The 56,029-nt window shown below is 63.5% G+C and carries 55 protein-coding genes (2 of these 55 only partly in view); 27 read left to right on the forward strand and 28 right to left on the reverse strand.

What is annotated here, in order from left to right; all coding sequences use genetic code 11:
* From AC27VQ_RS02080 to AC27VQ_RS02105, 6 genes are all read right to left on the reverse strand, one after another.
* A protein-coding gene (locus AC27VQ_RS02080) for an amidase (RefSeq protein ID WP_488715000.1) crosses the window boundary here: on the reverse strand, positions 1-1,224 show its 5' portion. The gene continues 123 nt to the left of window position 1, outside the view; the window shows 1,224 of its 1,347 coding nt (coding positions 1-1,224); it begins with the start codon at positions 1,222-1,224; its stop codon lies beyond the left edge, outside the window.
* A 27-nt stretch (positions 1,225-1,251) separates the two neighbouring features.
* Positions 1,252-1,740, reverse strand: coding sequence for a DUF4437 domain-containing protein (locus tag AC27VQ_RS02085; protein ID WP_488715001.1), 489 nt, complete (start codon positions 1,738-1,740; stop codon positions 1,252-1,254).
* A gap of 125 nt (positions 1,741-1,865) precedes the next feature.
* Positions 1,866-3,353, reverse strand: coding sequence for a 4-hydroxyphenylacetate 3-hydroxylase family protein (locus AC27VQ_RS02090; RefSeq protein ID WP_488715002.1), 1,488 nt, complete (start codon positions 3,351-3,353; stop codon positions 1,866-1,868).
* 22 nt (positions 3,354-3,375) lie between these two features.
* Positions 3,376-3,894: a flavin reductase family protein gene (locus AC27VQ_RS02095; protein WP_488715003.1), complete on the reverse strand. Its 519-nt coding sequence runs from the start codon at positions 3,892-3,894 to the stop codon at positions 3,376-3,378.
* A gap of 201 nt (positions 3,895-4,095) precedes the next feature.
* Positions 4,096-4,986 carry a DMT family transporter gene (locus AC27VQ_RS02100; protein ID WP_488715004.1) on the reverse strand — a complete coding sequence of 297 codons (891 nt, stop codon included), beginning with the start codon at positions 4,984-4,986 and terminating at the stop codon, positions 4,096-4,098.
* A 169-nt stretch (positions 4,987-5,155) separates the two neighbouring features.
* Positions 5,156-6,481, reverse strand: coding sequence for an MFS transporter (locus AC27VQ_RS02105; protein ID WP_421592674.1), 1,326 nt, complete (start codon positions 6,479-6,481; stop codon positions 5,156-5,158).
* Positions 6,482-6,755: 274 nt separating this feature from the next.
* Here AC27VQ_RS02105 and cyoA point away from each other — a divergent pair, with 274 nt between their 5' ends.
* The 6 genes from cyoA (at position 6,756) to AC27VQ_RS02135 (ending at position 12,045) form a co-directional block, all read left to right on the forward strand.
* Entirely contained in the window at positions 6,756-7,862 is a 1,107-nt protein-coding gene (cyoA, locus tag AC27VQ_RS02110; RefSeq protein ID WP_488715005.1) for a ubiquinol oxidase subunit II, read from the forward strand.
* A gap of 58 nt (positions 7,863-7,920) precedes the next feature.
* Positions 7,921-9,924 carry a cytochrome o ubiquinol oxidase subunit I gene (cyoB, locus tag AC27VQ_RS02115; protein ID WP_488715006.1) on the forward strand — a complete coding sequence of 668 codons (2,004 nt, stop codon included), beginning with the start codon at positions 7,921-7,923 and terminating at the stop codon, positions 9,922-9,924.
* A 4-nt stretch (positions 9,925-9,928) separates the two neighbouring features.
* Entirely contained in the window at positions 9,929-10,552 is a 624-nt protein-coding gene (cyoC, locus tag AC27VQ_RS02120) for a cytochrome o ubiquinol oxidase subunit III (RefSeq protein ID WP_488715007.1), read from the forward strand.
* On the forward strand, positions 10,549-10,932 hold the full coding sequence (gene cyoD, locus AC27VQ_RS02125) for a cytochrome o ubiquinol oxidase subunit IV (protein ID WP_313528683.1): 384 nt from the start codon (positions 10,549-10,551) through the stop codon (positions 10,930-10,932). The genes cyoC and cyoD overlap by 4 nt, the downstream gene beginning before the upstream one ends.
* A gap of 7 nt (positions 10,933-10,939) precedes the next feature.
* Positions 10,940-11,674, forward strand: coding sequence for an SURF1 family protein (locus tag AC27VQ_RS02130; RefSeq protein WP_488715008.1), 735 nt, complete (start codon positions 10,940-10,942; stop codon positions 11,672-11,674).
* Between the two features lie 74 nt (positions 11,675-11,748).
* Positions 11,749-12,045 carry an antibiotic biosynthesis monooxygenase family protein gene (locus tag AC27VQ_RS02135; protein WP_488715009.1) on the forward strand — a complete coding sequence of 99 codons (297 nt, stop codon included), beginning with the start codon at positions 11,749-11,751 and terminating at the stop codon, positions 12,043-12,045.
* 7 nt (positions 12,046-12,052) lie between these two features.
* Here AC27VQ_RS02135 and AC27VQ_RS02140 read toward each other — a convergent pair whose 3' ends face one another.
* The 3 genes from AC27VQ_RS02140 to AC27VQ_RS02150 form a co-directional block, all read right to left on the reverse strand.
* The gene (locus tag AC27VQ_RS02140) at positions 12,053-12,436 is read right to left on the reverse strand and encodes a hypothetical protein (RefSeq protein WP_313528677.1); all 384 of its coding nucleotides are present in this window, start codon (positions 12,434-12,436) and stop codon (positions 12,053-12,055) included.
* Between the two features lie 4 nt (positions 12,437-12,440).
* Complete coding sequence (yghU, locus tag AC27VQ_RS02145; RefSeq protein ID WP_488715010.1) at positions 12,441-13,352, reverse strand: glutathione-dependent disulfide-bond oxidoreductase; 912 nt, start codon at positions 13,350-13,352, stop codon at positions 12,441-12,443.
* Positions 13,353-13,541: 189 nt separating this feature from the next.
* Complete coding sequence (locus tag AC27VQ_RS02150; RefSeq protein WP_488715011.1) at positions 13,542-14,582, reverse strand: glutamine synthetase beta-grasp domain-containing protein; 1,041 nt, start codon at positions 14,580-14,582, stop codon at positions 13,542-13,544.
* 336 nt (positions 14,583-14,918) lie between these two features.
* On the opposite strand from AC27VQ_RS02150, the gene AC27VQ_RS02155 reads away from it, so the two are divergent.
* Positions 14,919-15,926, forward strand: coding sequence for a magnesium and cobalt transport protein CorA (locus AC27VQ_RS02155; protein WP_488715012.1), 1,008 nt, complete (start codon positions 14,919-14,921; stop codon positions 15,924-15,926).
* A 52-nt stretch (positions 15,927-15,978) separates the two neighbouring features.
* On the opposite strand, the gene AC27VQ_RS02160 is transcribed toward AC27VQ_RS02155, so the two are convergent.
* From AC27VQ_RS02160 to AC27VQ_RS02210, 11 genes are all read right to left on the reverse strand, one after another.
* Positions 15,979-17,934: a methyl-accepting chemotaxis protein gene (locus tag AC27VQ_RS02160; RefSeq protein ID WP_488715013.1), complete on the reverse strand. Its 1,956-nt coding sequence runs from the start codon at positions 17,932-17,934 to the stop codon at positions 15,979-15,981.
* A 116-nt stretch (positions 17,935-18,050) separates the two neighbouring features.
* On the reverse strand, positions 18,051-18,944 hold the full coding sequence (locus AC27VQ_RS02165; RefSeq protein WP_488715014.1) for a DMT family transporter: 894 nt from the start codon (positions 18,942-18,944) through the stop codon (positions 18,051-18,053).
* A gap of 125 nt (positions 18,945-19,069) precedes the next feature.
* A complete protein-coding gene (locus AC27VQ_RS02170) occupies positions 19,070-19,993 on the reverse strand; it encodes a LysR family transcriptional regulator (protein ID WP_488715015.1) in 924 nt (307 codons plus the stop codon).
* A gap of 57 nt (positions 19,994-20,050) precedes the next feature.
* Positions 20,051-21,583: an ABC transporter ATP-binding protein gene (locus AC27VQ_RS02175; protein ID WP_488715016.1), complete on the reverse strand. Its 1,533-nt coding sequence runs from the start codon at positions 21,581-21,583 to the stop codon at positions 20,051-20,053.
* Positions 21,584-21,588: 5 nt separating this feature from the next.
* Positions 21,589-22,521, reverse strand: a complete 933-nt coding sequence (locus AC27VQ_RS02180) for an ABC transporter permease (RefSeq protein WP_313532539.1) — start codon at positions 22,519-22,521, stop codon at positions 21,589-21,591.
* Between the two features lie 132 nt (positions 22,522-22,653).
* A complete protein-coding gene (locus tag AC27VQ_RS02185; RefSeq protein WP_313532541.1) occupies positions 22,654-23,748 on the reverse strand; it encodes an ABC transporter permease in 1,095 nt (364 codons plus the stop codon).
* Positions 23,749-23,824: 76 nt separating this feature from the next.
* The gene (locus AC27VQ_RS02190) at positions 23,825-24,805 is read right to left on the reverse strand and encodes a BMP family protein (RefSeq protein WP_488715017.1); all 981 of its coding nucleotides are present in this window, start codon (positions 24,803-24,805) and stop codon (positions 23,825-23,827) included.
* A gap of 52 nt (positions 24,806-24,857) precedes the next feature.
* Positions 24,858-25,850, reverse strand: a complete 993-nt coding sequence (locus AC27VQ_RS02195) for a BMP family protein (RefSeq protein WP_488715018.1) — start codon at positions 25,848-25,850, stop codon at positions 24,858-24,860.
* 50 nt (positions 25,851-25,900) lie between these two features.
* Positions 25,901-27,196: an amidohydrolase family protein gene (locus AC27VQ_RS02200; protein WP_488715019.1), complete on the reverse strand. Its 1,296-nt coding sequence runs from the start codon at positions 27,194-27,196 to the stop codon at positions 25,901-25,903.
* A 220-nt stretch (positions 27,197-27,416) separates the two neighbouring features.
* Complete coding sequence (locus AC27VQ_RS02205; RefSeq protein ID WP_488715020.1) at positions 27,417-28,217, reverse strand: aldolase; 801 nt, start codon at positions 28,215-28,217, stop codon at positions 27,417-27,419.
* A gap of 155 nt (positions 28,218-28,372) precedes the next feature.
* Positions 28,373-29,269, reverse strand: a complete 897-nt coding sequence (locus tag AC27VQ_RS02210; RefSeq protein WP_488715021.1) for a LysR family transcriptional regulator — start codon at positions 29,267-29,269, stop codon at positions 28,373-28,375.
* A 161-nt stretch (positions 29,270-29,430) separates the two neighbouring features.
* Between AC27VQ_RS02210 and AC27VQ_RS02215 the strand changes: the two genes are divergently transcribed.
* The 11 genes from AC27VQ_RS02215 to AC27VQ_RS02265 all read left to right on the forward strand — a co-directional run bounded on the left by AC27VQ_RS02215 (position 29,431) and on the right by AC27VQ_RS02265 (position 41,806).
* On the forward strand, positions 29,431-30,825 hold the full coding sequence (locus AC27VQ_RS02215; protein ID WP_488715022.1) for a nucleobase:cation symporter-2 family protein: 1,395 nt from the start codon (positions 29,431-29,433) through the stop codon (positions 30,823-30,825).
* Positions 30,826-30,917: 92 nt separating this feature from the next.
* Positions 30,918-31,781: an FAD binding domain-containing protein gene (locus AC27VQ_RS02220; protein ID WP_488715023.1), complete on the forward strand. Its 864-nt coding sequence runs from the start codon at positions 30,918-30,920 to the stop codon at positions 31,779-31,781.
* On the forward strand, positions 31,778-32,260 hold the full coding sequence (locus AC27VQ_RS02225) for a (2Fe-2S)-binding protein (protein WP_488715024.1): 483 nt from the start codon (positions 31,778-31,780) through the stop codon (positions 32,258-32,260). The genes AC27VQ_RS02220 and AC27VQ_RS02225 overlap by 4 nt, the downstream gene beginning before the upstream one ends.
* Positions 32,257-34,563, forward strand: a complete 2,307-nt coding sequence (locus AC27VQ_RS02230; RefSeq protein ID WP_488715025.1) for a xanthine dehydrogenase family protein molybdopterin-binding subunit — start codon at positions 32,257-32,259, stop codon at positions 34,561-34,563. The genes AC27VQ_RS02225 and AC27VQ_RS02230 overlap by 4 nt, the downstream gene beginning before the upstream one ends.
* A complete protein-coding gene (locus AC27VQ_RS02235; RefSeq protein ID WP_488715026.1) occupies positions 34,560-35,735 on the forward strand; it encodes a CobW family GTP-binding protein in 1,176 nt (391 codons plus the stop codon). The genes AC27VQ_RS02230 and AC27VQ_RS02235 overlap by 4 nt, the downstream gene beginning before the upstream one ends.
* 399 nt (positions 35,736-36,134) lie before the next feature.
* Entirely contained in the window at positions 36,135-37,058 is a 924-nt protein-coding gene (locus tag AC27VQ_RS02240) for an amidohydrolase family protein (RefSeq protein ID WP_488715027.1), read from the forward strand.
* A gap of 16 nt (positions 37,059-37,074) precedes the next feature.
* Complete coding sequence (locus AC27VQ_RS02245) at positions 37,075-38,022, forward strand: amidohydrolase family protein (protein WP_244763001.1); 948 nt, start codon at positions 37,075-37,077, stop codon at positions 38,020-38,022.
* Positions 38,023-38,215: 193 nt separating this feature from the next.
* A complete protein-coding gene (locus tag AC27VQ_RS02250; RefSeq protein WP_488715028.1) occupies positions 38,216-39,589 on the forward strand; it encodes a UbiD family decarboxylase in 1,374 nt (457 codons plus the stop codon).
* Positions 39,590-39,594: 5 nt separating this feature from the next.
* A complete protein-coding gene (locus AC27VQ_RS02255; protein ID WP_488715029.1) occupies positions 39,595-40,176 on the forward strand; it encodes a UbiX family flavin prenyltransferase in 582 nt (193 codons plus the stop codon).
* 1 nt (position 40,177) lies between these two features.
* A complete protein-coding gene (locus AC27VQ_RS02260) occupies positions 40,178-41,116 on the forward strand; it encodes an XdhC family protein (RefSeq protein ID WP_488715030.1) in 939 nt (312 codons plus the stop codon).
* A gap of 69 nt (positions 41,117-41,185) precedes the next feature.
* A complete protein-coding gene (locus AC27VQ_RS02265; RefSeq protein ID WP_488715031.1) occupies positions 41,186-41,806 on the forward strand; it encodes a pentapeptide repeat-containing protein in 621 nt (206 codons plus the stop codon).
* Between the two features lie 317 nt (positions 41,807-42,123).
* Here AC27VQ_RS02265 and AC27VQ_RS02270 read toward each other — a convergent pair whose 3' ends face one another.
* The 6 genes from AC27VQ_RS02270 to AC27VQ_RS02295 form a co-directional block, all read right to left on the reverse strand.
* The gene (locus tag AC27VQ_RS02270) at positions 42,124-42,603 is read right to left on the reverse strand and encodes a hypothetical protein (protein ID WP_488715032.1); all 480 of its coding nucleotides are present in this window, start codon (positions 42,601-42,603) and stop codon (positions 42,124-42,126) included.
* 214 nt (positions 42,604-42,817) lie between these two features.
* A complete protein-coding gene (locus tag AC27VQ_RS02275) occupies positions 42,818-43,246 on the reverse strand; it encodes a DMT family transporter (protein ID WP_488715033.1) in 429 nt (142 codons plus the stop codon).
* Positions 43,243-43,725, reverse strand: a complete 483-nt coding sequence (locus AC27VQ_RS02280; protein ID WP_488715034.1) for a DMT family transporter — start codon at positions 43,723-43,725, stop codon at positions 43,243-43,245. The genes AC27VQ_RS02275 and AC27VQ_RS02280 overlap by 4 nt, the downstream gene beginning before the upstream one ends.
* A gap of 188 nt (positions 43,726-43,913) precedes the next feature.
* Entirely contained in the window at positions 43,914-45,149 is a 1,236-nt protein-coding gene (locus AC27VQ_RS02285; protein WP_488715035.1) for a DUF2325 domain-containing protein, read from the reverse strand.
* Between the two features lie 140 nt (positions 45,150-45,289).
* Positions 45,290-45,988 (reverse strand): LrgB family protein, encoded by a 699-nt coding sequence (locus AC27VQ_RS02290; protein ID WP_488715036.1) that lies wholly within the window; start codon positions 45,986-45,988, stop codon positions 45,290-45,292.
* Positions 45,981-46,355: a CidA/LrgA family protein gene (locus AC27VQ_RS02295; RefSeq protein WP_488715037.1), complete on the reverse strand. Its 375-nt coding sequence runs from the start codon at positions 46,353-46,355 to the stop codon at positions 45,981-45,983. The genes AC27VQ_RS02290 and AC27VQ_RS02295 overlap by 8 nt, the downstream gene beginning before the upstream one ends.
* Before the next feature lie 222 nt (positions 46,356-46,577).
* On the opposite strand from AC27VQ_RS02295, the gene AC27VQ_RS02300 reads away from it, so the two are divergent.
* From AC27VQ_RS02300 to AC27VQ_RS02325, 6 genes are all read left to right on the forward strand, one after another.
* Positions 46,578-48,227, forward strand: a complete 1,650-nt coding sequence (locus tag AC27VQ_RS02300) for an ABC transporter substrate-binding protein (protein ID WP_488715038.1) — start codon at positions 46,578-46,580, stop codon at positions 48,225-48,227.
* A 17-nt stretch (positions 48,228-48,244) separates the two neighbouring features.
* Positions 48,245-49,312 carry an ABC transporter permease gene (locus AC27VQ_RS02305; protein ID WP_488715039.1) on the forward strand — a complete coding sequence of 356 codons (1,068 nt, stop codon included), beginning with the start codon at positions 48,245-48,247 and terminating at the stop codon, positions 49,310-49,312.
* Entirely contained in the window at positions 49,309-50,229 is a 921-nt protein-coding gene (gene nikC, locus AC27VQ_RS02310; protein WP_421592706.1) for a nickel transporter permease, read from the forward strand. Before AC27VQ_RS02305 ends, nikC begins: the two co-directional genes overlap by 4 nt.
* Positions 50,226-51,059 carry an ABC transporter ATP-binding protein gene (locus AC27VQ_RS02315; RefSeq protein WP_488715040.1) on the forward strand — a complete coding sequence of 278 codons (834 nt, stop codon included), beginning with the start codon at positions 50,226-50,228 and terminating at the stop codon, positions 51,057-51,059. Before nikC ends, AC27VQ_RS02315 begins: the two co-directional genes overlap by 4 nt.
* Complete coding sequence (locus tag AC27VQ_RS02320; protein WP_488715041.1) at positions 51,056-51,808, forward strand: ABC transporter ATP-binding protein; 753 nt, start codon at positions 51,056-51,058, stop codon at positions 51,806-51,808. Before AC27VQ_RS02315 ends, AC27VQ_RS02320 begins: the two co-directional genes overlap by 4 nt.
* A 62-nt stretch (positions 51,809-51,870) precedes the next feature.
* Positions 51,871-52,368 carry a hypothetical protein gene (locus AC27VQ_RS02325; RefSeq protein ID WP_488715042.1) on the forward strand — a complete coding sequence of 166 codons (498 nt, stop codon included), beginning with the start codon at positions 51,871-51,873 and terminating at the stop codon, positions 52,366-52,368.
* A gap of 15 nt (positions 52,369-52,383) precedes the next feature.
* Here the strand turns inward: AC27VQ_RS02325 and AC27VQ_RS02330 are convergent, their stop codons facing one another.
* A complete protein-coding gene (locus AC27VQ_RS02330) occupies positions 52,384-52,947 on the reverse strand; it encodes a pyridoxamine 5'-phosphate oxidase family protein (RefSeq protein ID WP_488715043.1) in 564 nt (187 codons plus the stop codon).
* A 131-nt stretch (positions 52,948-53,078) separates the two neighbouring features.
* Between AC27VQ_RS02330 and AC27VQ_RS02335 the strand changes: the two genes are divergently transcribed.
* Together AC27VQ_RS02335 and AC27VQ_RS02340 are read left to right on the forward strand one after the other, a co-directional pair.
* A complete protein-coding gene (locus AC27VQ_RS02335) occupies positions 53,079-53,984 on the forward strand; it encodes a LysR substrate-binding domain-containing protein (RefSeq protein WP_488715044.1) in 906 nt (301 codons plus the stop codon).
* Positions 53,985-54,088: 104 nt separating this feature from the next.
* Entirely contained in the window at positions 54,089-54,793 is a 705-nt protein-coding gene (locus AC27VQ_RS02340) for an SDR family oxidoreductase (protein ID WP_421592712.1), read from the forward strand.
* A gap of 44 nt (positions 54,794-54,837) precedes the next feature.
* Here the strand turns inward: AC27VQ_RS02340 and AC27VQ_RS02345 are convergent, their stop codons facing one another.
* Positions 54,838-55,605 (reverse strand): SDR family NAD(P)-dependent oxidoreductase, encoded by a 768-nt coding sequence (locus AC27VQ_RS02345; RefSeq protein WP_488715045.1) that lies wholly within the window; start codon positions 55,603-55,605, stop codon positions 54,838-54,840.
* Positions 55,606-55,829: 224 nt separating this feature from the next.
* On the opposite strand from AC27VQ_RS02345, the gene AC27VQ_RS02350 reads away from it, so the two are divergent.
* Positions 55,830-56,029 carry the 5' portion of a GGDEF domain-containing protein gene (locus tag AC27VQ_RS02350; RefSeq protein ID WP_488715046.1) on the forward strand. 991 nt of this gene lie beyond the right edge of the window, so only the first 200 of its 1,191 coding nucleotides appear in the window; it begins with the start codon at positions 55,830-55,832; its stop codon lies beyond the right edge, outside the window.

A 56,029-nucleotide genomic window follows, 5' to 3' on the forward strand; every position in this document is an offset into this window, starting at 1 on the left:
GGCGCAGCCGTCGAGCATGTTGATGAGCGTCGGGTTGCGCAGTAGCGTCAGGTTGGTCTTCACGAAGAGGTCGTTGTCGGCTTCGAGTGACGCGATGGACGGGGCGATCATCGGGACGGTCGGCATGGCGATCGCGTCATAGGGCGAGATCGCGCGGTTGGTTTCCTCGATATAGGCGCGGCGCAGGTGCAGCATGTCGATATAGTCGGCTGCCGTCTGCTCCCTGGCGCGCAGGATGCGGGCGCGGACGCGCTGGTCGTAGTCATCGCCGTGTTCTTCCAGCAGGTCGCGGTGCCAGAAGAGGGCCTCGGGGGCCGGGAAGCCGCCCTTGCCGTTAATCTGGCCGACCATTTCGAATTGCTTGAGCGCGATCTCCGTCACGATCGCGCCGGCATCGGCGAGGCGCTTGATTGCGGCTTCGAAGGTCTTTGCCACCTGCGGTTCGATGCCGTCGAAGACGACGGATTGCGGCACGGCGATGCGCAGGCCCGCGACGGAACGGACGCCTTCGCCGGCAAGCGTGGTGCCGCTCAGGATTTCGTGCAGGCTGGCGCAGCAATCGACGCTGTTGGCGAGCGGGCCGATGGAATCGAGCGTGAAGGAGAGGGGAAGCGCGCCCTTGAGCGGCACGGTGCTGGCGGTCGGCTTGTAGCCGACGATGCCGCAGAGCGCTGCCGGGATGCGGCAGGAGCCGCCGGTATCGGAACCGATCGCCGCCGCCGCCATGCCGTCCGCCACGGAAACGGCGGCACCGGAGGAGGAGCCACCGGGAATGCGGCCGGTGGCGCGGTCATAGGGGTTGGCGGGCGTGCCGTAATGCGGATTGATACCGACGCCGGAAAAGGCGAATTCGGTCATGTTGTTGCGGCCGACGACGATGAAGCCGGCCGCCTTGAGGCGGGCGATGGCGGGCGCATCGGCCTCGGCGGGCGCGGCCTTGGCCAACACCTTGGAACCGGCCGGCGTCGGCTCGCCTTCGAGGTCGAACAGATCCTTCACCGCAATCGGAATGCCGGCGAAGCGCGAGGGGGCGAGGCCCGCCTTGCGCAGTGCGTCGGCGGCTTGTGCCGCAGTGCGGGCCTTGTCCGCATGGACCTTGACGAAGGCGCGTGCGCCTTCGCCTAAGGGATCGGCAATGCGCGCCAGGGACTGCTCGACCAGTTTCGACGACGTGACCTTGCCCGTCGCCAGATCGGCCGCAAGTTCGTTCAGTGTTGCGCGCATTGCTTCTTTCTCCTGCCTATGCCCGAATCAGACCGGATCAAAATAGTGGATTTCGAGCAGCATGCAGCCCTTCTCCGACTTGAAGGGACCATGCGGCGCATGCGGCGGGCGGCAGGCATAGGTGTTCGGCGGAAACGTCTCGCCGCCATTGCCCTGGTCGTCGCTGCCGACCGTCAGGTCGCCGGAGACGAGATAGACCTCTTCCCAATAGTCGTGTTCGAACGGCTTGGTGGTGAAGACGCCCGGATCGAACTTCAGGAGACGCGTGCGGCTGCCGCGGCGGTTCTGTTCGTCCAGCGCGCCGGAGATGATCTTCTGCTTGATGCCCTGCGGATAACCGGCGGGCACTTCCCAACCCGTCGTCATGTCGAGCGTGTAGAATTCGTCGTGTTGCTTGTTGACCGGCATCGGGTCCTCCTGTGGTGCGTTTGATGGGCAGACACGCTGAGGGCGTGAAGGCCATTTTTGGGGGCGGCGGCGCTTGCGGCTGTGGATGGTCGGGTCAAGCCCGACCATGACGGAGGAGAGGTTGGCGAGACGTGTGGCCAGAGGTGTTGGCTTCCGCTCTCTGCCCTCTCCTCCGTCATCCTCGGGCTTGACCCGAGGATCCACTGCATCCGCGAAAGCGCACTTCTTCTGGCTTAGGCGGCGTCGGCGGCCTTCAGGCTGTCATCGAGCGAATAGGAATCGAGCATGTTCTGCAGCAGGCTGTCGGCGGCCGACCAGTCGTAGGTGCGGAAGGCGTGGTTCTTCGTCACGAAGGTCGCACCCGCATAGAACATCTCGTACTGATGATGGCGCGAGCCGAATTCCGAACCGACGGCATCCCAGGCGAGCTTGTAGAATTTCACGCGGTCACGCGAGGCGGCGGCGGGCGACTGCTGCGTCTTGTCGATAAGGCGCGCCAGTTCCGGATTGCCAAAATCCTCGACCGAGGAGGGCAGCATGATCATGCCGCCGCCGGCCAGCTCACGCAGCGTGTTGAGGATCTTGGGATAGAGCTGCTGCGTCAGCACCTGCGCGCTGTAGAGCGTGCCGGCATCCGGCACGAAATACGGTCCGACCTGCTTGCCCTTTGCTTCCATGGCCGCGACCAGCGCGTCCACCATGCTGGCTTCCGCCGCGAGCTGGCCGAGCATTTCACGCACCTGCGGGAACTGCGAGATGCCGTTGACATCGGTGGTGCGCTTGGCGATGCCGACGAGGAAGCGCAGCTTGACCGACAGGCGGATCATCGCCTGGTAGTTCTGATAGACATGCGCGGGCGTCGCATGGAACTGCTTGGCACACATGGCGACGTCGCCATCGACGAAGACGCGGTCCCACGGAACCTTCACGTCGTCGAAATAGAGCACGGCGTCGTTCTCGTCGAAGCGGCTGGCCAGCGGATTGTCGAAGACCGAAGGCGAGGCCGCCTCATAGGACTTGCGCGACAGGATCTTCAGGCCCTTGGCATTCATCGGAATGGCGAAGGAGACGGCGTAGTTCTCTTCACCGGCCTTCAGCGGTTGGATGCAGGTGACGAAGACCTCGTTGGCGACGACACCGCCGGTCGCCAGCATTTTCGCGCCGCGGATCGTGATGCCCTCGGCGTCGCGGTCCACCACGCCGGCCGTCAGGAACGGATCGGCCTGTTCTGCGGCATTCTTGGAGCGGTCGGCCTGCGGGTTGATGATGACATAGGTCAGGTAAAGGTCGTTATCGCGGGCATATTTGTAATAGTCGGCGAGGTTGCGGGCGAATTTCGGATTGTAGTCCTCGAACACGTTGCGGCCCATATACATGCCGGCAAGGCAGGAGGCGACATGATCGGGCGCGCGGCCGAGGAAGCCGCCATGCAGGCCCGTCCAGGCTTCGAGGCCGGCGCGGCGCTTGACGAGATCCTGATAGGTGCCCGGCAGTTCCCAGATGCGGTTGGCACGGCCGCCCTCCGGGGTGAGGTAGGTCATCAGGTCGGTGTTTTCAGGCGCCTTGGCGAAGTCGAACATCGTCTCGACCGAGCGGGCGACATTGCGGAAGGCATGGTGCGACGTCACGTCGTCGACGCGCGCACCGTTGATGAAGATCTCGCGGCCGTCGCGCAGGCTGGCAAGATGCTCCTTGCCGGATTTGATTTCGGGCTTGCTCATAATGTCCATCCTCCAGAGGGGTTCAGTAGTGCAGGGGCAGGGGCCAGGCATCGACGTCGATGCGCGGGCCGGCGACGCTGTGGTAGCGGCCGCGGAAGAACAGCAGCGGCTCGGCCGCCGTATCGGACGTGCGGAAATTCACCACGCGGCCGAGGAAGATCAGGTGGTCGCCGCCGTCGTGGCAGGCATGGGGCTCGCATTCGAACTGGGCGATGGCGTTGGTCAGCCGCGGCGCGCCCTTGTGGCCCTCGCTGTGGTGCACGCCGGCCCATTTGTCGCTCGACGCGCGGGCGAACTGGTTGGAGAGGTTTTCTTGCGTACGGGCGAGGATGTTGACCACATAGGCGTCGGCCTCGCGCAGCGCCTGCAGGCTCAGCGCCTTGAGGCCGACGGAAAACAGAACCAGCGGCGGATCGAGCGAGACCGTGTTGAACGAGGTCATCGTCATGCCGATCTTCTCGCCGCTCTTCGTGCGCGCCGTGACGATGGTCACGCCGGTCGCATATTCGGCAAGCGCATTGCGGAACTGCCGCTCCTCCATCGCCCGTCCTCCCCGGTAAGGCTTTACAAGATAGCTAAGTTATAAAGCTATTTTATATATTGTCAACGCAGTGAAATATCACGGCGAGGCAAGGGAGAGCACATCGATGCGCCGCGCGTTACGACGGTGTCTCGAATGATTTCGCTGTTTAGGAAAACGCCGTGACGTCGGGTGCAGCGGCGATGTGGTTCGGATTGGCCTTCAGGCCGAGGGCGTTCCGGCGGATGGGCGTTTCGCCAGGTGATGCTCGCGCCAGATGGTGAAGAGGCCTGCGCCGACGACGATGGCGGCGCCGATCACCATGTTAAGGGTGATGATCTCGTTAAACAGGGTAACGGCGAGGATGACGTTGAGAACCAGCTGGAAATAGGTGACCGGCTGGATTTCCGCCGCGGGCAGGAGGCCGTAGGCGCGGATCAGGAAATAGTGGCTGAGGGTGCCGCAGATGCAGAGCGCGGCGAGCGCGAACCAGTCGGAGGCAATGACCTCTGTCCAGTAGAACGGGCCGACAAGCGAGATCGCGACGGCGCCTGCGGTGCCGGCATAGAACAGGCTGGTGACGGCCGAATCCTCGCGGCTGACGGCGCGTGTGGCGATGCTGTAGAGCGCGAAGAGCACGGAGGCCCCGAGCGGCAGGAGCAGCGACCGGTCGAAATGCACGTTGACGGGATTGATGATCACGAGCACGCCGATGAGGCCGACCAGCACGGCGGTGCCGCGCCGCCAGCCGACCGCCTCGCCCAGCAGTGGGATCGACAGGATCGTGATGATGAGCGGCGTCGCCTGGAAGATCGACTGGCTCATGGCAAGGCCGGCATGCACATAGGCGAAGACGATGAGGACGATTTCGGCGACGAGCAGGAGGCCCCGGGATATCTGCAGCCACGGGCGGCGCGTCCGGATCGCCTGGCGCAGGCCGCCCGGCGACGACGCGGCAAAGCCGCTGACAAACAGCGCGAAGGCCCAGAACCGGATCATCGTGATGAACAGCGCGGGATAACGATCGCCAAGATATTTGGTGATCGCGTCCTGGCCGGCAAAAATGCAGATGGCCAGGAAGGCGAAAAGGTAACCGCGGGTTTTGGGGCTCATGACGATACAAACTGAGAATCGGTGATCCGTTGATAGCACGGAGCAAGGGTCGGGGCTCGACCAAACGAATTCGGGCCGCGCCTTTCCGGTCTTGATCGAAAGCACCGGGTCTGGAGGCCAGGCGGGGGCGGGCTTCATAGCCCGCCGCTGGATTGACGATCCGCGCCCCTTACCGGGCGATGGCGCGGGTCAGCGTCAGCGCCGCGATGGTGCAGATGGCGCCCGATATCAGATAGCCGCCGATGAAGACGATGCCGAAGGTGGTGGCAAGGCCGAGCGCCACTAGCGGCGCAAAGCCGGCGCCGAGCAGCCAGGCGAGGTCGGAGGTCAGGGCCGCTCCCGTATAGCGGTATTGCTGCGTGAAGCGCGAGGAGACGGCGCCCGAGGACTGGCCGAAGGTCAGGCCGAGGATGAAGAAGCCGATCAGGATATAGGCATCCTGCCCCTTGCCGCCGGCATCGAGCAGGAAGGGCGCGGAGAAGGAGAAGATTGCAATCAGGATCGCGCCGACCATCAGCTGGTTGCGCCGGCCGATCCGGTCCGCCATGACGCCCGACAGGACGATGCCGACCGCGCCGACCGCCGCACCCGCCACCTGCACCCAGAGGAACTGCGCGGCCGACTGGCCGCCCGTCAGCGTGACCCAGGACAGCGGGAAGATCGTGACGAGGTGGAACATGGCGAAGCTGGCGAGCGGCACGAAAGCGCCGAGCACGACGTCCATCGCATGTTTGCTCAGCATTTCGAAAATCGGCCGGGCCTGAAGCTCCTGCGCTTCCATGGCTGCGCCGAATTCCTTGCTGGCGACGATGCGCAGGCGTGCGAAGAGCGCCACGACGTTGATCGCGAAGGCAACGAAGAACGGATAGCGCCAGCCCCAGGCGAGGAAATCTGCCTCGGAAAGATTCGTGACGAAATAGGCGAAGAGGATGCTGGCCAGCGCAAAGCCGAAGGGCGCGCCGAGCTGCGGGATCATTGCATACCAGCCGCGGCGGTTCTCCGGTGCACTGAGATTGAGCAGCGAGGCCAGCCCGTCCCAGGCGCCGCCAAGCGCAAAGCCCTGTCCGAGCCGGAAGAGTGCGAGCAGCGCAACGGCCCAGTAGCCGATCGTGTCATAGCCGGGCAGGAAGGCGATCGAGGCGGTGGAGCCGCCGAGGATGAAGAGCGCTGCGGTCAGCTTGGTGCCGCGCCCGTAGTTCCGGTCGATCCACATGAAGACGAAGGAGCCGACCGGACGCGCAAGGAAAGCCAGCGGGAACAGCGCAAACGACATCAGGGTCGCCGCGACCGCGCTCGACGCAAAGGGGAAGATCAGCTTCGGGAAGACCAGGATGGAGCCGAGGCCGTAGACGAAGAAATCGAAGAATTCGGAAGTGCGGCCGATGACCACGCCGATGGCGACACTGCCCGGCGACAATGGCTTGTCGTCGTGATGCATGCGACGCGCATCCCGTTCCAGGCCGGATGATGTGGGATGTTGGGTGGCCGAACTCATGAACTCCTCCGCGCGGATTTGCGTCATGTGGTTAGAATGTTGATCAATCGGCGTCCGATATCAAGGACAGATCGCGAACCGGAGCACATTGTCCTTCAGGTGCCGGAATTGATAACGGGCATTTCTAATGCGCTAGTACAAACGCGCATCGACAGATAGTCCCTGATTGACTAACCTCCTGCGACAGAATGCTGCGCTGCGACGATGGACCTCATTTCCAACCGTGGCCATACACGACTATTGCCGACTAGACAGAACGCAAGTTGAGGCCGAAATGCCGAAGCAATTCAGTTTAGCCCGAAGATTCACCGTTTTTGCCCTGATGATGGCCACCCTTTCGGGGTGCAATTTGGTCGTTATGTCGCCCTCGGGCGATATTGCGGCGCAGCAAAGAGACCTCATCGTCATCTCGACGATCCTGATGCTTGTCATCATCGTGCCCGTGCTTTTCCTGACGTTGTTCTTCGCCTGGCGCTACCGCCAGTCGAATACGGCGGCAAAGTATGATCCCGAATGGCACCATTCGACCGGCCTCGAAGTGATCATCTGGTCGGCGCCACTCGCCATCATCATCGCGCTCGGCGCCATCACCTGGGTGAGCACGCACAAGCTCGATCCCTATCGCCCGCTCGACCGGATCGATGCGGCCCGGCCCGTTACCGAAGCGGTGAAACCGATCACCGTGGAGGTCGTGGCGCTCGACTGGAAGTGGCTGTTCTTCTATCCGGACTACGGCATCGCCACCGTCAACGAGATGGCGGCGCCCGTCGACGTGCCGATCAATTTCAAGCTCACCGCCTCCTCGGTGATGAATGCCTTCTACGTTCCCGCCCTTGCCGGCATGATCTACACCATGCCCGGCATGGAGACGAAGCTGCACGCCGTCATCAACAAGGCCGGCGAGTATGAGGGCCTGTCGTCCAACTACAGCGGCGACGGTTTTTCGCATATGCGCTTCAAGTTCCATGGCGTGGATCAGGCCGGTTTCGATGCCTGGGTCGCCCGCGTGAAGCAGAACGGTACCGCGCTCAACCGCGACGCCTATCTGAAGCTTGAAAAGCCGAGCACCAAGGAGCCGGTGCGCTACTACGCGACCGTTGAGAACGGGCTTTACGAAGCCGTGCTCAACATGTGCGCCCGCGAGGGTCAGATGTGCATGAAGGACATGATGCATATCGACATGATGGGCGGTGCCGGCAAGGAGAGCCACGAGAACAAGGCCAAGCTGGAGCACGACAACCGGCACACCGCGGAAGAGGCGCCTGCCGCCACCTTCCCGGAAACCGGCAATGCCGCGCGCAGCGAAGAGCCCGCCGAAGGCATCGACGAGCGGCAGGAGGAGCCGGCCATGATGAGCCACGACGCGCACCAGTCGCACTAGATTTCATGGCACCCGCGCTTGACGCGGATGCGCACTCGATAAGCTATTGGACGATCCCATGTTCGGTGACATCAGCCTCACGAAATTCCTCTTCGGTCGGCTTTCCCTTGAAGCGATCCCCTATCACGAACCCATCCTCGTCGTGACCTTCGCGGCCGTGGCCATCGGCGGCCTCGCCGTTCTGGCGCTCATCACGAAGTTCAAGCTCTGGGGCTACCTCTGGAACGAATGGTTCACGAGCGTCGATCACAAGAAGATCGGCATCATGTACATCATTCTCGCCATCATCATGCTGCTGCGCGGCTTTGCAGATGCGATCATGATGCGCATCCAGCAGGCGATCGCCTTCAATGGCAACGAGGGCTACCTCAATCCGCATCACTACGACCAGATCTTCACGGCGCATGGCGTGATCATGATCTTCTTCGTGGCGATGCCCTTCGTCACCGGCTTCATGAACTATGTCGTGCCGTTGCAGATCGGCGCGCGCGATGTCTCCTTCCCCTTCCTCAACAACTTCTCCTTCTGGATGACGACGGCCGGCGCGATCATCATCATGATGTCGCTGTTCGTCGGCGAATTCGCGCGCACCGGCTGGCTGGCCTATCCGCCGCTTTCGGGCGCGGACTACAGTCCCGGCGTCGGCGTCGACTATTATATCTGGGGCCTTCAGGTCGCCGGTGTCGGCACGACCTTGTCGGGCATCAACCTGATCGCGACCATCGTGAAGATGCGTGCGCCGGGCATGACCTTCATGAAGATGCCGATCTTCACCTGGACGTCGCTCTGCACGAACATCCTGATCGTCGCGACCTTCCCGATCCTGACGGCCACGCTGGCGCTGCTGTCGCTCGACCGTTATGTCGGCACGAACTTCTTCACCAATGACCTTGGTGGCAACCCGATGATGTATATCAACCTCATCTGGATCTGGGGCCATCCGGAAGTCTATATCCTCGTCCTGCCGGCCTTCGGTATCTTCTCCGAGGTTGTCGCGACCTTCTGCGGCAAGCGCCTCTTCGGCTATGCCTCGATGGTCTACGCCACCTGCGTGATCATGATCCTCTCCTATCTCGTGTGGCTGCACCACTTCTTCACGATGGGCTCGGGCGCTTCGGTCAACGCCTTCTTCGGCATCACCACGATGATCATCTCGATCCCGACGGGCGCGAAGATGTTCAACTGGCTCTTCACCATGTATCGCGGCCGTATCCGCTACGAGGTGCCGATGCTCTGGACGATCGGCTTCATGGTGACTTTCGTCATCGGCGGCATGACGGGCGTGATGCTCGCGATCCCGCCGGCCGATTTCGTGCTGCACAACTCGCTGTTCCTCATCGCCCACTTCCACAATGTTATCATCGGCGGTGTGCTGTTCGGCCTGATGGCGGGCGTCGTCTACTGGTTCCCGAAGGCCTTCGGCTACAAGCTCGATCCCTTCTGGGGCAAGATGAGCTTCTGGTTCTGGCAGATCGGCTTCTTCTTCGCCTTCATGCCGCTCTATGTGCTCGGCCTGATGGGCGTCACCCGCCGCGTCAGCCAGTTCGAGGACCCGTCCCTGCAGATCTGGTTCATCATCGCAGCCTTCGGTGCGGGCCTGATCGCCATCGGCATCGCCTCCTTCGTCATCCAGCTCGTCGTCAGCTATCTCAAGCGTGATGAGCTGCGTTGCGACAGCGGCGACCCGTGGAACGGCCGCACATTGGAATGGTCGACCTCCTCGCCGCCGCCGGACTACAATTTCGCCTTCACGCCCGTCGTGCATGACCATGACGGCTGGTACGACATGAAGAACCGCGGCTACGAGCGTCCGACCGACGGCTTCCGGCCGATCCACATGCCGAAGAACACCGGCACGGGCGTCATCCTCGCCGGCATCAGCATCGTGCTCGCCTTCGCGCTGATCTGGTACATCTGGTGGCTCGCGGCCGTTTCCTTCATCGCCATCATAGCGGTATCGATCGCCCATACCTTCAACTACGATCGTGACTTCTTCATCCCCGCCGAGACCGTGACGGCGACGGAAGATGCGCGCACGACGCTGCTTGCAGAACGGACCTGAGCCCATGAGCGCGACCCAAGTCCACAATCCCGACGAAAAGCCGGTCTTCTACCTGAGGGAAGAGCATCACCCGGAAAACAGCACCATGCTGGGTTTCTGGCTCTACCTGATGAGCGACTGCCTGATCTTCGCCGTGCTCTTCGCAACGCATGGCGTGCTCGGCCGCAACTATGCCGCAGGTCCGTCACCGGCCGATCTCTTCGACCTCAACCTCGTCGCCATCAACACGGCGATGCTGCTTCTGTCCTCCATCACCTATGGCTTCGCGATGCTCCAGATGGAGCGCAACGCCAAGATGGAGACGCTGGTCTGGCTTGGCATCACCGGCGTGTTCGGCGCGGCCTTCCTCGGGCTGGAACTCTACGAGTTCTACCACCTGATCCTCGAAGGCGCCGGCCCGACCCGTTCGGCCTTCCTGTCGTCCTTCTTCACGCTGGTCGGCACGCACGGCCTGCACGTTACCTTCGGCACGATCTGGCTGATCACGCTGATGGTGCAGGTCAAGAAGCGCGGCCTGACGCCTGAAAACCGCCGCCGTCTGATGTGCCTGTCGATGTTCTGGCACTTCCTCGACGTCATCTGGATCGGCGTCTTCTCCTTCGTCTATCTGCTCGGAGTCCTCGGATGAGCGCGAACCCAACTCACGACCACGCCCATCACGATCACCATGACGGTGCCAGCCATGGCTCGTTCAAGGGCTACATGATCGGCTTCGTGCTCTCGATCATCCTGACGGCCATCCCGTTCTGGCTGGTCATGGGCGACGTGCTCGACAGCAAGCTCTTCACCGCGGTCCTCGTTATGGGCATCGGGGTCGTGCAGATCGTCGTGCACATGGTCTATTTCCTGCACATGAATACCCGCTCGGAGGGCGGCTGGACCATGATGGCGCTGATCTTCACGCTCATCATCGTCGGCATCGCGCTCGCTGGCTCGCTCTGGGTCATGCATCACCTCAATGCCAACATGATGCCGATGACCCACGAGATGATGAAGAACATGCCCTGACGTGGCGATGAGCGCGGATCAAGTGTCGGACCGGGAGGGCAAACCGTCCTCCCGCACCCGGTTGGCCCTGACGGTCTTCCTGCTCTGCCTTGTTGTGATCTTCGTCGCGCTTGGCAGCTGGCAGGTGCAGCGCCTGTTCTGGAAGCTCGACCTCATTTCCCGCGTCGAGACACGCATCCATGCCGATCCGGTGCCGGCGCCTTCGGGTACGATCGATCCGGCGGAGGACGAATACCGCCGCGTCACCGCAACCGGTCTTTTCGATCACGCAAAATCGGTGCTGGTGCAGGCCGTCACGGAACGCGGGGCCGGCTTCTGGGTGGTGACGCCGCTGCGGCAGGCCGACGGATCGACCGTTCTCGTCAACCGCGGCTTCGTTCCCACGGACAAGCGGTCTCCCGAGGCGCGTCTCGCCAGTGAACTGGCCGCCGGGCCGGTCTCCGTGACGGGGCTCTTGCGCCTGAGCGAACCCGGCGGCGCCTTCCTGCGCGCGAACGACCGGGCAAATGATCGCTGGTTCTCCCGGGATGTGGCGGCCATCGCAGCGGCGAAGGGACTGACGAACGTCGAGCCCTATTTCATCGATGCGGATGCGACACCCAATATGGGCGGTCTTCCCATCGGTGGGCTGACGGTCGTGACCTTCCGCAACAGCCACTTGGTCTATGCGCTGACCTGGTATGCCCTGGCGATCATGAGCGCGGGCGCCGTCTATCTCGTGCTCCGGCGGCGGGCATTTTAGCTTTCTCTCATTCTTGTGGCATGGTAATCTGGCGGCTTGGGGACAACACGGTTTCATCCGTACCGGAGGCTGCCATGACCGCATTCAATGTCGTGCGTTTCAAAGTCACGCCGGGCATGGAGGCGACCTTCCTCGATGCCCATAGCAATGTCGTCGCCGACTGGCCGGGCCTGCGTCATGCCAATATCATCCAGTCGGGCGAGGGGCGTTACTGCATCGTCGCCGAGTGGGACAGCATGGATGCGCTGGCGGGATGCCGGCCGCAGATGATTGCCACGCTCGACAGTTTTCGCGCGACCCTGGAGGACTTGGGCGGCGGGCTCGGCGTAACCGACCCGGTTGCCGGGTCGGTGGTTCTTGCGCTGAAGTAGCGCGCCGTCAAATCTCGAAAAAGTTCTCGAAGGATTCCGGAAAGCTCTGGCGGGCGACACGCTCGTTGATCTGGAGCATCGCCTCGTAGGACAGCGGATCGAAGTCGTTGTCCGCCGCCACGACTTCTCGCCCGAAGAGCAGGCTGAGGCGTGCGGCATCGAGATTGCCGCGCTCGAAGGGCTCGGCGCCGAAATGATGCCAGAGCGCATGCATGAAGGCGGCGTCGATACGGTATTCGGCCGTTCCCGCGCGCGCCTTGCGGGGCAGCGCCTTGACGGGCGTCACCCCGCGCGGATTGGCGCGGCGGATTGTGAACTGGACACCGGTTCCCGGCATGCCCGAGGGAAAGCCGCGGTGTTTGATCATGTCGGGCAGGGTCGCTTTTCCCATTTCCTCAGGTCCCGTTCTGGCCGATCTTATCCTGCGTCTTCGTGTCGAAGTCGGAGGCGTCGTGGCGTTCATGCAGCTGTTCGGACGGATCGCCGGTCAGCTTGTTGACCATGCGGCCGCGCTTGACGGCGGGGCGTGCGGCGATCTCGGCCGTCCAGCGCTGGACGTTCTTGTAGCTCTGCACATCGAGGAAGGTGCCGGCATCGCCGTAAGCCTGCCCGAGTGCGAGGGCACCATACCACGGCCAGATCGCCATGTCGGCGATCGTGTAGTCGGTGCCGGCCACATATTGATTATCGGCGAGATGGCGGTCGAGCACGTCGAGCTGGCGCTTCACTTCCATGGCATAGCGGTCGATGGCGTATTTGATGTGGATCGGCGCATAGGCGTAGAAATGGCCGAAGCCGCCGCCGAGGAAGGGCGCGGAGCCCGTCTGCCAGAACAGCCAGTTGAAGGTTTCCGTGCGGGCGCGCAGATCGCTCGGCAGGAAGGCGCCGTATTTTTCGGCGAGATAAAGCAGGATCGAGGCGGATTCGAAGACGCGCACCGGCGCGCCGCCGCCCTTCGGCGCATGATCCATCAGCGCCGGGATCTTGGAGTTCGGATTGACATCGACGAAGCCGGAGCCGAACTGGTCGCCATTGCCGATGCGGATCGGCCAGGCGTCATATTCCGCGTCCGTGTGGCCGGCGGCGAGAAGCTCCTCCAGCATGATGCCGACCTTCACGCCGTTCGGCGTGGCCAGCGAATAGAGTTGCAGCGGATGTTTGCCGACCGGCAGGTCCTTGTCCTGAGTCGGGCCGGCGGTCGGGCGGTTGATATTGGCGAAGGCGCCGCCATTGCCCTGTTCCCATTCCCAGACCTTGGGCGGCTGGTAGCCGGCGGGGAAATTGTCGCTGGGTGATTTTTCGGTCATGAAATTCAACCTTGTTTCACGGGAGGAAATCGATCTGCCGGAATTGGCACGCCTCCATATAGGAATGCTATCGGCTTTACTCACCCCTCCTGCGCCCGCTTTCAAGAGGTGTTTTTCGTATCCCCCGCAAGAAACGAAAAACGCCCCGCAAGAGGCGGGGCGTTCGTTGTCGGCTTGCCGTGAGAAATATCAGGCGGCCTGACGGTTTTCGACGTCGGTCGGGACCGTGGCGATCGTCTTCAGGATCTGCGAAGCGATCTGGTAGGGGTCGCCCTGCGAGTTCGGGCGGCGGTCTTCCAGATAGCCCTTGTAGTCGTTGTTGACGAAGCTGTGCGGGACGCGGATCGAGGCGCCGCGGTCAGCCACGCCGTAGCTGAACTGGTGGATCGAGGCGGTCTCGTGCTTGCCGGTCAGGCGCATGTGGTTGTCCGGGCCGTAGACGGCGATGTGGTCGGCGCGGGCTTCGGCGAACGCATCCATCAGGTCTTCGAAATAGGCCTTGCCGCCGACTTCGCGCATATATTCGGTTGAGAAGTTGGCATGCATGCCCGAGCCGTTCCAGTCAGTGTCGCCGAGCGGCTTGCAGTGGTATTCGACGTCGATGCCGTACTTTTCCGTCAGACGCTGCAGCAGGTAGCGGGCGAGCCAGATTTCGTCGGCGGCCTTGCGCGAGCCCTTGCCGAACACCTGGAATTCCCACTGGCCCTTGGCGACTTCGGCGTTGATGCCTTCATGGTTGATGCCGGCAGCCAGGCAGATGTCGAGGTGCTCTTCGACGATCTTGCGAGCGACGGCGCCGACATTGCTGAAGCCGACGCCGCAATAATACGGGCCCTGCGGAGCCGGGAAGCCGGCATCCGGGAAGCCGAGCGGGCGGCCGTTCTGGTAGAAGAAATATTCCTGCTCGAAGCCGAACCAGGCGCCCTCGTCATCGAGGATTTCGGCGCGGGTGTTGGACGGATGCGGCGTCTTGGCGTCGGGCATCATGATTTCGCAGAGCACGAGAACGCCGTTCTTGCGCTCCGGGTCCGGATAGGAAGCGACCGGCTTCAGTACGCAGTCGGAGCTGGAGCCTTCGGCCTGCTGGGTCGAGGAGCCGTCGAAGCCCCAGTTCGGGAGCTGGTCGAGCGTCGGGAAAGCATCGAATTCCTTGATGAGGGTCTTGCCGCGCAGGTTCGGGGTGGGCTTGCAGCCGTCGAGCCAGATGTATTCGAGCTTAAACTTGGTCATTTCGTTCTCTCACGTGACGCTTGGTTCCAAGACCACCGGACATCCTGTCGGCAGTCACCGATCTATCGAATGCATGCGCCGTGCCAGATTGAAATCGGCATCGAAATCCGCGGATTTTTTTGCATTATCGCGACCTCGTGCACCTTGCGCGCCGCGGCTTCGCGCAAGGAAGAGGCGGCATGCCTAAAAATTAGGCGGTACGGTGCAAGGTAGGAGGCAGAGCCATTTCTCGCTTGGCAAAGAGCAAGCTTTTCCTCGAAGCATTTGCGAATCTACGCTAAATTAGCGGTCGGCGACGTCCTTCACATCAGGACGATCGGCCGGACGGAGGGGATGATGGATCATGTGCGCACATTCGCGCCCGTCTCTGCGGAAGAGGGCATCGTTGCTTCCAGCGTCTATATGGCCGGGCGGCGCATTGCGGATATTCCCATCGAGGAGGCCGGCGCCTGGGCGGGAAAGGAAGGCCATGTGGTCTGGATCGGGCTTCTGGAGCCGAGCCGCGAGCTTCTTTTGCGCGTGCAGGCGCAGTTCCACCTGCACGATCTCGCCATCGAAGATGCCGAACACCCGCATCAGCGCCCCAAGCTCGAGCAATACGGCGATGCGCTGTTCATCGTAGCACGCACCGCGCAGCTGATCGACCGTCGCGTCACGTTCGGCGAAACGCATCTCTTCGTCGGCAAGGGCTATATCGTCAGCGTGCGGCATGGCCCCTCGACCTCCTATGCCACCGTCCGCCAGCACTGGGAAACCTGCCCGCATTCCCTGGCGAAGGGCGAGGATTTCGTGCTTTACGCCATCCTCGATTTCATCGTCGACAACTACATGCCGGTGCTGGAGCAGCTCGAATACGAGGTCGAGGAGATCGAGGACAAGGTGCTGCTCAAACCGATGACCGGGCCGGAAATCGAGCGGCTCTACATGATGCGGCGCGATCTCCTGCGCCTGCGCAACGCCGCGCTGCCGCTGGTGGAGGTCTGCCGGCGGCTGACGAGTTCCGATCTACCGCAAATTCAGGCAGCCATGCATCCGCTGTTTCGCGATGTGACCGACCATATCCGCACGGTGCAGGAAAAAATCGACAGCCTGCGCGAAGTGCTGGCCTTCGCCTTCGAGGCGAGCCTGCTGGTCGGGCAGAGCCAGGAAACGGCGATTTCCAAGAAGCTGGCTTCCTGGGCGGCGATCCTTGCCGTGCCGACGGCGCTCGCCGGCATCTACGGCATGAACTTTTCCGACATGCCGGAACTCAGGATGGAGTACGGGTACCCGATGGTGCTCACCGCCATCGTGGCGACTTGCAGCTTCCTATACTGGCGGTTCCGCAAGAACGGATGGCTGTAGGAACGATGCATCTCGCCGAGGCAATGGGCCTCGGCGAGACTGCGATTTCCGCTTAGAATTCGTCCCATCCGGCTTGTGCCGCAGGCGCGGCCGCCCCGCCGCCGAAGGCGCTGGCGATCTTGCCGACCATGCGGCGGGCCGGCGAAGCGACGGCGCGCGAGGCGGTGTTGGCCGCGACGACCGGTGCTCTTGCCGGCGCCACAGCACGGCTCGACGTTCCGCCGACCTGGAACTGGCCGACGAGCTGGCGCAGCCGCTCGGCTTCGGTGGCGAGCGACGCGCTGGCCGCGGTCGACTGCTCCACCATGGCGGCATTCTGCTGCGTCGTCTGGTCCATCTGGTTGACGGCGGCATTGACCTCGGCAAGGCCGATCGACTGCTCGCGGGCGGATGTCGCGATGGCGTTCAGCTGGCCGTTGATGTCGTTGACATGCTGGCCGATGATCTTCAGCGCCTCGCCGGTTTCCGTGACCAGACGAACGCCGCCTTCCACTTCCGTGGCCGAATGGCGGATCAACTCCTTGATTTCCTTCGCCGCTTGCGCCGAGCGCTGGGCGAGTTCACGCACTTCCTGCGCGACGACCGCAAAACCCTTGCCGGCCTCACCGGCGCGGGCCGCTTCGACGCCGGCATTCAGCGCGAGCAGGTTGGTCTGGAAGGCGATCTCGTCGATCACGCCGATAATGTTGGAGATCTGGCGCGAGGATTCCTCGATGCGCTGCATGGCCGAGACGGCATCGGAGACGACCTTGGTGGACAGGTTGGCCGAACCGGTGGCTTCCGATGCCTTGGCGCGGGCCTCTTCAGCGCGCTTGGAGGAGTTGGAGACGTTGGCGGTGATCTCGTCGAGGGCGGCGGCGGTCTCTTCGAGGGCCGCGGCCTGCTGTTCGGTGCGGCGCGACAGGTCGTTGGCGGCCTGGCTCAGTTCGCGCGAGCCGCTGTCGATGGCGCCGGTGGTTTCGGAGACGGATTGCAGCGTGCTGCGCAATTGCCCGACGGCGGCGTTGAAATCCTGGCGAAGGGTCTCGAATTCCGGGGCGAAGGATTGCGTCAGCTCGCAGGCGAGATCGCCGTCGGCCATGCGCTTCAGACCGCCGGCAAGGCCTTCGGTCGCCTCGGCCATGGCGGCGGCGCGCACCCGGTCGACTTCGGCGCTGCGTTCACGCTCGGCTTCGGTTGCGGTGCGCTGGGCCTCGGAGGAGGCTTCGAGCGCGCGGGTGCGCAGGCCGTTTTCCTTGAAGACCTGCACGGCTCGCGCCATGCCGCCCACTTCGTCGCGGCGCTCGGTCTCGGCGATCGCCACATCGAGGTCACCGCTGGCGAGCGTCGTCATCGTGCCGGAAAGAATGTTCAACGGGCGGGCGATCCAGGCACGCACGGCGAAGAAGCCGGCGACGAGGATGACGGCCAGGCCGATGACGACCGCGAGGATCGTCGTCAGAATGGTGGTCCGCGTGGCCTCGACGAGGGCTTCGTGGCGCGCTTCGCCGACAGTGGTGATCTTGCCGATCTCATCGGTGATATCGTTGATCACGGTGGCGAAGGCGGGTTTGCAGGTCGCGGCGAAATCACCCTGGGTGCTGGTCACCGCAGCGTCGTCCAGCGCCGCGCTGGCCGCGGCGATCAGCGCGCTGCACTGGCTGTTCAACGCGTCGAGCGCTGCCGTCTTGATGGACTTTATCCGCTCGTTTGCGGGCGCGGCGGCACTGGCCGCATCCATCTGCTTGGAGAAGAAGCCCTCGCTGAGCTTCATGTCCGCAACGGCCGCTTCCTTTGCCTCGGGCGTGCGCGCAATCAGGATGTCGGCGATGGCGGATCGGATCGAGACGAGGCTGCGGCTTGCCCGCGCCAGCATCAGGGTCGCGGTCGATTCTTCGTCCAGAAGCGTGGAATAGGACGTATCGATGAAGGAGATGCGCGAGGTGCTGTAGGCGGTCACGCCGGCGACGAAGAGGCCGAAAGCGCAGAGGATGACGAGGAACTTACCGATGATGGGGATATTGCGCATGGCGGCTGCCTAAGCTGGAGAAACTGGTCCAGTCGTAGGCCTCGACCGTTAGATTTCGCTTAAAATTTTATCCATCATTCGGTACAGCAGTTTTTCGCAAGGGGCATGAATAAGCATTAGCGAATAAAGATCAGACCCATGCCGAGAATGACGAGAGCGGCCCCCGCCCAGGCGCCGGCCGCCGGCCGTTCTCCCGTCCGCAGCCACAGCATGGGAAGGATGATGGCGGGGGAGGTTGCTGAGAGCGTCGAGACGATGCCGACCTTGCCGCCCGAAAGCGCGAAAAGCAGCAGCGTCATGCCGATGGCAAGGGCGGTAAAGCCGGTCAGCGCCGTCATGGCCAGGACCTTCAGCGTCAGCGGTCCCTTCGGCTTGACGGAGGCGATCGGCAGCTGCGCCATGACGCTGAGACAGGCGGCCGCGACGCCGACGCGCAGCAGCGAGGCGACGAACGGGTCGAGCCCGGTTTCCATGACGGGCCGCGCGATGATCGAGCCGATGGCCTGGCCGGTTGCCGCACCGAGCCCGAGCAGCACGCCGATCCACAGCGGCCCCTTGATCGTCTCCCACTCGTGCATCTGCGCCTTGCGCTTGCCGAAGATGATGGCGAGGAAGACGCCCGCCGCCGTCAGCGCGATGCCGGCAACGGCCGAGACGGACAGCGCCTCGCCCAGCACGAGCCAGCCGAGCAGGGCGGCGATGGGGGCATTCAGCGCGAAGAGGATGCCGGAGCGGCGCGGGCCGACGCGGTTGAGCGTCGAGAAAAGCAGGGTATCGCCGATGAAGATGCCGATGAAGCCCGACAGCAGCAACGGACCGACCGTCGTCGCATCCAGTTCGCGCCATGCGCCGGTGGCGAGAACGTAGAGCGTCAGCAGTCCTGTCACGAAAATCTGGCGGACACGGTTGAAAGTCGGTGCGCCGAGATGGCCGGCAGGTCCCGCCGAAATCAGCCCCGTCAGGGCCCAGCAGGTCGCGGCGCCGAGCGCGGCAAGTTCATGAACTGGCATTGTCGTCCGATCGGCAGGCTGAAGGGCGGAAATCGCATTCCGCACGCTCCGTTAAAGCGCGATCAGGGGCACGCCGTCCAGACGCATTGCAAGGGATCAACAGGCTTTCTGTGCACGGAAGAAAGCTATTCCCTGGCCTCCCGTTCCGTAGAACCCGCGCGCTCGGCAGCACTGGCAATGAACACGGCCTTCAGGTGCTCCGCGGCCGGCGACAGGCTGTGATGGCGGCGCTGCAGAAGCGAGACGTCGCGCATGACATGCGGGTCGACAAGATCGACCGCGGTCACGCGCACGGCGGAGGCGAGCTGGCTCGAATTTTCCGGTAGCACGGCGACGCCCATGCCGGCGGCGATCATGCTGATGGCGGTCGTCGAGAAACGCACCTCGTATTTCGGCTTATAGTTCGGCACCACGCGGATGAGGTTATGCTCGACGATGCTGCGCAACGGATTGGCGGCGGCAAGCGTGATGAGGGTCTCGTCCTTCAGCTCCGCCCAGCGCACGGATTTGCGCCGCGCAAAACGATGATCCTCTCGGCACATGAACATCAGTTTGTCGCGCAGCAGCGGCGTCGCGGTGATTTCCGGATCGTCTTCCGACAGGGTGCCGACGGCAATATCCACCTCATTGCGTTTCAGCGCCGGGGTGATCTGCTCTTCCGGCATATCCCTGATATTCACGGAGATTTCCGGATACATGCGCAGGAAGCGCGCGATGATCGGCGGTACGATGGTGGCGGCGAGCACGATGGCCGCCGCAATCGTCACCTGGCCGCGCTTCAGCGAGGCGTTATCGCGCACATCGCCGACCGCAAGCTCCAGATCCTTCAGGATCTTTCGCGCCTGCGGCAGGAATTCCTGGCCGACGAGGGTCAGCGAGACCATGCGGGTGTGCCGGTCGAACAGGCGCACACCGATTTCCGATTCCAGGTCGCGGATGAGGATGCTGACCGCCGACTGGGTCAGATGCATGTTTCGGGCGGCAAGATTGAACTGGCCGAGTTCGGCCACCGCGATGAAGGCCCTGAGTTGCCGCAGGGTGATGTTCATGAATACGGAGGCCTCCTGTTACGCAGCTGCCATCAAATCCTGCCGCCCCTGTCCTGTCTAGCCCGCAAGCGCCGGTTGTTGCCGCTGGCCCGCCATCAGCAGGCCGAGTTCTTCGAGGCGAGTGCGGTCCGGTGGCAGTTCGCCGAGGATTTCGCCGTGGAACATCACCAGAATGCGGTCGCAGATCGCGAACAGTTCCTCCAGTTCGGTGGAGATGAGCAGGATGGCGCGGCCGTTGTCGCGCTGCTTCAGCATCTCCTCCATCACGAACTCCATGGCGCCGATGTCGATGCCGCGGGCGAGCTGGTTGACCAGGATGAAATCCGGGTTGCGGGCGAGTTCGCGTGCAACGACCAGCTTCTGCTGGTTGCCGCCGGAAAGAGAGCCGATCGCCTGGTTATGGTCGCGGCTCTTCACGCGGAAACGCTTGATCAGGTCGCGGGTGTGCTCGCTAATCACGCCGCGGTTCAGCATGCCGCCGCTGGCGAAAGGTTTCTGGTCGTAGCGCTGGAGGATGGTGTTTTCGCTGAGCGACATCGAGACGACGATGCCGTGTTTGTGCCGGTCCTCAGGAATGTGGGAGAAGCTGCTGGCATTGATGCGGGCGGGGTCGAGGCCGGTAATGTCCTTGCCGTTCAGCATCACGCGACCCGAATCGACGGGCAGCAGGCCGGAAAGCGCGAGCGACAGTTCCGTCTGGCCGTTGCCGGAGACGCCGGCGATGCCGACGATCTCGCCGGCACGCACGTTGAGGCTCACGCCGCGCACGGCGGGCAGGCCCGTCTCGGCGCGGCAGGTCAGGTTTTCCACCGACAGCACGGTGCGGCCGGGCGGCTCGGGGCTGCGGGGAAGTTCCATGCGCACGTCGCGGCCGACCATCATATGGGCGAGCGCGCGCGCATTGGTCTCGCCAACATGGACGGTGTGCACCACGCGCCCGTCGCGCATGACGCTGATGCGGTTGCTGACGCGCATCACCTCGTCGAGCTTGTGCGAGATGAAGACGACCGTCTTACCGTCCTTGACGAGGTCGCCCATCAGCGACAGCAGGCGGTCGGTCTCCTGCGGGGTCAGCACGGCAGTCGGCTCGTCGAGGATGAGCAGGTCGATGCCGTGAAACAGGACCTTCAGGATTTCGACGCGCTGCTGCTCGCCGACCGAGAGGTCCTCGATGATGGCGTCCGGGCGCACGTCGAGGGCGTAGCGGTCGGAGAGCTCGCGGATTTTCGCATGGACCTTGTCCATGTCGTTGATGACGCGCAGCGCCGAGCCCTGGCCGAGGATGTAGTTTTCCGCCACCGTCAGGTTGGGCACGAGCATGAAGTGCTGGTGCACCATGCCGATGCGCTGGCGGATCGCCTCACGCGGGCTGTTGAAGCGCACAGTCTCGCCCTTGAAGACGATCTCGCCCTCGTCGGGCCGCACCATGCCGCAGATCATGCTCATCAGCACGCTCTTGCCGGCGCCGTTCTCGCCGAGCAGTGAATGGATCTCGCCCTCCTCGATTTCCAGCGAGACGCCGTCGCTGGCGATGATGGGACCGAAGCGCTTGCGGATATTGTCGATGCGCAGGAAGGGTTTCTGGGACATGTCCGTTACCTCATCTCGTAGGGCTGGCCGAGCTTGCTGGGGGCGGCCCCCTTGCCGCGGACCACGACGAGCGTGACGATCGTCATGATGTAGGGAAGCGCCTGCAACACCTGGTAGGGCACGACGATGGATGCCTGCGCCTGGAGCATCAGTTGCAGTGCGTAGAACAGGCCGAAGAGCAGCGAGACGAAGAAGGCGCCTGTCGGCGACCAGCGGGCGAAAACCACGACGGCAAGCGCGATGAAGCCGCGGCCCGACGTGATGCCCTCGACGAACTGGTTGGAATGACCGAGTGTCAGGAACGCCCCGCCAAGGCCGGCAAGGCCGGTGCCGACCAATACGGCCGCGTAGCGATAGCCCGCGACATTGCGCCCGGCCACGTCGACGGCTTTCGGATGTTCGCCGACAGCCCGCAGCGTCAGCCCGAAGGAGGTGCGGAACAGCACGAGGCTGGCGAGGATCGCGACGAGAACAGTCGAATAGACGATGAGGTTCTGCCGGAAGAAGGCCTCGCCGAGGAACGGGATATCGCTGAGGAACGGGATATGCACGGGCTGGGCGATCTCGATGCCCTTGCCGGTCGAGACGTAATAGGTGCGGAACAGGAAGGCGGTGAGGCCCATGCCGAGCAGGTTGAGCGCTGCCCCCACCACGATCTGGTCCGCCTTGATGGTGATCGTGAAGAAGGCGAAGATCAGGCCGAACAGCATGCCGCCCGCCACCCCGGCCAGCAGGCCGAGGAGAATGCTGCCGGTGGCGAAGGCCGCCGCGAAGCCGCAGAACGCGCCGACCAGCATGGTGCCTTCCAGCCCGATATTGAGCACGCCCGCCCGTTCGGAAAACACCTCGCCGATCGAGGCGAAGATGAGGGGCGTCGCAAGCCTCCAGGCGGCGCCGGCAAGCGCTGCGAGGAAGGTGAGGAACATCATGTCGTCCATGGAGAGATCCTTCAGGAAGGTCGCCTTGAGCAATTCCAGCAAAAGTGCCTAGCGGTTTTGCGTCCGGAATTGCGCAACTCTAAAGCTTTGTTTTCCCGCAGGGCTCATGCGCCCTGCCGGAGTTTCCATTCTTCAAGCCACGATCCTGAGGATGTCGCGCAGCTTGGCGAAGGCGACGACCGAGAGGATGACCATGCCCTGGATGACCAGCACGAGGACCTGCGGCACCTGCGAGGTGATCTGGAGCACTTCCGAACCGGAGCGCAGCGTCGCGAAGAGCCCGCCCGAGATGATCGCCGCCAGCGGATTGTTGCCGGCAAGCAGCGCGACCGCGATGCCTTCGAAACCGTAGCCGGGCGAGATGTTCTGGTAGAGCCGGTGCGTGACGCCGGCCACTTCGAAAGCGCCGGCAAGCCCTGCCATCGCGCCGGAAATGCACATGGCGATCATGACGTTTCGGGCGACCTGCATGCCGGCATAGCGTGCGGCATTCGGATTGAGGCCGACGACGCGCAGCGCAAAGCCGCGGCTGCTCCTTTGCAGGAAGATGTAGAGCGCGACCGCCAAAACGATGGCAACGAGGATGCCGATATGCAGGCGCATGTCGGAGACGATGCGCGGCGTCCAGGCTTCCCGGATCAGGCGGGCGGACTGGGGATAGGCCGCACTCGCATCGCGCATCGGGCCGGTGACGAGATAGCTCGTCAGGATCAGCGCGATATAGTTGAGCATGATCGTGGTGACGATCTCGCTCGCCTGGAAGCGTACCTTGAGATAGCCGGCAATGCCGGCCCAGGCAGCGCCCGCCAGAGCGCCGGCCAGCATGACGAGGGGCGCATGCACCCAGACGGAGAGCCCGTCGAAGCTGGTGCCGACCAAAGTCGCGGCAATCGCACCGGCATAGAGCTGGCCTTCGGCGCCGATGTTCCAGATCGAACAGCGGAAGGCGACGCAGAGGCCGGCGCCGATGAGGATGAGCGGCGTTGCCTTCAGCAGGATTTCGCCGACAGAGCGCATGTCCTGGAACGAGCCGAAGATCATGACGGTGACGACGTCGCTGCCGTTGAAGCCGTTGAGCCACAACAGGAGGGCGCCGAAGGCGAGGGCGACGAGGACTGCCGCGATCGGAGTCACGGCGCTGATCGCGATCTGCGAGAGCGTCCGGTAGAGGGTCTGGGCTGCTTGAGGATACACGGTCTCGCGCACTCCCTGGTTTACCTGTGCCATAGGATCGGTCCGGATGTTTGTGTGGCATTCGGCGCGGCAGGCTGCGGCCGGAGGACCGGCCGCAGCGCAAGGCCGTTTATTCGCCGTCCGTCTTGATTTCGCCGGCTGCGATCTTGTCGCTGATCGCCTTCACTTCCGCGCGGATCTCCGCCGGCACGGAGACCGGACCGTCATCGCGGAAGGTGAAGGAGATGACCTTCGGATCCTTCAGGCCGAAGACGACGTTTTCGGTCGGCGGGCTGCCGTCCTTGATCGACTTGACGACCTCCACCACGCCCTGCGCGTAGTCGGCGACATAGAGGCCGAGAATGTTGTTGGGCGCGACCGGCGTGAAGTCGCTGAAGATCGAGAAGGAGCGCACGTCCTTGCCGGATTCGGCAATCGCCTGGTAGCCGCCGACGGTGGCGCCTGACGCGTTCGGCACGACGAAATCGGCACCCTGCGAGATCATGCTCAGCGCCGCTTCCTTGGCCGCCGTCGTATCGGTGAAGTTGCCGATATAGGCCTCGCTGATCGGGAAGTCTGGATTGACGCTCTTGGCGCCGTTCTTGAAGCCGGCGAAGGCTTGCTGGATCGGCGGGATTTCCATGCCGCCGACGAGGCCGGCTTTCTTGCCCATCTTCGCGGCGATCACGCCCATCAGGTAGAAGGGCTGGCTTGTATCGGTGTTGAGGCCGATGACATTGCCCTCATGGATGCTGCTCGACGAAATCAGGAAGTAGACGTCGGGATAGTCGAGCGCGACTTCCAGCGCTGCATCCTGGAACTCGAAGCCATGGCCGAGAATGACCTTGTAGCCCTGGCTCGCATAGTCGCGAAAAGCCTTTTCGAAGGAGGCCGGGTTCTGCTGAAGCTCGACATAGCTGATCTTGGCGCCGAGCTGGCTTTCCACGCCCTTCAGCGCGTTGAAGCCGATGCGGTTCCAGCCCTCTTCCGAGACGCTGCCCGGCACGAGAAGGCCCATCTTGAAATCGTCTGCCTGAGCGATTGCCGGGATGGCAAGGGCGATCGACAGGGCGGCTACGCCTTCCAGGAACAGTCTTCTTGAGAATTTCATTGCATTTCCTCCCATTGTGTTGGTTTTCCGGGACCCGCGCCGGATCTTCGCGTCACTTCGCGCGGGTCTGGATGTCGCCTGCGACGATTTTTGCGCTCACGTCATCGACGAATGTGCGCAGGTCCGTGGGCACCGGTCGGGTGGCCGCGTCGTTGTAGGTAAACTTGATGACGTCGGTGTCCTTCAGGCCGAAGTCGACATTGCTGTCCGGCACCTTGCCGTCCTTGATGCCTGAAACGATACGGACGATGCCCTGGCCGTAATCGGCGAGGAACGTGCCGAGCACGTTCTGAGGCGCGGCGTGGGTATAGTCGCTGTAAACGCTGAACGTGCTGGCCTTGCCGCCCGATTCCCGGGCCGCCTGGATGACGCCCATGCCGGCCGAATTGGCATTGGGAATGACGAAATCCGCGCCCTGCAAGATCACGCTGAAGGCGGCTTCCTTCGCCGCGCTCGCATCGGTGAAACTGCCGAGATAGACGGTCGAGACCGGGAAGTCCGGGTTCACGCTCTTCGCGCCGTTCACGAAACCTTCGAAGGCCTGCGTGATGGGCGGGATTTCCATGCCGCCGATGAGGCCGGCGCCCTTGCCCAGCTTCGCGGCGATCACGCCCATGAGATAGAAGGGCTGGCTGGCATCGGTGTTGAGGCCGATGACCTTGCCCTCGTGGATGCGGCTCGACGAGATGAGGAAGACGGTGTCCGGAAAATCCTCCGCCGCCGTCAGCGCCGCATCCTGAAACTGGAAGCCGTGGCCGAGCACGATCTGATAGCCTTGGCCCGCATAGTCGCGGAACGCCTTCTCGAAGGCCGCCGGGTTCTCCGGCAGTTCGACATAGCTGATCTTGGCGCCGAGTTCCTTCTCGACGCGCTTCAGCGCGTCGAAGGCGATCCGGTTCCAGCCTTCTTCCCCGATGCTGCCGGGGACGAGAAGTCCCATCTTGAAGTCGTCGGCACGGGCGGGCGTCTGCCAGATCGAGCCGACAAGCGTGAATGCGATAGTGGATGCAAGCAGCGAACGATGTGAAAATACAGTCTTGTTCATTCCAGTCTCCCCTTAGATTGACGTCCAATCCCCCCGGAGTCGCCGCTCGGTTATGCATCCTCCTTCGTGGCAATGCTTTCGGTCGCGCTCTGCGAGACGAGACGGCCCCTCGAGAAGACGAAGGCGCGGTCCGGTCCGCCGGCAACCAGCGTGTCCGTGTCGATGCAATCGGTGACGACGAAATCGGCGCGCGCACCGGCCTTCAGGCCATGGTCCTTGCCGAGGCCCATCAGGCGAGCCGGCGCCGTCGTGATCATGCGGTGGGCGGCGGCCAGTTCGTCGCCGCGCAGATGACCGGCTAGCAGCGTCCAGCGCGCGATTTCCAGCATGTCGCCGGAGCCGGTCGGCACGAACGGATCCTGGATGTTGTCGGAGGCCGTCGCGATGGTGACGCCGGCGCGGTAGAGCTCGGCAACGCGCGTCAGGCCGCGCGGCGGCAGCATTTCGGCGTCGCGGCCCTGGAGATAGAGGTTTGCCGCCGGAAGCGTTACGACGCCGACATCGAGCGCCAAGAGCCGTTCGGCGATGCGCTGGAATTCCGAGCGGGGCAGCGCACTCAGCACGGAGACATGGCTGAACACGGTGCGGCCCTGCATGCCGAAGCGCTCGACCCGTTCGAGGGCGGCATCGAGCAGATGCACGTCTGCCTTGAGGTGCTCGTCGAGATGCAGGTCGACCGGCTTGCCGGCCTTCACCGCGGCGGAAAACAGGATGTCGAGATAGCGCGGCGGGTCTTCGGAGACCGCGGGCGTGCCGCCGACGGCATCGGCCAGTGCCACCGCGCCGTCGATGTTCTTGCCGAGCCAGTCGAAATCCTGGCCCGGATGGGGCGTCATGAAGGCGACGAGCTGGAGGGTGATGCGATCCTTTTCGGCATCGCGGATGCCGGCCAGCGTCTCGATGCCGTGGAAACCGGCATCCTTGTCGACGTTGATGTGGCTGCGGATGCCCGTCGTGCCGCGGGAGAGACATCGCTCGACGGTGCGCGTGGCACGCTTGTGGATGTCGTCGGGGCCGGCGGTGCGGGCATATTTGGCGAAGGCGTCGCGGGCGCCTTGCAGCGTGCCCGACGGATTGGGTGTGAAGCGCAGCACGCCCGTCTTGTCGAGATGCTGGTGCGCATCAAGGAAGCCCGCAGTCACCAGCATGCCGGTGATATCGACGCAGGCGCCGCAGGACGAGGTGTCGAGATAGGGTTCGACCGCGATGATGCGTCCGTCGGCTCCCACAAGGATGTCGCTGACCGATTGCGAACCATCGCCAAGAATGACGGTTCCGCCCGTAAGCGCAAAGGACTGACCGGCGGCCAGATTTGCGAGCGACGCTGTTGCAGTGTCTCGTACCATTCGTTCCCACCTTCTCGTTATGGCGGAAAACTAAGCATGGGCGATTAGTTCAAACAAATTCATTATTTCAATTGTTTGATGAAATATCGATATTAATCGCAGTTGCTCAGTTCTATCGCATTCGCAAAATCATTCGAGGAAAAACACAAATATTCAAAGCGTTGTCTTCTCGAAGAATGGCCGCCTTCGGCCTTTGCAATGAAGGCCATTCATCAAAAATTCAGTGCCGATATTGTGGTTCTTCCGCGTCCAATTGCCGGCGAATGGCCGCAAGATGGGCCTTGGCGGACTCCGGATCGCCTTCGCGCATCTGCCGGTAGGCGGCTTCCGCAATGGCGGGATCGACCGGCGAGACCGTGCGGCCGGTCGACATGGCGAGCACCTGCACCTCGGCGGCGCGCTCGAGATAGTAGAGGTCGTCCCAGGCCTCCGCGATGGTGGGGGCGAGCACCAGCACGCCATGGTGCTTCAGGAAAACGATGTCGGCATCGCCGACCGTGCCGGCGATGCGCGCGCCCTCGGCATAGTCGAGCGCCAGGCCGTTGTAGTTCTCGTCGACGGCGGTGCGGCCGTAGAATTTGAGCGCGGTCTGTCCGGCCCAGATCATCGGCGGCCCGTCCGTCATGGAGAGCGCGGTCGCATACGGCATATGCGTGTGGAAGGCGACCTTGGCACGCGGCAGGCGGCGGTGGATTTCGGCGTGGATGTAGAAGGCGGTGGCTTCCGGCGCGCCGTCGCCGTCGATGACGGTGCCGTTGAAATCGCAGATCAGCAGTTTGGAAGCGGTCAGTTCCCGGAAGGCGTAGCCGTAGGGATTGACGAGGAAGAGATCGTCATGGCCGGGCACGACGGCGGAGAAATGGTTGCAGATGCCTTCCTCGAAGCCGTTGCGGGCCGCCATGCGGAAACAGGCGGCGAGCTCTTCCCGGGCGGTGCGGATGGCATCGGTGGAGAGGTCGGGGCGGTTCGGCCGGGTGGTCCCGCCGGAATGGGCGGCGCGGTCGTTCAGGGAATGAGCCATGGATGCTCCTGGTCTGGCGTGGCTGGGAGCGGCGGCTGGCCTGAAGGCGCGTCATGCGCCGGCCTCCGCGCACAGCGTCGAGCCGCTGCGCCCTGCCTGCCCGCGTCCTGCGCGGTCCAGCAGCGCCTTCAGATAACGCCGGAATTTTTACCGGGTCAATGGACCGATTTCAGCAGGAAATCGCGAAAGCGCCGCGCGGCCGGCGACAGCGAACGCCCGCGTTTCTGGATCAGGCTGACCTCGCGCTTGATATGCGGTTCCTTCGGCGTGCGCACGACGAGGCCCATGGAGGTGGCAAGCCGGGTGACGGCCGAGGTCATGATCGCGACGCCCAAACCGCCTTCGACCATGCCGATGATCGTCAGCGGCAGCGCCACCTCCTGCATCGACTTGTCGAGCGGCAGGATGATGCCGTTGCGCGCCAGTTCGTTCTCCAGCCGGTCACGGATCGGGTTGCCGCGCTGCGGGCCAATCAGCTTGCAATCGGCAAGATCCGTCCAGCGCAATTCGGGGCGCTTGACCAGCGGATCGTCGGCATGGAGCACGACGAGGAACTCGTCCGTGGTAAGCCGCGTGCCGACGAGTTCCGGATCGTCTTCCGGCACCGTGCCGAGGCCGAGATCGACGGAACCGTTCGCCACCTGCTCCAGCACGGTCTTCTCCGCCACGTCATGCAGCGCGACGGCGATTTCCGGATAGAGCTTGGTGAAGCCGTGCACGAGCTGCGGCAGCATCAGCGCCGCCTGCACCGTGCCGGCCGCCATGGTGACCTTGCCGCGGCGCAGCGCCGTCAGCTCCTGCGAACTTTCCACCATGCCCTCGATGTCGGCGACGGCGCGCGCGGCGATCGGCAGGATATCCATGCCCGCCTGGGTGAGGCGCAGAAGCCGCGTGTGCCGGTCGAAAAGACGCAGGTTCAGGTTCGTCTCCAGCTGGCGCACCAGCGTGCTGACCGCCGATTGCGAGGAGCCGAGCTTGTCGGCGGCAAGCGTGAACTGCCCGAGATTGGCCACGGTGACGAAGGCGCGAAGCTGTTTCAGCGTGATGTCCATGTCATCAATTCATTCAATTACCAGATGAATAAATATAATTATGCCGATTGTTTGCTGATTTGGTCAACAGCATGATCGGCCTTGTACGGCGTGCGGTGCCAAAACATGAGGCCAAGATGCCCCCCACCGCGCCGGAACACTATTCGCTGGGAGGAAAGCGAATGTCCAATTCCGAAACGACGGATCCCGTCGAGAAGAAGTACCCTGTCCCGAGCCTTTTCGCTCTCGGTCTGCAACACGTTCTCGTCATGTATGCCGGTGCGGTCGCGGTGCCGCTGATCGTCGGCACGGCGCTTCACTTGCCCAAGGAGCAGATCGCGCTGCTCGTTAGCGCCGACCTGTTCGCCTGCGGCATCGTCACCATCATCCAGGCGCTCGGCATCTGGAAAATCGGCATTCGCCTGCCCATCATGATGGGCGTCTCCTTCACCGCCGTGCCCTCGATCATCGCGACCGGCACCAATCCGGAACTCGGTATGCCCGGCGTCATCGGTGCCGTCATCGGATCCGGCATCTTCGTCCTTCTCGTCGCCCCCTTCTTCGGTCGATGGGTGCGTTTCTTTCCGCCGATCGTTACCGGCACGGTCATGCTGATCATCGGCCTTTCCCTGATGCGTGTCGGCGTCAACTGGGCCGCGGGCGGCCAGCCGATGATCAAGGGCCCTGACGGTATGATCCCGAACCCCGCCTATGGTGCGCCCTTTGGGCTCGCCGTGGCAGCTCTCGTGCTCCTGTCGATCCTGCTGCTCACCCGCGTTCTCAAGGGCTTTCTCTCCAATCTCGCGGTGCTGATGGGCATCGGCATCGGTTTTGCAATCGCCATTGCCGCCGGCAAGGTGGATTTCCACGGCGTGGCGGATGCCGACTGGCTGCGTGTCATCCACCCGCTCGCCTTCGGCTGGCCGGTCTTCGAATTCTGGTCCACCCTGTCGCTCTGTGCGGTCATGGTGGTCATGATGATCGAATCGACCGGGCAGTTCCTGGCGGTCGGCGACATGGCCGGGCGCAAGATCACCCAGCGCGATCTTACCCGTGGCCTGCGCACCGATGGCGTCGGCAACATAATCGGCGGTCTGCTCAACACCTTCACCTACACGACCTATGCGCAGAATGTCGGCCTGCTCCAGATCACCGGCGTCCTGAGCCGCTTCGTGGTCGCCGCGGGCGGCGCCATCCTGATCCTGCTCGGCGTGTTGCCGAAGGTGGCCTTCATCAGCGCATCGATCCCGAGCTACGTCGTCGGCGGTGCCGCCATCGTGATGTTCGGCATGGTCTCGGCGACCGGCGTGAAAATCCTGTCGAAGGTCGATTTCGCTGCAAACCGCCGCAACCTCTACATCGTCGCGGTCAGCGTCGGTCTCGCCATGGTGCCCGTCGTCGCCGACAACATCTTCGACCAGCTGCCCGCCGCCGTCAGCAAGTTCCTGCATAGCGGCGTGCTGGTCGGCACCTTCGCGGCGGCACTTCTCAACATCCTCTTTAACGGCGTGCCCGCGAAAGAGCCCGAGGAGGCCGAGGAGGAGCATGGCGTGTCCGCAGCTGCGGACCTCGCCTGAACAGCACCACCCTATTAGTCCGGCGGCGTTGCGCCGCCGGAGCCCAGAGCCTCCGGCCAGAGCGCAGGAAGCCAGAATTCAAGAGGAACGCCATGAGGCGCTTTGAATACCACCGGGCAGACACGCTGGAGCAGGCCTCCCGCCTTCTCACCGATCTCGGCGAGGACACCTTTCTGTTCAACGGCGGAACGGATTTGCTGGTCGAGATCCGCGAGCGGCTGCGCCGTGTGCGCAACGTCGTCGATATCAAGACGATTCCCGGCCTCTCCGACATCACCTATGACGAAACCCGCGGCCTGACCTTCGGCGCGCTGGTGACCGTCGGCCGGCTGGAGCGTCTTGCGCTGGTGCGCGAACGTTATCCGAACCTGCGCGCGGCCTTCGCCTCGCTCGGCTCCATCCAGGTGCGCAACCGCGCGACCGTCGTCGGCAATGTCTGTCGTGCCTCGCCATCGGCGGATACGATCCCGCCGCTGATCGCCGACGGTGCCTTCATCCACATCTACAGCCGCACCAACATGCGCGTCGTGCCGCTCGCCGAATTCTTCACCGGCCCCGGCAAGACCGTGCTCGCCAAGGGCGAAATCGTCACCGGCATCACCGTGCCGCCGGCCGCCGACAATGCCGGCAAGGCCTATCTCAAGCACGGCCGCCGCAAGGCGATGGAGCTTTCCACTGTCGGCGTCGCCGTCAGCCTCTCCATGGATGACGGCGTGTGCAGCGATATCCGCATCGCGCTCGGCGCGGTCGGCGCGACCGTGCTGCGGGCGCCGGAAGCCGAAGCCATGCTGCGTGGCACGCGGCTCGACGCGGCAACCGTCAAGAGCGCCGCCGACAAGGCGATGGAAGAGTGCACGCCGATCAGCAACGTGCGCGCGAGCGCCGATTACCGCCGCGACATGGTCGGTGTCCTGACCGGCCGCGCGATCAAACAGGCATTGGAGGCCTCCGCATGAAACGGATCGTCGAACTCACCATCAATGGCGAGCCGCGCGACATGACGGTGGAGACCTGCTGTTCGCTGCTCGACGCGCTGCGCGACGATGTCGGCCTCACCGGCACCAAGAAGGGCTGCGACGTCGGCGACTGCGGCGCCTGCACCGTCATCGTCGATGGCCAGCCGGTCAATGCCTGTCTGATGCTCGCCGTCGAGGCGGAGGGCTGCACGGTCGAGACCGTCGAAGGGCTTCAGCCTGGTGTCGATGTGCTGCATCCGTTGCAGGATGCCTTCATGCGGCACGGCGCCTCGCAATGCGGTTTCTGCACGCCGGGCATCCTGATGATGGCCAAGAAGCTGCTCGACGACAATCCGCGCCCGACGGATGAGGACATCCGCTTCGGCCTGAGCGGCAATATCTGCCGCTGCACCGGTTACACCAAGATTTTCGACGCGATCAAATCCGCCGCGCTCGAGATGGAGGCAGCAAGATCATGAACATCAACACCCCTATCGAAGAGCGCGAATTCAAGATCGTCGGCAAGAGTGTTCGCCGCGACGACGTGCTCGAAAAGGTGACGGGCGAGGCCGAATATACCGGCGACGTCAAACTGTCCGGCATGCTGCACGGCAAGATGAAGCGTGCCGCCATCGCGCATGCCCGCATCAAGAGCATCGATGTCAGCAAGGCGCTCGCCTATCCCGGCGTCAAGGCCGTGCTGACCCATGAGACCGTGCCACGCGTGCTGCATTACGGCTCGCCGCATCCGCGTTCGGCCTCCTGCACCAAGGACCAGTACATCCTCGACAACAAGGTTCGCTTCTGGGGCGAGGGCGTCGCTGCCGTCGCCGCTATCAGCGAGGAGATCGCCGACGAGGCGCTCGACCTGATCGAGGTCGAATACGAGCCCTTGCCTGCCGTCATCGAGCCGGAAGACGCAGCCCTGCCGGGCGCGCCGCTCATCCATGAGGTCGGCCCCGGCGGCAACCTCGTGCTCGATCCGGTGCGTGTCAACCGTGGGGATATCGAAGCCGGCTTTGCCCAGGCGGATTTCATTCTCGAAGGCACCTTCTCCGGCGGCCGCCCGCATCCGGCCTATATGGAGCCGAATGTCTGCATCGCCGATTGGGATGGCTCCAACAAGCTGACCTTCTGGACCTCGACGCAGTCGTCCTTCATGGTGCGCGGCATCCTGGCCGAAGTGCTCGGCCTGCCGCTGACCAAGGTGCGCGTTCTGGTCGATCACATGGGCGGCGGCTTCGGCGCTAAGCAGGATTGTTTTCAGCACGAATTTTTGTGCGCGCTTCTCGCTAAGGAGACGCGCCGGCCGGTGAAGATGGAGTTCACCCGCCACGAGACCTTCGTCGCCGGCCGTGCCCGTCATCCCTGCAAGGTCTGGCTGAAACAGGGCTTCAAGAACGACGGCACGCTCGTCGCCCGCGACATGAAGCTCGTTTACGATTCTGGCGCCTACGGTTCGCACGGTCCGGGTGTCACCATCGTCGGCACGACGGCCGCGACCTCGCTCTATCGCTGCGAGAACATCCGGCTCGAAGGCCGCTGTGTCTATACCAACACGCCGATCAACGGCGCGTTCCGCGGTTACGGCGTGGTGCAGAGCTACTACGCGCTCGATATCCAGATGGATGAGGCGGCCGAGCGGCTCGGCATGGACCCGGCAGACCTGAAGCTGAAGAACGTGGTGCGGGCCGGCGATATCGCGCCCTCCGGCCACCCGATCCTCGGCCATGGCCTGGAAATCTGCCTCCAGCACGGCATGGACGTGCTCGACTGGAAGTCGCTGCGCAACCGCGACCGCACGCCGGATCCGAAGCATCCGCATATCCGCAAGGGTTGGGGCATCGGCTGCGAAATGCACGGCTCCTCGGCCTATCCCGGTATCAAGGAGCAGGGCAACGCCACGGTGAAGGTCAACGAGGACGGCACCGTGACGCTGCTCACGGGGGCTGCCGGCCTCGGCACCGGCGCACACACGGCGCTGGCGCAGATCGTCGCCGAAGAACTCGGCGTCCGCTTCGAGGATGTCGGCGTCATCCACGGCGATACGGACGTCGTGCCGTGGGATATCGGCGCCTTCGCCAGCCACACGACCTATCTCGTCGGCACCGCCGCCAAGATGGCTGCTACCAAGGTGCGCGCGTCCGTTCTCGAACGCGCCGCGATGAAGCTTCAGGTCAAGGCCGACGAGCTCGACCTTTCCGAGGGGAAAATCTTCGTCACGGCTGAACCGGGCCGCTTCACGTCGGTCGCGGAAGCTATGGGCCCGTCCCGCGGCATTCCCGCCGCCAACATCTTGGCGAATGGCACCTACGAACCGACGAAGTCCTATTCCTTCGCCGCCCACTTCACCGAAGTGGATGTCGATACGGAGACGGGCATTGTCGAGGTCAAGCGCGTCGTGCCGGTGCACGATATCGGCCGGGTCATCCACCCGATCGCCGCGCAGGGCCAGATCGAGGGCGGCATCCAGCAGGGTATCGGCCACACGCTGACCGAGGACTACATCATCGACAAGAAGACCGGCCGGTCGCTCAATGCGGGCCTCGTCGACTATAAGATGCCGCTGTCCATGGATATGCCGGACATCGAGACGATCATCCTGGAAGCTGCGCCCGATCCGGGCGGCCCCTGGGGCGCCAAGGGCGTCGGCGAAGACCCGATCATCGCCATCGGCCCGTCGATCGCCAACGCCATCCACGATGCCATCGGCGTCCGCTTCCACCACTATCCGATCACCCCGGAAGACATTCTGAAAGCCTTGAGGGAGAAGGGCGCATGAACATGCACATCGAACCAGCCACGAAGAAACTCCCGATCACGATCCTCACCGGTTTCCTTGGATCGGGAAAAACCACACTGCTCAACTACATCCTCACCGAACGCCACGGTCACCGCATCGCCGTCATCGAAAACGAGTTCGGGGAAGTGGACGTCGACAGCGATCTCGTGCTCGCCTCGGACGAAGAGATCTTCCAGATGCAGAATGGCTGCATCTGCTGCTTCGTCGACGTGCGCAACGATCTCATCGACGTGATGAAGAAGCTGCTCAGCCACAAGGACAAGTTCGACCACATCATCGTCGAGACCTCGGGTCTCGCCGATCCGACCCCGGTCGCCACCGCCTTCTTCGTCGACCGCAGCGTCGCCGACGAGGTGGAGCTCGACGCTATCGTGACGCTGGTCGATGCCATGCATATCGACCAGCACCTCTACGACCCGGTGCTCGACGGCAGCGACAACCAGGCGGTCAACCAGATCGTTGCGGCCGACCGCATTCTCGTCAACAAGGTCGATCTTGCCTCCGAGGAAGGCCTTGGTGAGCTGGAGGGCTCGCTGCGCAAGCTCAATCAGACGGCGCCGATCCTGCGCTCGACCTATGGCCAAGTGGACCTGTCCAACATTCTCGGCGTCAAAGGCTTCCGCCCATCCTATGTGCGCGAGCGCGCGGAAATCCTCGACATCGACATGGATGACGATGGCGATGCGCACGGCCATCACAGCCACGATTGCCATGACGCGGCCTGCGACCATCCGGAGCACGACCATGGGCATCACCTCGAATGCCACGACGCTACCTGCGATCACCCGGACCATCATCATGACCACAAACATGATCATGCCCCGGCAACGGCGCTGCGCCCGCACCGCCACGATGCGACGGTGAAGTCCCATTCCTTCGTCTACCCGCAATCCTTCGACGGCGAGAAGCTGGCCGGATTCCTGAAGGACTATCTCGGCGAACACGGCGACGAGATCTTCCGCACCAAGGGCATCGTGTCGGTGGCGAACGACGACCGGTTCTTCGTGCTCCAGGCGGTGCACAAGCTGGTCGATTTCCGGCCGGATCACGCCTGGGGCGAGGATACGCCGAAGTCGAAATTCGTCTTTATCGGCCGCAATCTCGACCGTGACGGCATCGACAGAAACTTGCGCGCCTGCCTGGCGGCCTAGCGGCGCTTCTCCTGCCGCTATCTGCCTGCTCAAGACCTTCTGTCTGAACCGCCCGCGCACCCTCCAGCGCGCGGGCGGTCGCTGGCGTTTTTCTGGCAAAACATATTAAAAAACAATCGCTTAGATTGATATTTTTATTGACATAAAGCCGCCGCCATGGTCTTTTTGGCGTCGAGTATAAGCACCGACAATTGCTCACCGTCTGTTGGAAGATGAGGCTGCGATGTCGATGCTGACTACGATAGGAACACCCGCCGTTTGCGCCCCGTTCGGGGCCTCGGCCGTTCTTCTCCGTCATCGGCGTTTCCTGAGTTCGCGGATCCACGCCCGGCTTTTGCCGGCATGGCGTTCATCGCGCGGCCCCGCATCGACCGGACCCTCTACGACAGGAGAACAGGAATGATAATCGACCTAAGCTGCTACCCCACCGACCTGGTGGACCTGGCTTGGCGCCACGATGGACTGCCCTTCACCGGCGATAAGCTTTTGAAGATGATGGACGGCCCGTATTATGTGAACGGCAAGCCGCGCCGTGTGGACAAGGCCTTTATTCAGCCGCCGCAGGGCAACACCATCTACACCCACGAGATCATGGACCTGGAAGGCAAGGCCGCCATTCGCCAGTACATGGGCTATACGGAAAAGATGGTGACCGAGCATCCCGACCGCTTCCTCGGCTGCTTCGTCTACAATCCGCGCTACGGCGTGCAGAACGGCGTCGACGAAATCGAACGCTACGCCAAGGAATTCGATTTCAAGATGGTCCAGCTGCAGGCGAACATGCACGCCTACCGCCCGGACCGCGCGCTCGACTGGCTGCGCCCGGCCATGAAGAAGTGCGCCGAGCTCGGCCTGATGGTGAAGGTGCACACCGGCGACGGTCCGTACTCGATCCCGACCGAGTTCTACCCGATCATCCGCGAGTTCCCGGAAGTGAACTTCATTCTCGCGCATTTCGGCGTCCAGACGGGCGGCGTCTATGTGTTCGAGCCGATGCAGATGGCGCTGGATACGCCGAGCGTCTACGTCGAATCCGGCTGGTGCCTCCAGTCGCGTATCGTCGAATTCGCCAAGGTCCTGCCCAAGCACAAGATCCTCTTCGGCTCCGATACGCCGCCGAACGAGCCGGGCATGTGGATCAACCTTCTGGAGGTCCTCTGCCACGAGCCGCCGCAGGGCCTGAACCTCTCCGAGGACGATCTGGAAGACTACCTGGGCAACAACCTCGCCCGCATGATCGGCCTCGAGCCGACCAAGCCGCCGGCAAGCGTCGAGGAAGCCGAGGCGTATCTGCGCCAGCACGGCGTCCAGATCGCCGCGTAAACGAACGGAGTGAACAATGATCATCGATACCCATCTTCACCCGACCAACCTCGTCGACGAGGCATGGCGCCATACGGGTACGCCCTTCACCGGTGAGCGCATGCTCAAGCTGATGGACGGCCCCTACATGATCAACGGCAAGCCGCGCCGTATCGACATGGGCTTCATCCAGCCGCCGCCGGGCAACACGGGCTACCGTGACGGCAACCGCAAGGGCCGCGAGGGCATTCGCGACTACATGGCCTATATCGCCGAGCTGTGCGAAAAGTATCCGGACCGCTTCATCGGCAACTTCAACTACAACCCGCGCTGGGGGCCCGAAAACGGGGCGGCGGAGCTGGAATTCCACGTCAAGGAATACGGCTTCAAGATGCTGAAGCTGCATGCCAACATGCACGGCTACCGCCCCGACCGCGCGCTCGAATGGCTGCGTCCGGCGATGAAGAAGTGCGCCGAACTCGGCGTCGTCGTCCTCATCCACACCGGCGACGGCCCGTACACGATCCCGACGATGTTCTACCCGATCATCCGCGAGTTCCCGATGGTCAACTTCATCATCGGTCACTTCGGCATCCAGACGGGCGGCAACTACTCGTTCGAGTCGTTCTGGATGGCGATGGATACGCCGAACGTCTACTGCGAATCCGGCTGGTGCTTCCAGTCGCGCATCGTGGAGTTCGCCCAGCAGCTGCCGAAGAACAAGATCGTCTTCGGCACGGACAGCCCGCCGAACGATCCGGGCATGTGGCTGCGCGAGCTGGAAGTGCTCTGCAAGGACCCGCCGCACGGCATCAACCTCTCCGAGGACGATCTGGAAGGCTATCTCGGCAACAACATCGCCAAGCTCGTCGGCATCGATCCGTCACCGCCGCCGCGCAATCTGCAGGACGCTCAGGCCCGCCTGACGGACAGCTATGCCGGCGTCGACCGCGCCACCGGCAAGCACCTGCTGCAGCCGGCTTGATCTGAAACGAAATGCCCGCCGCTCTCCGGCGGCGGGCAAGACCCCTTATCCGGTCTTCGGCGACCTTTTCCCTGTGAGAGGGAAGTGCCGATTTTCCTTTCTCTGCAAGGAGATGGCGCCGAAGGCGGATAAGGGCGTTTTTACATATCGGGCGGCCTGATGCGCCGCCAACCCCGAGCACCGAGGCCGAGAGATGAGCCAGTACCACAAGCAAGACGTCCGCCGTTTCCTGGCCGATTACCAGGTGGAGCATCCCGAGGACGTCATCACCATCGACCGGCCGGTCTCGGACGATCAGGACGCCACGGCGCTGATCTGGAACCTCGCGGACAAGGGCCAGCATCCGATGCTGCACCTCAAGAATGTCAGCGGCATCGGCGCAGAGGTCGTCTGCAATATCTTCGCCTCGCGCGATCGTATCGCCCGCCTGCTCGGCTCGACCGCAGACAAGCTGCACGAGGCCTATCAGGCCCGCTCCAACCGACCGTTCACGCCGGAAGTTCTGGAAAGCGGCCCGATCACGGAAGAGATCATCTCCGGCGATGACGTGGATCTCAACGCGCTGCCGATGCTGAAGCACTTCGACACCGACCGCGCGAAATACATCACGTCGGGCATCATCATCGGCGAGCACCCGGAAACCGGGGCGGGCAATCTCAGCTATCACCGCGCGATGATCCATTCGAAGAATTCGCTCGCAACTTCACTGCATTCGCGCGGCCATCTCTGGCGCCTGATGAACATGTCGAAGGAGAAGGGCAAGCCGATGCCGGTCGCCATGGTGATCGGCGGCCACCCGCTGTTCATGATCGCCGCTTCCGCCCGCCTTGCCTTCGGCGAGGACGAGCGCGATGTGGCCGGCGGCCTGATGGGCGAGCCCTTGCAGGTCGTGCGCACGCCGAAATACGGCATCCGCGTTCCCGCCCATGCCGAGATCGTGCTGGAAGGCGTGATCGATCCCGAGGCGCATGTCGAGGAGGGACCGTTCGGCGAGTTCACCGGCTATTCCTCCGACCGCTCGACCAACAACCTCTTCACCGTCGAAACCATCATGCGCCGGCGCGATGCGATGCTCGTCTCCGTCGCCGGCGGCAATTCGGCCGAGCACCTCAACCTCGGTCGCGTACCGCGCGAGGCCGAGGTGGTGGAAAAGCTGAAGGCCCGCTTTCCCTCGATCACCGCGGTGCACTACCCGTCGTCCGGCACCCATTTCCACGCCTATATCGCGATGAACCAGACGCGCGAGGGTGAGGCACGGCAGGTCATGCTCGGCCTTCTCGGCTGGGACCAGTATCTGAAGAATGTCGTGGTGGTGGACGCGGATGTCGATATTACGAAGGATTCGGAAGTGCTCTGGGCGCTCGCCACGCATTTCCAGCCGCACAAGGATGTCGTGATCATCGAGGGCCTGCCGGGCAATGCACTCGACCCTTCGGCGAGCGGCATCGGCACCACCTCGCGCATGGGGCTGGATGCCACGCGCGGCCCGAATTTCCATGGCGTGCGTGCGCGTATCAGCGATGAGGCGTCCGCGCGTGCCGCCGCCCTCCTCAAATCAGCGGGATAAAGGTCATGACGCGGCCAAGACGCATGATCGTCGGCATTTCGGGCGCTTCCGGGGTCATCTACGGCAAGCGCATCCTTGAAGTGCTGCGCGACCTCGAAATCGAGACGCACCTGATCATGTCGCGCGCCGCCTGTATCACGCTCGCGGCCGAGGCGGATTTCACCAAGCAGGACCTGGAAGCGCTGGCGACGACCACCCATTCCAACAAGGATATCGGCGCGGTCTGCTCCTCCGGCTCCTACAAGACGCTCGGCATGATCGTCGCGCCCTGCTCCGTGAAGACCATGGCGGAGATCGCGACGGGCACGACGGACAACCTGCTGTCCCGCGCCGCCGACGTGGTGCTCAAGGAGCGCCGACGTCTCGTCCTGATGCTGCGCGAGACGCCGCTGCATCTCGGCCATATCAGGAACATGGCGCAGGTCACGGAAATGGGCGGCATCATCTATCCGCCCGTGCCGGCCTTCTACGCCAAGCCGAAAAGCCTTGAAGAGATGGTCGATCACACGGTCGGCCGCGTGCTCGATCTCTTCGACCTCGACCCCGGCATCGTGCGCCGCTGGGAAGGAACGCAAGGAGGGGAATGACATGGCCGCCCGTATCGCTGAGAGCCCGGAATGGATTGCCGCTGAACCCCGCGCCGCCTTCCTCTCCGACGATGCGATCGACATTCTCTCTTTCGCCGCCGATGCGCTGGATGACGGTCGCGCCGCTGCGCTTGTCACGCTTGTCGAAATTCGCGGCGGTGCCGCCCGCGCCATCGGCGCGCAGATGTCAGTGCGCGACGACGGTCTCTATTGCGGCTTCGTCTCCGGCGGTTGCACGGAAGCCGCCGTCGCCGCCGACGCCGTCATCGCCCTGAGCAAGGGCATGGACCGCAATCTCCGCCTGGGCGAGGGCTCGCCTTTCTTCGATATCGTGCTGCCCTGCGGCGGCGGCATCACGCTCGCCATTCATGTCTTGCGTGACGGTGCGGTGCTGCGCCGCACGCTGACGGCACTTCGGCGTCGCAGCCCCGTGCGTCTGCGTTACCACCCTGGCACCCAGGCCCTGTCTTTCGAGCCGGGCGAGGGCGCCAGCGGCTGGGAAGACGACACGTTCGTGCGTGCCTACCGCCCGAAGCCGCGCCTGGTTCTGGCCGGCACGCCGATGGAAGCCGGCGCGGTGGCGCGGATTGCGACGGCTTCCGGCTACGAGGTCGTGACCATTGAGCGCGGCCAGGCGCCGTCGCCCGACCAGCTCGATGCCGATACGGCCGTCGCACTGTTCTTCCACGATATTGACCGCGAATTGCCGCTCTTCGATGCAGCTCTTGCCTCATCCGCCTTCTATATCGGCGCGCTCGGCAGCCGCCGCACCCATGCCAAGCGCTGCGAGGCGTTGCGCGGGCGTGGTCACGGCGAAGACGACCTTGCCCGCATCAAGGCGCCGATCGGCATTTTCGACAAGGCTCGCGACGCCAATGCGCTTGCGCTCTCCGTCGTCGCTGACATTGCCGAGACCTATCTGCACGCCGCGCGCGCCTGAGCACTGCCCCTTCATCGCGTCCGTCGTTGCGCCTATCGTGACCCGACGAGAATCACCGGGCGGACGACGATGGCGGAACGACGATATGGCGAGGCAGCGCCGAAAACCGAGATCACGATCGCCGGTGCGGACTGGTATGGAAGGCAGATCGAGCGCGAGCGCCATGAGAAGACGCTGTTTTCCGATCTCGATATGAGCGAGGCGCAGACGCTCGGCGCGGTGTTCCAGGAATGCACGTTCCGCCGTGCCCGCTTCAATGCCTCGACACATCAGGCGAGTGCTTTCGTCAACTGCACCTTCGTCTCCTGCAAATTCTTCGACAGCCGCTTCACCGAATGCAAGCTGGTCGGCAGCATGTTCGATGCCTGCGATTTCGACCAGATGCAGGTTTCCGGCGGTGACTGGTCCTTCACCGGCCTGCCTGGCGCCGTGCTCGGCCGTGCCGTCTTCAAAGGCATCCGCCTGCGCGAGGCCGATCTGACGGGCGCCTTTTGCAAGGGTGGCTCGATACGCGATGCCGACCTCTCCGGCGCCTGGCTGCATGCCGCGGACTTCACGGCCTGCGATCTGCGCGGCAGCGACCTCAGCGCCATCGACCCGGCCAATGTTCACCTGAAAGACGCGATCATCACGATCGACCAGACCATCGTCATCGCCGAGGCGCTTGGTCTCGACGTGCGGATGACGTGATTTTTCGCCTCGCATCGGGACGTGTTTTCGGACGGTGGCGGCGCAGAGGGTGAGGTCGGCATGGGAACGGCGGTAGATGACCTAGCTGCACGGCACGAGCCCGCGCGGTACCCGCGCGCCTTGAAAACGAAGGGATAGGCGACCCACTTGCGGATGCAGATCAGCGCGTTGCAGCCGAGATATCATAGATATATTATATTCGCGTAGACGCGTTTTCTGGGAGGCCTAGATAGAGTGTAAAGGAACCGGACGGTGCTGGTCCGGGCCTGAGGAATCGCTTTCACCACGCGGGACGGTCATCCCGGCCTACGGAAGTCTCAGAGAAACGGCGTAACGGCCAGCGGCAGGGTCACGACGATGACGAGGCTCAGAAACAGGGCGGAAACCAACTTTAGACGGTTGCGCTTTCGGGTGGATTCTCCGGTCCAGTCATACGCCATACTCTTCCCCTCATAGGCACGCGTGTCGCGATTGCATTCGCGAGCGGGCAAATCTGTCTGCAACGGGACGTCACTGCAACCCCTTAAATCTTTGGGTTCTTTCAAAAAATCCGTTTCCCGCGGCTCGAGCGAGCCCCGGCACAGGCGATGCGCAGCCGTGCGGCCTGCGTTTCCCGTTTCCCGACAGCGGCGAAGCGCTTCCTGTAATATGCGGCGGGCGCGATAGGCGCTGAGGGGCGCAGGCTGGCCGGTGCTGCGGGCCTGTTCGAGATGCTTGTCGATATTGCGGATGGCGCGCGCCAGGCGTTCGGTGGGCGGCAGTTCGGGCAGGGGCGAGCGGAAGCGTCGCAGGGGCATGTTCATTTCCTCGAATCGGCCCCGTCATGGCGCCGCGTGGACCCTAGCCGGCTCGTCGTTCGAACCAAGCGACTCATGATTGCGAGGCCTGTTGCGGTGCGTAAGGCCTCAAGGCCGGCCGGAAAATTTGAATCGAATGCCGTCTATCGCCAGGCCGCAGGCATCGGGCGGACGCCGCCGCGCCTCATTTTGAGACGCGGCGGCGTTCCGAGCTTTACCCGCGCGGCCTGCGCTGGGCGACCACCATGCCGGCCATGATGAGCACGACGCCGAGACTTGAGAGCCAGAGCGAAAGCCGGCCGGATTGCAGGAGATCGATCGCAAGGCCGCACACCATCTGGCCGCCGATGATGAGAAGTGCTGTGTTGACGGCACCGATGCGGGCGACGAGCCAGCTGCTGAGCGCCACGAAGACGACGCCGATCGGGCCGCCGAGATAGGCGTACCAAGGCGCATTCGTGGCACCGGCGGGCCACAGGCCGCCGAGCGCGAGGCCAAGCAGCGTCAGCGCGATAAAACCGACGAAGTGGTTCCAGAAGGAGGCGATCAACGGCGAGGTCGAGAGGCTAAGCCGGCCGTTGAGTTGGCGGCTGAGGCCGACGAGTAGGCCGGCTGCACCGGCAATCAGGATGAACGGGCTCATGCAGCGCCCCTTCCGGCCAGAAGGATCAGCAGGCTGCCGGCCATAACAAGGGCAAGTGCGGCGAAATCCCGGATGGTGATGCGACGCTTCGGCAGGCCGAACAGACCCCAGCCATCGGCGACGAGGCCGAAGACCAGCTGGCCGGCAAGGCCGAGCGCAAGCGTGCCGGGCAGGCCGGCGGGCGAATTGACCGCCATGGAGGAGAGCACGACGGTCGCCGCCCCCGAGAGGCCGCCGAGATAGGCCCAGAGCGGCGCGGGTGGTCTTGGTTCCACGGATGCGCGGCGGCGGGGCAAAACGAGGAGGAAAAGCAGAGCCGCAACCGTTCCCGTCGCATGGGCGGTCCAGGAGGAGAACAACGAATTGCCGTGGTGAGCGAGCGCGCCATTGAACTGCACCATCAGCGCCAGCAGGCCGCCGGTGCCGAAGGCTATGAGAAAACCGAGCGGGTGGGCATGATTTTGGGAAGTGGAATGCATCGTTGGCCTCCGGCGCGGATGCCGACCCGATCGCCCGCACCTCCAGGCTCCTGTCAGCAAAGCGGCTGAAGATCAAGCCGGCTCTTCGCTAGAGCATTTCCGCTTTTCTTCGAATCGCGAAAACGCTCTATCTTTTTGTTTGCGCAATTCCGGACGCAAAACCGCTTCGCACTTTTGCTGGCATTGCTTCAGAGACGTCCATAGGCGCCGCCGGCACCGGATATGGCGGCGAGGAAACTTGCGAGACCGGCCGAACGTAGGGGCAGATAGGATTTTCCCTGTTCGCGGCACAGGCGCTTCACGAGGCCGACGGCGGCATGGCTGATGTGGTCGACCGGGAAGAGGATGGTCGCAGCCTGCCCGACGAGCGCCGGCAGCAGCGTCGTGCTGTCCTCCATGCCGCCGTCATGCAGCAGCAAATCGACGTTGCGGGTTTCCGCGCAGGACCGGAGATGATCGAACAGGTTGCGTCGGCCGCCGACATAGAGCACCGGGCCGCTCTGTTGCGGAATAACGTGTTTGGCGCCATGCCAGTCCTCGGCGGCGATAATGGCCTCGAGCGTCTCGTTCTCGCGCAGGATCGAATGGGAAAGATCCTGCAACTGTTCGTGTTCCCGCTGTAGGGCGTCGTAGCACTCCTCGGCTTCCTTCAGGCGTCGGGCGAGCATGCCGGCGCGCGTATCCTCGGTATCGGCGCGGCCGGGAAGGGCGGTGTCCTCGCTGCGGGCGCGCTGGGCATGGGCAGCCAGCGCTTCGGCGTTGACGGCTCGCTCCTCCATCTGGCGAAGACGCTGTTGCAAGGCGATGCGTTCCTCGGCGGCTGTCTTCAAGCGCATTTCCTGCCGGGCTGTCTTTTCCCGCTCGGTTTCCAGTTCCTTTTCCAGCTGGGTGAGGCGGGCGATATCGAGGCGGCTGGCGCTGCCGACGAGATGCGAGAGCATATGCACTTCGCCGAAGATGTCGCGCACGAGGGCAGGCGGCGTTGCGGGATGGCTCATCAGCGCCCAATACGGGCCGGCAATGTCGCCGCGGTCGAAGCTTTCGCGCCAGATGCGCCGGAGCGCCGCCTCGTCCGCCTGCCGGGGGATACGCTTGATGGCGGCTTCATGGCGCTTGTCGAGCGCCTTGTTGAGCATTTTCGCCGCCTGGTCGCGCTGGCCGGCGAGGCGTACGCCACGACCGTGCAGGCTGTGGTCGGTCGCGGTTTCCGCATCCTCCTGGCCGGTCTTGAGCAGAATCTGGCGCAGCTCGCCATTTGTCAGGCAGGTGCCGATGATCGAGCAATGGAAGGTCGTGGGAATGTCCCAGGTCTTCAGGCGCTGTGCTCCGGTCTTTTCTCCGGCAACCTGCGGCGGCCGGCCGGCGGGAGAGACAAGCAGCGAAATGGGTGTGGCGGGCGGCAGGAGACGGGGCTGGGTCGGCATGGCTTATCCTTTCAACGTTATATCTCACGAAATATAACGATTGGGAAGAGCATGCCGCCGCCCGTGTGCGGCATGTGATTTTCCGGGGAGGCGGCCGGGTGAGCGGGAAAATCCCGCGCATCCGCCTTCGCCATCGGGGACTAAAGAAAGAGGTGGACGATCAGCGACGTGAGGACGGCGTTGAGGCCCATGGCGATGCCTGAAAACAGGCCTGCGATCGGATCCACGGAATAGGCGCGCGCCGTGCCGATGCCGTGCGAGGCAAGGCCGACGGCGAAGCCGCGGGCGCTGAAATCCTTGATGCGCATGGCGTTCATCATCGGCGTGACGATGATGGCGCCGCAGATGCCGGTGAGCACGACGACGGCGGCAGTCAATGCCGGGTCGCCGTTGAGGCCGGAGGAAATGGCCATGGCAACGGCTGCCGTTGTGGATTTCGGCGCAAGCGAGGCGACGACGGACGAGGAGAAGCCGAAAAGATGGGCGAAGAAGACCGTCGCGCCGACCGCGGTGAGGCTGCCGGCAATGAGGGCGGCCAGCATCGGCACGAGGTTGCTCTTCACCAGAGAGAGCTTTTCGTAAAGCGGGATGCCGAGCGCGACGGTCGCCGGGCCGAGAAGGAAATGGATGAACTGCGCACCTTCGAAATAGGTCTTGTAGTCGATACCGGCGAGGCAGAGCACGATGGCGATGACGGCGATCGTCAGCATGATCGGGTTGAGCAGCGGATTGCCGGGGCGAAGGCCCGTAACGGCGTTGGCGGCGAGCCAGACGACCAGCGTTCCCGTCAGCCAGAGCAGGGGGGAGGTGGCGAGATAGACCCAGAGCGCACTATTCATCGGCATAGCCTCCGGTCAGACGCTTCACCAGAATGAAGACCCAGACGGTCACCGTCAGCGTGATCACTGTCGACAAAAGCACGATCGCGAGCAGCGCAAAACCCCGGTCGCGGATGAGATCGAGATGCTGGATGATGCCCACGCCGGCCGGCACGAAGAGAATGCCGAGATTGGCGAGGATGGACCGCGAGGTCTCCAGGGTCTGCTGATGCGCCGGCTGAAGCGTCTTCATCCCGCCGGTCAGCGTCAGCACCACGGCGATCATCGCCATGCCGATGACCGGCCCCGGCACGAAGCCGCCGAGAAAATAGGCCGTCACTTCGCCGATCAATTGAAAGATCAGCAGGATCGTTATTCCGACAAGCATGCATTCCCCCTCGTTCCATGCGCCCGACGCGGCAGGGCTCCGCTCCATGAAAGGAGTAAAGGCGTTTCGCCGTGAAATCCATGGTTCTCGGTGGCCGGCTTTTCAGGAATGGGGACGGCCAGAAAGAAGGGTTGTCTTGTCGGCCAATAGTATGATTGACTTACGAAAATGACATCCGGCGATCGGATGCCGAGGGTTGTTGTCAAAGAACGGGGAACGGAAATGAACAGGGAAACGATTTCGAGCCGCATGCGTCCGCTGCTCGCAGGTGCTGCCTTCTCGCTGCTGCTCGTCTCGGGCGGCATGGCGCCGGCTTTCGCCGAAACGCCGGCCGATACGCTGGTCCAGGCCTGGGCGATCGACGATACGATCACGCTCGACCCGGCCGAATCCTTCGAACTGTCGCCGGCCGAATTCATCGGCAATGCCTATGACATGCTGGTCCGTCTTGATATCGCCGACACGACCAAGGTCAAGGGCGGCATCGCCGACAGCTGGACCGTTTCCGACGACGGCCTCACCTATACGTTCAAGCTAAAGCCGGGCATCAAGTTCGCCTCCGGCAATCCCGTCACCGCCGAGGACGTCGCCTGGTCCTTCGAGCGCGTCGTCAAGCTCGACAAGAGCCCTGCTTTCATCCTCACCCAGTTCGGCCTGACGGGCGATAACGTTGCCGAAAAGGCCAAGGCTGCGGATGAAAACACCTTCGTCTTCACCGTCGACAAGGCCTATGCGCCGAGCTTCGTGCTGAACTGCCTGACGGCCACCGTCGGCGCCGTGCTCGACAAGAAGCTGGTGATGGAGCACGCCGAGGCCAAGACGCCGAGCGAGGAATACAAGTACGACACCGATTTCGGCTATGGCTGGCTGAAGACCAACTATGCCGGCTCGGGCCCGTTCAAGATCCGCGACTGGCGCGCCAACGAAATCCTCGTTCTGGAGCGCAACGACAACTACTACGGCGAAAAGCCGGCACTCGCCCGCGTCATCTACCGCCACGTCAAGGAAAGCGCCACGCAGCGCCTGATGCTGGAAGCCGGCGACGTCGACATCGCGCGCAATCTGGAGCCGGGCGATCTCGACGCCGTTTCCAAGAATGCCGATCTGGCGACGACGAGCGCGCCGAAGGGCACGGTCTATTACATCAGCCTCAACCAGAAGAACGCCAACCTCGCCAAGCCCGAGGTGCGTGAGGCCTTCAAGTATCTCGTCGATTACGATGCGATCGGCTCGACCCTGCTCAAGGGTATCGGCGAAATCCGCCAGACCTATCAGGCCAAGGGCGTGCTCGGCGCGCTGGAGGCGAGCCCCTACAAGTTCGATGTGGCGAAGGCCAAGGAACTCCTGGAAAAGGCCGGCCTGAAGGACGGCTTCTCCGTGACCTTCGACGTGCGCAACACGCAGCCGGTGACGGGCATTGCCGAATCCTTCCAGCAGACCGCCGGCCAGGCCGGCGTGAAGATCGAGATCATCCCCGGTGACGGCAAGCAGACGCTGACCAAGTACCGCGCCCGCAACCACGACCTCTATATCGGCCAGTGGGGCATGGACTACTGGGATCCGAACTCGAACGGCGAAGCCTTCACGTCGAACCCCGACAACAGCGACGATGCGTCGGTCAAGACGCTCGCCTGGCGCAATGCCTGGGACATTCCGGAGCTGACAGCCGAATCCAAGGCCGCCCTTCTGGAGCGTGACAACGACAAGCGCGCCGAAATGTACAAGAAGCTGCAGCAGCAGGCGCTGGAGACCAGCCCCTTCGTCATGATCTTCCAGCAGATCGAGGCGGCCGGCCTGCGCGGTGCGGTCAAGAACTACAAGCTCGGTCCGTCCATGGACACGAACTTCCTTGCACCCGTGACCAAGCAGTGAGCTGAAGGACAAGCTCCTTGAGCACTGTTGAAAGACTGAAGCCTGCAAGGCGCGCCAGCCGGCGCGCCTCTGCGAGGCTGAAATCGGTGGCGGGTTTCCTCGTGGTCGTCGCCACCACCTATCTCGGCCTGCTCGCCGTCACCTTCTTCATCGGCCGCGTCGTGCCGATCGATCCGGTGCTGGCGATCGTCGGCGACCGGGCGCCCGCTCACGTGGTGGAGCGCGTGCGGCTGGAGATGGGGCTGGATCTGCCCTATTACCAGCAGTTCTGGCTCTACATGAAGGGCGTGCTCAGCGGTGATTTCGGCACCTCGGTGCTGACGACCAATCCCGTCATGACCGACATCCGCCGGGTCTTTCCCGCGACCATGGAGCTTGCCACGGTCGGCACGGTCATCGGCGCGCTGCTCGGCATTCCGCTCGGCGTGCTCGCCGCTGTCCGGCGCGGCAGTTTCACCGACCAGGTGGTGCGCATCATCGGCCTCGTCGGTTATTCCGTGCCGATCTTCTGGCTCGGCCTGCTGGCGCTGCTCGTCTTCTATGCGCGCCTCGGCTGGGTTTCCGGCCCCGGCCGCATCGACGTCGTCTTCGAATATACGTTCACGCCGATCACCGGCTTCTTCCTGCTCGACGCGATCCTCAATCGTGATTGGGCGGCCTTCCGGGATATCGTCTCGCACATCATCCTGCCGGCCTCGCTGCTCGGCTATTTCTCGCTTGCCTATATCAGCCGCATGACGCGCTCCTTCATGCTGAACGAGCTTGGCCAGGAATATATCGTCGCCGCCCGCGCCAAGGGCCTGTCGGAGACCCGCATCATCTGGGGCCATGCGCTGCGCAATGCGGCGGTGCCGCTCGTCACGGTCATCGCGCTGTCCTATGCCGGCCTGCTCGAAGGCTCCGTGCTGACGGAGACCGTCTTCGCCTGGCCGGGCCTTGGCCTCTACATCACCAATTCGCTGCAAAACGCCGATATGAACGCGGTGCTCGGTGGCACCATCGTCATCGGTTCCGTCTTCATCGCCATCAACCTGCTGTCCGACGTGCTCTACCGCATGCTCGATCCCCGAACGAGGTCCCGATGAGCGACGCCGCCACCATGACCCGCCGCGAATGGCTCCTGACCGACCGGCCGCAATCGCGCCTGCAGGCACGGCTCGGCCGCGCCTATGTCGCTTGGCGGCGTTTCACCGCCAACAAACTCGCCGTCATCGGCCTTGTCATCATTCTGGGTCTCGTCTTCCTGGCGATCTTCGCGCCGTTGCTCGCACCCCATTCGCCCTATATCGGCGATCTCGCGAAGGCGCGGCTGATGACGCCCGGAGCGGGGCATTGGCTCGGCACGGATGACCAGGGCCGCGACATCCTCTCGCGCCTCATCTATGGCTCACGGCTGACCTTGCAGGTCGTGCTTCTGGTCGCGGTCATCGCCGCGCCCATCGGCCTCTTGGTCGGCACGGTCGCCGGCTATGCGGGCGGCTGGGTGGATGCGGTGCTGATGCGCATCACCGATATCTTCCTCGCCTTCCCGAAACTCGTTCTGGCGCTCGCCTTCGTTGCGGCGCTCGGGCCGGGCATCGGCAATGCCATCATCGCCATCGCCATCACCTCCTGGCCGCCCTATGCGCGCATCGCGCGTGCCGAGACGCTGACGGTGCGCAATTCCGACTACATTCTCGCCGTGCAGCTGATGGGCGCGTCCCCATGGCGTATCGTGCTGCGCCATATCATGCCGCTCTGCATTTCCTCGCTCATCGTGCGCGTGACGCTCGACATGGCGGGTATCATCCTGACGGCCGCCGGTCTCGGCTTTCTCGGGCTTGGCGCACAGCCGCCGCTGCCGGAATGGGGCGCGATGATTGCGTCGGGCCGCCGCTTCATTCTCGATCAATGGTGGGTGGCCGCCGCTCCGGGTGTCGCCATCCTCATCGTCAGCCTCGGCTTCAACCTGCTCGGCGACGGCCTGCGCGATGCGCTCGATCCGCGCGGGAGCGGCCAATGAGTGCGCTTCTCACCGTCGAGGACCTGCGTGTCACCTTCCCGACACGCACGGGCGTCATCGAGGCGGTGCGCGGCGTGTCCTTCACGCTCGGCCGTGAACGGCTCGGCATCGTCGGCGAGAGCGGTTCCGGCAAGTCGCAGACGGGCCGCGCCATCATGGGCCTGACCGCCGAACATGGCGTGATCGACGCCAAGCGGCTGGAGTTCAACGGCATCGACCTCCTCAAGGCGTCGAAGGCCGAGCGGCGGGCGCTGCGCGGCAAGCGCATCGCAATGATCCTGCAGGATCCGAAATATTCGCTCAACCCGGTCATGACCATCGGCCGGCAGATCGTCGAGACGCTGCGCACGCACGAGCCGGTCGGCAAGGCGGAGGCGCGCAGGCGTGCGCTCGATATGCTCGCCGCCGCGCAGATCCGCGATCCCGAACGGGTCTTCGATCTCTACCCGCACGAAGTCTCCGGCGGCATGGGGCAGCGCGCGATGATCGCCATGATGCTGATCGCCGGCCCCGAACTGCTGATCGCCGACGAGCCGACATCGGCGCTCGACGTGACGGTGCAGCTCGACGTGCTCGCCATCCTCAACCGTCTGGTCGCCGGTCGCGGCATGGGGCTGATCTTCATCTCGCACGACCTGCGTCTCGTCTCCTCCTTCTGCGACCGCGTGATCGTCATGTATGCCGGCCGTATCGTCGAGGAGCTGCCGGCGGCAAAGCTCTCCGAGGCGCAGCATCCCTATACGCGCGGCCTGCTCAACTGCATGCCCGAGATCGGCGCGGATCGGCACCCGCTGCCGGTGCTCGACCGCAAACCGGAGTGGAGAACATGACGCCGGCTCTCGCCATTGACGGCCTCAGCGTCGAATACGACGACTTCGTGGCGCTCGACGCTGTCAGCCTGACGGTCGCGCCGGGCGAATCCTTCGGTCTCGTCGGTGAATCCGGCTCGGGGAAATCGACGCTGCTGCGCGCCGTAGCCGGTCTAGCGCCCGTCTCCTCCGGCAGCATCATCGTCGATGACCAGAAGCTCGGAGCCAAACGCGACAGGGCTTTTTACCGCAAGGTGCAGATGGTCTTTCAGGACCCCTATGGCTCGCTGCATCCGCGCCAGACGGTGGACCGCCTGCTGCTCGAACCGCTGGCCATTCATGGTTTTGCCGATACCGAAGGCCGCATCGTGCGAGCGCTTGACGAGGTGGGGCTCGGGTCGAGCTTCCGTTTCCGCTATTCGCATCAGCTGTCCGGTGGTCAGCGGCAGCGCGTGGCGATTGCCCGCGCGCTGATCCTCGAACCATCCATCCTGCTGCTCGACGAGCCGACCTCGGCGCTCGATGCCTCGGTGCAGGCGGAAGTGCTGAACCTGCTCGAACAGCTGCGCGCCACCCGCAATCTCACCTTCGTCATGGTCAGCCACGACCTCGCTGTCGTCACCCATATGTGCGACCGGCTAATGGTCATGCAGAGCGGCCGGACCGTGGAAGAGCTCGCTTCCGGCGATCTTGCCGCCCGCAGGGTGACGCAGGACTATACGCGGGGCCTTCTCACCGCCAGCACGGGTTTTCGGCGCGATAGTGCCTAAAATCGTTTGCTGCCGGAGGCCTGCATGCTAGGCAGACGGCACTTTGTGACCGGATGAAGCCGATGACCGTTTCTTTCTACGCCGATGCTATCGCGGACCTGCGCGCCCTGTTTACAGAGCTGGACCGCAATCCCGACCTCTTCCAGACCTTCGATGTGCATTTGGAGCTGGCGGCGGCCAGCAGTCTCGTCGTCTATGAGACGAAGCGGCGCAAGGGCCAGACGGACAGCCTCTATTACGGCCGCCCGAGTGCAGACGATGCCAACCGCCAGATTTCGCAGGCGGCAGCCTTTGCCGCCATCGACCGCTTCTTCGCGCTCGGCCAGTTCATTGCTTTGACTGGCGACGCAGCGCAGGCGCTCGATACGCAATATCCGCACTGCGCCGTCAATTTTTCCTATCGCAAGAAGGGCCATCCGGCCGCACGATCCATGCTGATGGTGTTCGTCGGGTTCAACGACGAGGCGGATGCTGCGGACTATGTCGCTGCGGCGAAAAATCCTGCGGCGTTCATTTCCGAACGTCCGTACAAATCGGCGAAGGCCTACGAGTGGAAATGACGCGCGAGCGTTAATTCACGGCGCAAGCCACGCGCCGTGCCAAGTCGTCCCTTGCCGTTCGAACGCGCAGCGGACGTGGTTTGCCGACGACAGGTCGAGCCATTCGAGCCGGTTCAGCGTCACGGTGACGAGTGCAAAACGCGCATAGGGCTCTTCATCCGATGGTTCGCCGGCCTGCAAGGGCTGGCCGCTGTCGTCGAGAATGGTTCCCGGCGCATGCGGTGCGTCGAACAGGATCAGCGTCCTCTCCCGAAGCGATTGCCACATCTCCAGCCTTTCCGCTTCATCGTCGCTGATTGCGGCGACACCGGAAAGGCGCAGCTGAACCGAAGCCGCCGGATCAAAGCCGACAAGGGCGATGCGTGGATCGTTGCGGATCTCCCGGATTTTTGGCGAGCGCATGTCGGTGACGAAGGACAGGGTTCCGTCGATGGCATCGCAGCGCCGCAGCACGATGGTGCGCAGTTGAGGCGCGCCGTCGAGCCCCGCTGTGGCAAGCTGGAGGAAGTTGAATGGCGAGCGGCTGGTGGCGGCAGCGCCGAGCTGGTCCCAGATTTTCGCCAGAAGGGTTGCCGTCACGATCTGCTCCGTCTCGCATGCCTGCCCTTCACTACCATGCGGCCCGGACGCTGTCGAAAGAGTTCTCCTTTTCCCATGCGATAGAAAATCTGTTACGAGAAAGGTCGCTATATTCCTCTCGGATTCCCGTTATGGCCGACCGCATCGGAAAACTGCCGTCCCTCAATGGCGTGCGCGTCTTTGAAGTCGTGACGCGGCATCTGAATTTCCGGCTCGCAGCGGAGGAGCTTGGCGTGACACAGGGCGCGGTGGCGCAGCAGATACGCGGGCTGGAGGCGGAACTCGGCCTGAAGCTTTTCGAGCGCCACCCCAGAACCCTTGATATGACCGAAGCGGGCCGCAGCTATGTCGGCAGCATCCGCCGCGCTTTCGAGCTGATTTCCGAGGCGACGGAGACCCTGCGGCCGGAGCCGCAGCATCTCACCATCAGCGTCACCCCGACCTTCGCCTCCAAATGGCTGATCCCGCGCCTGCCGGATTTCACCGCGGCGCATCCCGATATTGACCTGCGCATCCTCGCAACGGATAGAATCGCCAATTTCCAGACGGACGCCGTCGATCTCGCCGTGCGCTACGGCCGCCCGCCTTTCGGGCCTGGCATGCAAGCCGACCTGCTCTTCGAACATGTCGTGATCGCGCTCGGCAGCCCGCTGCTCATCGATAAATTCGGCGCTCCGGAATTGCCCGGCAATCTGGCCCGGTATGCGCTGCTGCACGATGCGCATAATTTCTGGCCGCAATTCCTGGAGCTTGCCATGGGGCAGGCGGCACCTGTCATGGCGGCGAAGAACATCCGCTTCAACCAGACCTCACTTGCGCTGGAGGCGGCGATCGGTGGGCAGGGGCTGGCGCTTGCCAGCAGCTTCTTCATCGAGGAGGATATCGCGGCCGGCCGTCTCGTGCCGTTGTTCGGCACACAATTGCGGGTCGGGGTGGATTTCTACGTCGTCGCGCCGCGAAAATCCCGGCACGCCGCCTCCGTCCATGCCGTGCGCACCTGGCTTCTACAGGAGAGTGCGGCATTTAAGGGTATTTGAAGCAATAGATTTTCTATAGGAAGAACGGCGCATTTTTGTTTGGTCGCGGGTGGGGCCGCCATGCCAGAATGCGGGCAATCAATCATTCGGGAAAGGATAATCCGATGGCAGAACAGAAGGTCGCATTGATCACCGCCGGCGGTAGCGGCATGGGCGCGGAAGCCGCACGACGGCTGGCGGCGGATGGTTTCAAGATCGGCGTGCTCTCGTCGTCCGGCAAGGGCGAGGCGCTGGCAGCGGAATTCGGCGGCTTCGGCGTTACCGGCTCCAACCAGTCGAACGACGATCTGAAGCGCCTCGTCGATGGCGCGATGGAGCGCTGGGGCCGCGTCGATGCGCTGGTCAACAGCGCCGGCCACGGCCCGCGCAAGCAGATCCTCGAACTGACCGATGAAGACTGGCATGCCGGTATCGACGTCTATTTCCTCAATGCCGTGCGCCCGACGCGCCTGGTGACGCCGATCATGCAGAAGCAGAAGTCCGGCGTCATCATCAACATCTCCACCGCCTGGGCCTTCGAGCCGAGCGCGATGTTCCCGACCTCGGCCGTCGCGCGCGCCGGCCTTGCCTCCTTCACGAAGATTTTCGCCGATACCTATGCGGCCGACAATATCCGCATGAACAACGTGCTGCCCGGCTGGATCGACAGCCTGCCGGCAACGGACGAGCGGCGCGACGGCGTGCCGATGAAACGTTACGGCACGAGCGCGGAAGTCGCAGCGACGATTTCGTTCCTCGCTTCCGACGGTGCCGCCTATATCACCGGCCAAAACATCCGTGTGGATGGCGGCATCACGCGCGCGATCTGATGCGCGCGGAGATGACGGCGCCGCGGAGGCGCCGTCATAGAATGTCAGATGGCGGTGAAGCCGTTGTCGACGAAGAGATGCGTGCCGCTAACGAATTCCGACTCGTCGCTCGCCAGATAAAGCGCGGCGCGCGCGATATCCTCCGGCTCGCCGATGCGGCCCTGCTGGGCGGCGAGCGCTGCATCCGACACGTCCACGCCATAGCGGTTCAGCGCCTCGATCTCGCGGTTGCCATGCGGCGTGCGCACGAAGCCGGGGCAGACGGCGTTGCAGCGGATGTTGCGATCGCGGAATTCGATGGCGATCGCGCGGGCAAACATATGCACCGCACCCTTCGTCGTGCCGTAGAGCACTTCCATCGGCGTCGCCGCCACGGCCGAAATCGATGAGGTGCAGACGATGGACCCGCCGCCGCGCGCGATCATGCCCGGCAGCACGGCACGCGTGACGAGAAACATCGAGCGCACATTGATCGCCGTCAGCCGCTCCCATTCCTCCAGCGTGGTTTCGAGGAAGGGTTTGACGATGATCGAGCCGGCATGATTGAACAGCACATTGGCGGCGCCATAGTGATCTTCGACGGCCTTGATGGCCGAGATGACGGCGGCCTCGTCCGACACATCGGCTGTGAAGGCCTGTGCGTCGCCGCCCTTGGCGCGGATGTCCGCTGCCGTCTCTTCAGCGGCGGCCGCATTGTAATCGACGATCGCGACGCGTGCGCCCTCGCTGGCGAAGAGGCGTGAAGCCGCTCCGCCCATGCCGGTCGCGCCGCCGGAAATGATTGCCGTTTTTCCCTCTAGTCTGCCCGCCATCGTTCCATGCTCCTTCAACTATCCGGGATCTGCGGGTGTTTCGAACCCGCCGGATTTTACGCGCTAAATTCCTCTGCCTCTCGTTGCAGGAGTCAATGGGGAAGGCGTTTCCTCAACGGCGATCCGTGCCGGGGTGAAGCGAAAGAAACTGTACAACTTTAGGCACTTGTTCAGTATTCTTGCCTAACGTTAGGCAATCGTTCTGCATGCGGGGACCTTCGACGATGACCGTCGTGACACTGGACCAAGTGGAGCGCCAGAGGGCGCGGGGTTTCCGTTTTCTGCGTTTTTTCCCCGAAATCGAGGTGCGCTTCCGCAAGGGCTATGTGGCCGAACGCGTGCGGCTTGCCGTGATCTGGGGCATCATCGGTACGCTGATCTACGATCTCGTCTATTTCGGCGACCGGACGATGATGGCGGATGT

Source organism: Shinella sp. 20P9.1.1, from assembly GCF_057798995.1.

What these genes read in the sequence shown, in the direction of transcription:
- AC27VQ_RS02265 (WP_488715031.1), top strand. Translation starts at nt 41,186, where the DNA reads ATGGCGGAACGACGATATGGCGAGGCAGCGCCGAAAACCGAGATCACG.
- AC27VQ_RS02090 (WP_488715002.1), bottom strand. Translation starts at nt 3,353, where the DNA reads ATGAGCAAGCCCGAAATCAAATCCGGCAAGGAGCATCTTGCCAGCCTG.
- AC27VQ_RS02285 (WP_488715035.1), bottom strand. Translation starts at nt 45,149, where the DNA reads ATGCCGACCCAGCCCCGTCTCCTGCCGCCCGCCACACCCATTTCGCTG.
- AC27VQ_RS02260 (WP_488715030.1), top strand. Translation starts at nt 40,178, where the DNA reads ATGGCCGCCCGTATCGCTGAGAGCCCGGAATGGATTGCCGCTGAACCC.
- AC27VQ_RS02335 (WP_488715044.1), top strand. Translation starts at nt 53,079, where the DNA reads ATGGCCGACCGCATCGGAAAACTGCCGTCCCTCAATGGCGTGCGCGTC.
- AC27VQ_RS02215 (WP_488715022.1), top strand. Translation starts at nt 29,431, where the DNA reads ATGTCCAATTCCGAAACGACGGATCCCGTCGAGAAGAAGTACCCTGTC.
- AC27VQ_RS02250 (WP_488715028.1), top strand. Translation starts at nt 38,216, where the DNA reads ATGAGCCAGTACCACAAGCAAGACGTCCGCCGTTTCCTGGCCGATTAC.
- AC27VQ_RS02095 (WP_488715003.1), bottom strand. Translation starts at nt 3,894, where the DNA reads ATGGAGGAGCGGCAGTTCCGCAATGCGCTTGCCGAATATGCGACCGGC.
- AC27VQ_RS02190 (WP_488715017.1), bottom strand. Translation starts at nt 24,805, where the DNA reads ATGAAATTCTCAAGAAGACTGTTCCTGGAAGGCGTAGCCGCCCTGTCG.
- AC27VQ_RS02300 (WP_488715038.1), top strand. Translation starts at nt 46,578, where the DNA reads ATGAACAGGGAAACGATTTCGAGCCGCATGCGTCCGCTGCTCGCAGGT.
- AC27VQ_RS02170 (WP_488715015.1), bottom strand. Translation starts at nt 19,993, where the DNA reads ATGAACATCACCCTGCGGCAACTCAGGGCCTTCATCGCGGTGGCCGAA.
- AC27VQ_RS02270 (WP_488715032.1), bottom strand. Translation starts at nt 42,603, where the DNA reads ATGCCCCTGCGACGCTTCCGCTCGCCCCTGCCCGAACTGCCGCCCACC.
- yghU (WP_488715010.1), bottom strand. Translation starts at nt 13,352, where the DNA reads ATGACCGAAAAATCACCCAGCGACAATTTCCCCGCCGGCTACCAGCCG.
- AC27VQ_RS02225 (WP_488715024.1), top strand. Translation starts at nt 31,778, where the DNA reads ATGAAACGGATCGTCGAACTCACCATCAATGGCGAGCCGCGCGACATG.
- AC27VQ_RS02100 (WP_488715004.1), bottom strand. Translation starts at nt 4,986, where the DNA reads ATGAGCCCCAAAACCCGCGGTTACCTTTTCGCCTTCCTGGCCATCTGC.
- AC27VQ_RS02345 (WP_488715045.1), bottom strand. Translation starts at nt 55,605, where the DNA reads ATGGCGGGCAGACTAGAGGGAAAAACGGCAATCATTTCCGGCGGCGCG.
- AC27VQ_RS02245 (WP_244763001.1), top strand. Translation starts at nt 37,075, where the DNA reads ATGATCATCGATACCCATCTTCACCCGACCAACCTCGTCGACGAGGCA.
- nikC (WP_421592706.1), top strand. Translation starts at nt 49,309, where the DNA reads ATGAGCGACGCCGCCACCATGACCCGCCGCGAATGGCTCCTGACCGAC.
- AC27VQ_RS02235 (WP_488715026.1), top strand. Translation starts at nt 34,560, where the DNA reads ATGAACATGCACATCGAACCAGCCACGAAGAAACTCCCGATCACGATC.
- AC27VQ_RS02140 (WP_313528677.1), bottom strand. Translation starts at nt 12,436, where the DNA reads ATGGGAAAAGCGACCCTGCCCGACATGATCAAACACCGCGGCTTTCCC.
- AC27VQ_RS02255 (WP_488715029.1), top strand. Translation starts at nt 39,595, where the DNA reads ATGACGCGGCCAAGACGCATGATCGTCGGCATTTCGGGCGCTTCCGGG.
- AC27VQ_RS02195 (WP_488715018.1), bottom strand. Translation starts at nt 25,850, where the DNA reads ATGAACAAGACTGTATTTTCACATCGTTCGCTGCTTGCATCCACTATC.
- AC27VQ_RS02325 (WP_488715042.1), top strand. Translation starts at nt 51,871, where the DNA reads ATGACCGTTTCTTTCTACGCCGATGCTATCGCGGACCTGCGCGCCCTG.
- AC27VQ_RS02205 (WP_488715020.1), bottom strand. Translation starts at nt 28,217, where the DNA reads ATGGCTCATTCCCTGAACGACCGCGCCGCCCATTCCGGCGGGACCACC.
- cyoA (WP_488715005.1), top strand. Translation starts at nt 6,756, where the DNA reads ATGCCGAAGCAATTCAGTTTAGCCCGAAGATTCACCGTTTTTGCCCTG.
- AC27VQ_RS02280 (WP_488715034.1), bottom strand. Translation starts at nt 43,725, where the DNA reads ATGCATTCCACTTCCCAAAATCATGCCCACCCGCTCGGTTTTCTCATA.
- AC27VQ_RS02200 (WP_488715019.1), bottom strand. Translation starts at nt 27,196, where the DNA reads ATGGTACGAGACACTGCAACAGCGTCGCTCGCAAATCTGGCCGCCGGT.
- AC27VQ_RS02220 (WP_488715023.1), top strand. Translation starts at nt 30,918, where the DNA reads ATGAGGCGCTTTGAATACCACCGGGCAGACACGCTGGAGCAGGCCTCC.
- cyoD (WP_313528683.1), top strand. Translation starts at nt 10,549, where the DNA reads ATGAGCGCGAACCCAACTCACGACCACGCCCATCACGATCACCATGAC.
- AC27VQ_RS02135 (WP_488715009.1), top strand. Translation starts at nt 11,749, where the DNA reads ATGACCGCATTCAATGTCGTGCGTTTCAAAGTCACGCCGGGCATGGAG.
- AC27VQ_RS02295 (WP_488715037.1), bottom strand. Translation starts at nt 46,355, where the DNA reads ATGCTTGTCGGAATAACGATCCTGCTGATCTTTCAATTGATCGGCGAA.
- AC27VQ_RS02180 (WP_313532539.1), bottom strand. Translation starts at nt 22,521, where the DNA reads ATGGACGACATGATGTTCCTCACCTTCCTCGCAGCGCTTGCCGGCGCC.
- AC27VQ_RS02160 (WP_488715013.1), bottom strand. Translation starts at nt 17,934, where the DNA reads ATGCGCAATATCCCCATCATCGGTAAGTTCCTCGTCATCCTCTGCGCT.
- cyoB (WP_488715006.1), top strand. Translation starts at nt 7,921, where the DNA reads ATGTTCGGTGACATCAGCCTCACGAAATTCCTCTTCGGTCGGCTTTCC.
- AC27VQ_RS02175 (WP_488715016.1), bottom strand. Translation starts at nt 21,583, where the DNA reads ATGTCCCAGAAACCCTTCCTGCGCATCGACAATATCCGCAAGCGCTTC.
- AC27VQ_RS02130 (WP_488715008.1), top strand. Translation starts at nt 10,940, where the DNA reads ATGAGCGCGGATCAAGTGTCGGACCGGGAGGGCAAACCGTCCTCCCGC.
- AC27VQ_RS02320 (WP_488715041.1), top strand. Translation starts at nt 51,056, where the DNA reads ATGACGCCGGCTCTCGCCATTGACGGCCTCAGCGTCGAATACGACGAC.
- AC27VQ_RS02290 (WP_488715036.1), bottom strand. Translation starts at nt 45,988, where the DNA reads ATGAATAGTGCGCTCTGGGTCTATCTCGCCACCTCCCCCCTGCTCTGG.
- AC27VQ_RS02240 (WP_488715027.1), top strand. Translation starts at nt 36,135, where the DNA reads ATGATAATCGACCTAAGCTGCTACCCCACCGACCTGGTGGACCTGGCT.
- AC27VQ_RS02150 (WP_488715011.1), bottom strand. Translation starts at nt 14,582, where the DNA reads ATGACCAAGTTTAAGCTCGAATACATCTGGCTCGACGGCTGCAAGCCC.
- AC27VQ_RS02185 (WP_313532541.1), bottom strand. Translation starts at nt 23,748, where the DNA reads ATGGCACAGGTAAACCAGGGAGTGCGCGAGACCGTGTATCCTCAAGCA.
- AC27VQ_RS02230 (WP_488715025.1), top strand. Translation starts at nt 32,257, where the DNA reads ATGAACATCAACACCCCTATCGAAGAGCGCGAATTCAAGATCGTCGGC.
- AC27VQ_RS02340 (WP_421592712.1), top strand. Translation starts at nt 54,089, where the DNA reads ATGGCAGAACAGAAGGTCGCATTGATCACCGCCGGCGGTAGCGGCATG.
- cyoC (WP_488715007.1), top strand. Translation starts at nt 9,929, where the DNA reads ATGAGCGCGACCCAAGTCCACAATCCCGACGAAAAGCCGGTCTTCTAC.
- AC27VQ_RS02085 (WP_488715001.1), bottom strand. Translation starts at nt 1,740, where the DNA reads ATGGTCGGGCTTGACCCGACCATCCACAGCCGCAAGCGCCGCCGCCCC.
- AC27VQ_RS02105 (WP_421592674.1), bottom strand. Translation starts at nt 6,481, where the DNA reads ATGAGTTCGGCCACCCAACATCCCACATCATCCGGCCTGGAACGGGAT.
- AC27VQ_RS02210 (WP_488715021.1), bottom strand. Translation starts at nt 29,269, where the DNA reads ATGGACATCACGCTGAAACAGCTTCGCGCCTTCGTCACCGTGGCCAAT.
- AC27VQ_RS02165 (WP_488715014.1), bottom strand. Translation starts at nt 18,944, where the DNA reads ATGCCAGTTCATGAACTTGCCGCGCTCGGCGCCGCGACCTGCTGGGCC.
- AC27VQ_RS02315 (WP_488715040.1), top strand. Translation starts at nt 50,226, where the DNA reads ATGAGTGCGCTTCTCACCGTCGAGGACCTGCGTGTCACCTTCCCGACA.
- AC27VQ_RS02155 (WP_488715012.1), top strand. Translation starts at nt 14,919, where the DNA reads ATGGATCATGTGCGCACATTCGCGCCCGTCTCTGCGGAAGAGGGCATC.
- AC27VQ_RS02275 (WP_488715033.1), bottom strand. Translation starts at nt 43,246, where the DNA reads ATGAGCCCGTTCATCCTGATTGCCGGTGCAGCCGGCCTACTCGTCGGC.